At 70.8% G+C, this 53,999-nt stretch carries 59 protein-coding genes, 2 tRNA genes and 1 other RNA gene (1 of these 62 cut by a window edge); 29 read left to right on the top strand and 33 right to left on the bottom strand.

All coding sequences use genetic code 11. The features are described 5' to 3' along the window. Window positions 1-338 precede the first annotated feature (338 nt). Window positions 339-1,487, top strand: coding sequence for a DNA polymerase III subunit beta (gene dnaN, locus AB0L06_RS11280; protein ID WP_500230829.1), 1,149 nt, complete (start codon window positions 339-341; stop codon window positions 1,485-1,487). A gap of 60 nt (window positions 1,488-1,547) precedes the next feature. On the opposite strand, the gene AB0L06_RS11275 is transcribed toward dnaN, so the two are convergent. Next, on the bottom strand, window positions 1,548-2,612 hold the full coding sequence (locus AB0L06_RS11275) for a beta propeller repeat protein (protein WP_500230828.1): 1,065 nt from the start codon (window positions 2,610-2,612) through the stop codon (window positions 1,548-1,550). A gap of 135 nt (window positions 2,613-2,747) precedes the next feature. Beyond that, window positions 2,748-3,311: a helix-turn-helix domain-containing protein gene (locus AB0L06_RS11270; RefSeq protein WP_500230827.1), complete on the bottom strand. Its 564-nt coding sequence runs from the start codon at window positions 3,309-3,311 to the stop codon at window positions 2,748-2,750. A gap of 72 nt (window positions 3,312-3,383) precedes the next feature. Between AB0L06_RS11270 and AB0L06_RS11265 the strand changes: the two genes are divergently transcribed. The 5 genes from AB0L06_RS11265 to AB0L06_RS11245 all read left to right on the top strand — a co-directional run bounded on the left by AB0L06_RS11265 (window position 3,384) and on the right by AB0L06_RS11245 (window position 6,675). Then, entirely contained in the window at window positions 3,384-4,043 is a 660-nt protein-coding gene (locus AB0L06_RS11265; protein WP_500230826.1) for a B3/B4 domain-containing protein, read from the top strand. Beyond that, complete coding sequence (locus AB0L06_RS11260) at window positions 4,043-4,906, top strand: EamA family transporter (protein ID WP_500230825.1); 864 nt, start codon at window positions 4,043-4,045, stop codon at window positions 4,904-4,906. Before AB0L06_RS11265 ends, AB0L06_RS11260 begins: the two co-directional genes overlap by 1 nt. 51 nt (window positions 4,907-4,957) lie before the next feature. After that, the gene (locus tag AB0L06_RS11255) at window positions 4,958-5,596 is read left to right on the top strand and encodes a class I SAM-dependent methyltransferase (protein WP_500230824.1); all 639 of its coding nucleotides are present in this window, start codon (window positions 4,958-4,960) and stop codon (window positions 5,594-5,596) included. Window positions 5,597-5,796: 200 nt separating this feature from the next. Beyond that, a complete protein-coding gene (locus AB0L06_RS11250) occupies window positions 5,797-6,141 on the top strand; it encodes a hypothetical protein (protein ID WP_500230823.1) in 345 nt (114 codons plus the stop codon). A 240-nt stretch (window positions 6,142-6,381) separates the two neighbouring features. Continuing rightward, complete coding sequence (locus AB0L06_RS11245; protein WP_500230822.1) at window positions 6,382-6,675, top strand: hypothetical protein; 294 nt, start codon at window positions 6,382-6,384, stop codon at window positions 6,673-6,675. A gap of 142 nt (window positions 6,676-6,817) precedes the next feature. On the opposite strand, the gene AB0L06_RS11240 is transcribed toward AB0L06_RS11245, so the two are convergent. The 5 genes from AB0L06_RS11240 to AB0L06_RS11220 form a co-directional block, all read right to left on the bottom strand. After that, window positions 6,818-6,905, bottom strand: a tRNA-Ser gene (locus tag AB0L06_RS11240). Window positions 6,906-6,915: 10 nt separating this feature from the next. Continuing rightward, complete coding sequence (gene tadA, locus AB0L06_RS11235; RefSeq protein ID WP_500230866.1) at window positions 6,916-7,353, bottom strand: tRNA adenosine(34) deaminase TadA; 438 nt, start codon at window positions 7,351-7,353, stop codon at window positions 6,916-6,918. 130 nt (window positions 7,354-7,483) lie between these two features. Beyond that, on the bottom strand, window positions 7,484-7,921 hold the full coding sequence (locus AB0L06_RS11230; RefSeq protein WP_500230821.1) for a tRNA adenosine deaminase-associated protein: 438 nt from the start codon (window positions 7,919-7,921) through the stop codon (window positions 7,484-7,486). Window positions 7,922-8,070: 149 nt separating this feature from the next. After that, on the bottom strand, window positions 8,071-8,556 hold the full coding sequence (locus AB0L06_RS11225; RefSeq protein ID WP_500230820.1) for a tRNA adenosine deaminase-associated protein: 486 nt from the start codon (window positions 8,554-8,556) through the stop codon (window positions 8,071-8,073). A gap of 272 nt (window positions 8,557-8,828) precedes the next feature. Continuing rightward, window positions 8,829-9,224 carry a hypothetical protein gene (locus AB0L06_RS11220; protein ID WP_500230819.1) on the bottom strand — a complete coding sequence of 132 codons (396 nt, stop codon included), beginning with the start codon at window positions 9,222-9,224 and terminating at the stop codon, window positions 8,829-8,831. A gap of 656 nt (window positions 9,225-9,880) precedes the next feature. On the opposite strand from AB0L06_RS11220, the gene upp reads away from it, so the two are divergent. The 8 genes from upp (at window position 9,881) to AB0L06_RS11180 (ending at window position 18,865) form a co-directional block, all read left to right on the top strand. Continuing rightward, entirely contained in the window at window positions 9,881-10,519 is a 639-nt protein-coding gene (upp, locus tag AB0L06_RS11215) for a uracil phosphoribosyltransferase (RefSeq protein WP_500230818.1), read from the top strand. A 763-nt stretch (window positions 10,520-11,282) separates the two neighbouring features. Next, on the top strand, window positions 11,283-11,540 hold the full coding sequence (locus AB0L06_RS11210; protein WP_500230817.1) for a hypothetical protein: 258 nt from the start codon (window positions 11,283-11,285) through the stop codon (window positions 11,538-11,540). A 170-nt stretch (window positions 11,541-11,710) separates the two neighbouring features. Further along, on the top strand, window positions 11,711-11,869 hold the full coding sequence (locus tag AB0L06_RS11205; RefSeq protein ID WP_500230816.1) for a hypothetical protein: 159 nt from the start codon (window positions 11,711-11,713) through the stop codon (window positions 11,867-11,869). Window positions 11,870-11,877: 8 nt separating this feature from the next. Continuing rightward, window positions 11,878-12,405 carry a PH domain-containing protein gene (locus AB0L06_RS11200; protein ID WP_500230815.1) on the top strand — a complete coding sequence of 176 codons (528 nt, stop codon included), beginning with the start codon at window positions 11,878-11,880 and terminating at the stop codon, window positions 12,403-12,405. A 346-nt stretch (window positions 12,406-12,751) separates the two neighbouring features. Continuing rightward, window positions 12,752-14,188 carry a helix-turn-helix domain-containing protein gene (locus AB0L06_RS11195; RefSeq protein WP_500230814.1) on the top strand — a complete coding sequence of 479 codons (1,437 nt, stop codon included), beginning with the start codon at window positions 12,752-12,754 and terminating at the stop codon, window positions 14,186-14,188. 206 nt (window positions 14,189-14,394) lie between these two features. Continuing rightward, window positions 14,395-15,426, top strand: coding sequence for an ornithine cyclodeaminase family protein (locus AB0L06_RS11190; protein WP_500230813.1), 1,032 nt, complete (start codon window positions 14,395-14,397; stop codon window positions 15,424-15,426). A 110-nt stretch (window positions 15,427-15,536) separates the two neighbouring features. After that, window positions 15,537-16,253, top strand: a complete 717-nt coding sequence (locus AB0L06_RS11185; RefSeq protein WP_500230812.1) for a FadR/GntR family transcriptional regulator — start codon at window positions 15,537-15,539, stop codon at window positions 16,251-16,253. A 1,307-nt stretch (window positions 16,254-17,560) separates the two neighbouring features. Then, window positions 17,561-18,865 carry a CynX/NimT family MFS transporter gene (locus AB0L06_RS11180; RefSeq protein ID WP_500230811.1) on the top strand — a complete coding sequence of 435 codons (1,305 nt, stop codon included), beginning with the start codon at window positions 17,561-17,563 and terminating at the stop codon, window positions 18,863-18,865. A gap of 48 nt (window positions 18,866-18,913) precedes the next feature. Here the strand turns inward: AB0L06_RS11180 and AB0L06_RS11175 are convergent, their stop codons facing one another. From AB0L06_RS11175 to AB0L06_RS11140, 8 genes are all read right to left on the bottom strand, one after another. Next, window positions 18,914-19,120 (bottom strand): hypothetical protein, encoded by a 207-nt coding sequence (locus AB0L06_RS11175; RefSeq protein ID WP_500230810.1) that lies wholly within the window; start codon window positions 19,118-19,120, stop codon window positions 18,914-18,916. A 320-nt stretch (window positions 19,121-19,440) separates the two neighbouring features. After that, window positions 19,441-19,788 carry a type II toxin-antitoxin system VapB family antitoxin gene (locus AB0L06_RS11170; protein ID WP_500230809.1) on the bottom strand — a complete coding sequence of 116 codons (348 nt, stop codon included), beginning with the start codon at window positions 19,786-19,788 and terminating at the stop codon, window positions 19,441-19,443. A 207-nt stretch (window positions 19,789-19,995) separates the two neighbouring features. Continuing rightward, window positions 19,996-20,883, bottom strand: a complete 888-nt coding sequence (ypfJ, locus tag AB0L06_RS11165) for a KPN_02809 family neutral zinc metallopeptidase (protein WP_500230808.1) — start codon at window positions 20,881-20,883, stop codon at window positions 19,996-19,998. 141 nt (window positions 20,884-21,024) lie between these two features. After that, the gene (locus AB0L06_RS11160) at window positions 21,025-21,825 is read right to left on the bottom strand and encodes a GntR family transcriptional regulator (RefSeq protein ID WP_500230807.1); all 801 of its coding nucleotides are present in this window, start codon (window positions 21,823-21,825) and stop codon (window positions 21,025-21,027) included. Next, entirely contained in the window at window positions 21,822-23,093 is a 1,272-nt protein-coding gene (locus AB0L06_RS11155; protein WP_500230806.1) for an MFS transporter, read from the bottom strand. The genes AB0L06_RS11160 and AB0L06_RS11155 overlap by 4 nt, the downstream gene beginning before the upstream one ends. A 130-nt stretch (window positions 23,094-23,223) precedes the next feature. Next, window positions 23,224-23,568: a hypothetical protein gene (locus AB0L06_RS11150; RefSeq protein ID WP_500230805.1), complete on the bottom strand. Its 345-nt coding sequence runs from the start codon at window positions 23,566-23,568 to the stop codon at window positions 23,224-23,226. Between the two features lie 108 nt (window positions 23,569-23,676). Next, on the bottom strand, window positions 23,677-24,009 hold the full coding sequence (locus tag AB0L06_RS11145) for an EF-hand domain-containing protein (protein ID WP_500230804.1): 333 nt from the start codon (window positions 24,007-24,009) through the stop codon (window positions 23,677-23,679). A 246-nt stretch (window positions 24,010-24,255) separates the two neighbouring features. Further along, entirely contained in the window at window positions 24,256-25,311 is a 1,056-nt protein-coding gene (locus AB0L06_RS11140) for a M4 family metallopeptidase (RefSeq protein ID WP_500230803.1), read from the bottom strand. A gap of 232 nt (window positions 25,312-25,543) precedes the next feature. Between AB0L06_RS11140 and AB0L06_RS11135 the strand changes: the two genes are divergently transcribed. Then, window positions 25,544-26,755 carry an NBR1-Ig-like domain-containing protein gene (locus AB0L06_RS11135; RefSeq protein ID WP_500230802.1) on the top strand — a complete coding sequence of 404 codons (1,212 nt, stop codon included), beginning with the start codon at window positions 25,544-25,546 and terminating at the stop codon, window positions 26,753-26,755. 62 nt (window positions 26,756-26,817) lie between these two features. Here the strand turns inward: AB0L06_RS11135 and AB0L06_RS11130 are convergent, their stop codons facing one another. The 3 genes from AB0L06_RS11130 to AB0L06_RS11120 all read right to left on the bottom strand — a co-directional run bounded on the left by AB0L06_RS11130 (window position 26,818) and on the right by AB0L06_RS11120 (window position 29,603). Further along, on the bottom strand, window positions 26,818-27,762 hold the full coding sequence (locus AB0L06_RS11130; protein ID WP_500230801.1) for a peptidase inhibitor family I36 protein: 945 nt from the start codon (window positions 27,760-27,762) through the stop codon (window positions 26,818-26,820). Between the two features lie 39 nt (window positions 27,763-27,801). Then, window positions 27,802-28,701 carry a peptidase inhibitor family I36 protein gene (locus AB0L06_RS11125; RefSeq protein WP_500230800.1) on the bottom strand — a complete coding sequence of 300 codons (900 nt, stop codon included), beginning with the start codon at window positions 28,699-28,701 and terminating at the stop codon, window positions 27,802-27,804. Between the two features lie 62 nt (window positions 28,702-28,763). Further along, a complete protein-coding gene (locus AB0L06_RS11120; RefSeq protein WP_500230799.1) occupies window positions 28,764-29,603 on the bottom strand; it encodes a peptidoglycan-binding domain-containing protein in 840 nt (279 codons plus the stop codon). Window positions 29,604-29,941: 338 nt separating this feature from the next. Here AB0L06_RS11120 and AB0L06_RS11115 point away from each other — a divergent pair, with 338 nt between their 5' ends. After that, window positions 29,942-30,532, top strand: a complete 591-nt coding sequence (locus AB0L06_RS11115; RefSeq protein WP_500230798.1) for an alpha/beta hydrolase — start codon at window positions 29,942-29,944, stop codon at window positions 30,530-30,532. Between the two features lie 83 nt (window positions 30,533-30,615). On the opposite strand, the gene AB0L06_RS11110 is transcribed toward AB0L06_RS11115, so the two are convergent. Beyond that, window positions 30,616-30,927 (bottom strand): cupin domain-containing protein, encoded by a 312-nt coding sequence (locus AB0L06_RS11110; protein ID WP_500230797.1) that lies wholly within the window; start codon window positions 30,925-30,927, stop codon window positions 30,616-30,618. Between the two features lie 1,157 nt (window positions 30,928-32,084). Beyond that, entirely contained in the window at window positions 32,085-32,537 is a 453-nt protein-coding gene (locus AB0L06_RS11105; protein WP_500230796.1) for a hypothetical protein, read from the bottom strand. Window positions 32,538-32,959: 422 nt separating this feature from the next. Here AB0L06_RS11105 and AB0L06_RS11100 point away from each other — a divergent pair, with 422 nt between their 5' ends. Beyond that, entirely contained in the window at window positions 32,960-33,313 is a 354-nt protein-coding gene (locus AB0L06_RS11100; RefSeq protein ID WP_500230795.1) for a hypothetical protein, read from the top strand. Window positions 33,314-33,459: 146 nt separating this feature from the next. Here AB0L06_RS11100 and AB0L06_RS11095 read toward each other — a convergent pair. Both AB0L06_RS11095 and AB0L06_RS11090 read right to left on the bottom strand, forming a co-directional pair. Further along, window positions 33,460-33,547: transfer RNA gene (locus AB0L06_RS11095), tRNA-Ser, on the bottom strand. Between the two features lie 10 nt (window positions 33,548-33,557). Beyond that, entirely contained in the window at window positions 33,558-33,908 is a 351-nt protein-coding gene (locus AB0L06_RS11090; protein ID WP_500230794.1) for a DUF952 domain-containing protein, read from the bottom strand. 72 nt (window positions 33,909-33,980) lie between these two features. On the opposite strand from AB0L06_RS11090, the gene ffs reads away from it, so the two are divergent. The 5 genes from ffs (at window position 33,981) to AB0L06_RS11065 (ending at window position 38,594) form a co-directional block, all read left to right on the top strand. Then, window positions 33,981-34,076: signal recognition particle sRNA small type (ffs, locus tag AB0L06_RS11085), an RNA gene on the top strand. A 39-nt stretch (window positions 34,077-34,115) separates the two neighbouring features. Further along, window positions 34,116-36,596: a DNA polymerase III subunit gamma and tau gene (locus AB0L06_RS11080; protein WP_500230793.1), complete on the top strand. Its 2,481-nt coding sequence runs from the start codon at window positions 34,116-34,118 to the stop codon at window positions 36,594-36,596. Between the two features lie 303 nt (window positions 36,597-36,899). Continuing rightward, entirely contained in the window at window positions 36,900-37,322 is a 423-nt protein-coding gene (locus AB0L06_RS11075) for a YbaB/EbfC family nucleoid-associated protein (RefSeq protein WP_500230792.1), read from the top strand. 131 nt (window positions 37,323-37,453) lie between these two features. Beyond that, window positions 37,454-38,053 carry a recombination mediator RecR gene (gene recR, locus AB0L06_RS11070; protein ID WP_500230791.1) on the top strand — a complete coding sequence of 200 codons (600 nt, stop codon included), beginning with the start codon at window positions 37,454-37,456 and terminating at the stop codon, window positions 38,051-38,053. Further along, window positions 38,046-38,594 (top strand): DUF5063 domain-containing protein, encoded by a 549-nt coding sequence (locus AB0L06_RS11065; protein WP_500230790.1) that lies wholly within the window; start codon window positions 38,046-38,048, stop codon window positions 38,592-38,594. Before recR ends, AB0L06_RS11065 begins: the two co-directional genes overlap by 8 nt. 145 nt (window positions 38,595-38,739) lie before the next feature. Here AB0L06_RS11065 and AB0L06_RS11060 read toward each other — a convergent pair whose 3' ends face one another. After that, window positions 38,740-39,813, bottom strand: coding sequence for a hypothetical protein (locus AB0L06_RS11060; RefSeq protein WP_500230789.1), 1,074 nt, complete (start codon window positions 39,811-39,813; stop codon window positions 38,740-38,742). Then, complete coding sequence (locus tag AB0L06_RS11055) at window positions 39,800-40,342, bottom strand: SigE family RNA polymerase sigma factor (protein ID WP_500230788.1); 543 nt, start codon at window positions 40,340-40,342, stop codon at window positions 39,800-39,802. The genes AB0L06_RS11060 and AB0L06_RS11055 overlap by 14 nt, the downstream gene beginning before the upstream one ends. Before the next feature lie 262 nt (window positions 40,343-40,604). On the opposite strand from AB0L06_RS11055, the gene wrbA reads away from it, so the two are divergent. Then, complete coding sequence (wrbA, locus tag AB0L06_RS11050) at window positions 40,605-41,213, top strand: NAD(P)H:quinone oxidoreductase (protein WP_500230787.1); 609 nt, start codon at window positions 40,605-40,607, stop codon at window positions 41,211-41,213. 54 nt (window positions 41,214-41,267) lie between these two features. Here wrbA and AB0L06_RS11045 read toward each other — a convergent pair whose 3' ends face one another. Further along, window positions 41,268-41,612, bottom strand: a complete 345-nt coding sequence (locus AB0L06_RS11045; protein ID WP_500230786.1) for a DUF5713 family protein — start codon at window positions 41,610-41,612, stop codon at window positions 41,268-41,270. A gap of 159 nt (window positions 41,613-41,771) precedes the next feature. On the opposite strand from AB0L06_RS11045, the gene AB0L06_RS11040 reads away from it, so the two are divergent. From AB0L06_RS11040 to AB0L06_RS11025, 4 genes are all read left to right on the top strand, one after another. Continuing rightward, complete coding sequence (locus AB0L06_RS11040) at window positions 41,772-42,209, top strand: hypothetical protein (RefSeq protein WP_500230785.1); 438 nt, start codon at window positions 41,772-41,774, stop codon at window positions 42,207-42,209. A gap of 271 nt (window positions 42,210-42,480) precedes the next feature. Further along, a complete protein-coding gene (locus AB0L06_RS11035; RefSeq protein WP_500230784.1) occupies window positions 42,481-43,755 on the top strand; it encodes an aspartate kinase in 1,275 nt (424 codons plus the stop codon). A gap of 133 nt (window positions 43,756-43,888) precedes the next feature. After that, window positions 43,889-45,100, top strand: coding sequence for an FAD-dependent monooxygenase (locus tag AB0L06_RS11030; RefSeq protein WP_500230783.1), 1,212 nt, complete (start codon window positions 43,889-43,891; stop codon window positions 45,098-45,100). A gap of 118 nt (window positions 45,101-45,218) precedes the next feature. Continuing rightward, a complete protein-coding gene (locus AB0L06_RS11025; RefSeq protein ID WP_500230782.1) occupies window positions 45,219-45,890 on the top strand; it encodes a TetR/AcrR family transcriptional regulator in 672 nt (223 codons plus the stop codon). Window positions 45,891-45,956: 66 nt separating this feature from the next. Here AB0L06_RS11025 and AB0L06_RS11020 read toward each other — a convergent pair whose 3' ends face one another. From AB0L06_RS11020 to AB0L06_RS11000, 5 genes are all read right to left on the bottom strand, one after another. Continuing rightward, window positions 45,957-46,721 (bottom strand): hypothetical protein, encoded by a 765-nt coding sequence (locus tag AB0L06_RS11020; protein WP_500230781.1) that lies wholly within the window; start codon window positions 46,719-46,721, stop codon window positions 45,957-45,959. 244 nt (window positions 46,722-46,965) lie between these two features. After that, complete coding sequence (locus AB0L06_RS11015; RefSeq protein ID WP_500230780.1) at window positions 46,966-48,735, bottom strand: S9 family peptidase; 1,770 nt, start codon at window positions 48,733-48,735, stop codon at window positions 46,966-46,968. A 17-nt stretch (window positions 48,736-48,752) separates the two neighbouring features. Beyond that, entirely contained in the window at window positions 48,753-49,709 is a 957-nt protein-coding gene (locus AB0L06_RS11010) for a serine hydrolase (RefSeq protein ID WP_500230779.1), read from the bottom strand. An 84-nt stretch (window positions 49,710-49,793) separates the two neighbouring features. After that, a complete protein-coding gene (locus AB0L06_RS11005) occupies window positions 49,794-50,633 on the bottom strand; it encodes a MerR family transcriptional regulator (protein WP_500230778.1) in 840 nt (279 codons plus the stop codon). Between the two features lie 33 nt (window positions 50,634-50,666). Beyond that, a complete protein-coding gene (locus tag AB0L06_RS11000) occupies window positions 50,667-50,831 on the bottom strand; it encodes a hypothetical protein (protein WP_500230777.1) in 165 nt (54 codons plus the stop codon). 219 nt (window positions 50,832-51,050) lie between these two features. Here AB0L06_RS11000 and AB0L06_RS10995 point away from each other — a divergent pair, with 219 nt between their 5' ends. Continuing rightward, a complete protein-coding gene (locus AB0L06_RS10995; RefSeq protein ID WP_500230776.1) occupies window positions 51,051-52,142 on the top strand; it encodes a pyridoxal-phosphate dependent enzyme in 1,092 nt (363 codons plus the stop codon). A gap of 14 nt (window positions 52,143-52,156) precedes the next feature. Here the strand turns inward: AB0L06_RS10995 and AB0L06_RS10990 are convergent, their stop codons facing one another. Then, complete coding sequence (locus AB0L06_RS10990; RefSeq protein ID WP_500230775.1) at window positions 52,157-52,582, bottom strand: MarR family winged helix-turn-helix transcriptional regulator; 426 nt, start codon at window positions 52,580-52,582, stop codon at window positions 52,157-52,159. 105 nt (window positions 52,583-52,687) lie between these two features. On the opposite strand from AB0L06_RS10990, the gene rnhA reads away from it, so the two are divergent. Then, complete coding sequence (gene rnhA / locus AB0L06_RS10985; protein ID WP_500230774.1) at window positions 52,688-53,128, top strand: ribonuclease HI; 441 nt, start codon at window positions 52,688-52,690, stop codon at window positions 53,126-53,128. An 8-nt stretch (window positions 53,129-53,136) separates the two neighbouring features. Here rnhA and AB0L06_RS10980 read toward each other — a convergent pair whose 3' ends face one another. Then, window positions 53,137-53,766, bottom strand: coding sequence for a class I SAM-dependent methyltransferase (locus tag AB0L06_RS10980; RefSeq protein WP_500230773.1), 630 nt, complete (start codon window positions 53,764-53,766; stop codon window positions 53,137-53,139). A gap of 13 nt (window positions 53,767-53,779) precedes the next feature. Beyond that, window positions 53,780-53,999: the 3' end of an alpha/beta fold hydrolase gene (locus AB0L06_RS10975; protein ID WP_500230772.1), read on the bottom strand. 605 nt of this gene lie beyond the right edge of the window; the window shows 220 of its 825 coding nt (coding positions 606-825); its start codon lies off the right edge, out of view; it ends in the stop codon at window positions 53,780-53,782.

Raw genomic sequence — 53,999 nt, 5'->3', positions numbered from 1 at the left:
GCCCGAGCCGTCCGTCCGCCAGCCAGTACACGTGGACGGCGGAGAACAGCACACCCCAGAGCGCGGCCGCGTGGACGGCGACCCGTCCGATTCGCCACCTGATCGTCGCGCGCCCGCGGCCGTCAACGGATGTGCCGCGGTCGACCAGAGTGGCCTCGTGTGGCCGGGCGGCAGCGGGGCGGGCTGGGCTGATCTGCATGTTCCTGATCCTGCTGGGACGGCCCTGACCCGTGCTTCCCCCGCGTCGGCGATCTGGGTCCCCCGTGGGGGTGAGTTCTGTCAGTGGCGGCCGCTAGGGTTCGGGGCGCCGCCGGATTTCGACCAGCGAAGGGGAGAACATGGAGTTCCGGGTCGATCGTGGGGCTCTCGCCGATGCCGTGGCCTGGGCCGCCCGCACGCTTCCCGCGCGTCCGGCGCAGCCCGTCCTCGCGGGACTGCGCCTGGTCGCGGACGCCGACGGCGGCCTGGAGCTGGCCGGGTTCGACTACGAGGTGTCCGCGCAGGCCAAGGTCGACGCCGACGTCAGCACGCCCGGCCGCGCCCTGGTCCCCGGACGGCTGCTCGCCGAGATCGTCCGCAGTCTGCCCGCGCAGCCGGTCGAGTTCATGACCAAGGACGCCGAGCTGGTGCTGCGCTGCGGCACCGCCGAGTTCGGCCTGCAGACCATGCCCGTCGAGGACTACCCCACCCTCCCCGAGCCGCCCGAACGCGCCGGAACGGTCTCGGGCGAGGCGTTCGCCGCGGCCGTCGCCCAGGTCACCCCGGCCGCCGGACGCGACGACACGCTGCCCATGCTCACCGGCGTCCGGCTCGACCTCGACGGCGACACCATGTGGCTGGCCTGCACCGACCGGTACCGCATCGCCGCCCGCGAACTCACCTGGTCACCGGACACGGCCGATTTCCACGCGGGCGTCGTCGTGCCCGCCCGCACCCTCGCCGACACCGCCAAGGCCATCCGCCCCGGCGCGACGGTGTCGCTGGGCCTGACCGGCAAGGACGACACCCTGATCGGGGTGTCCGGCGGCGACCGCAGCATGACCACCCGCCTGCTCGACGACCAGTACATCGACTACCGCAAGCGGATCACCGGCGAGTGGACGTCGGTGGCCCGCGTCCGCACCGCGACGTTCACGGAGGCGATCAAGCGCGTCGCGCTGGTCACCGAACGCAACACGCCCGTCCGGCTGGCCTTCACCGGCGCCGAGGTCAGCATCCGCGCCGCCTCCGGCGATGCCGCCCGCGCGAACGAGTCGATGTCGGCCCAGCTCGACGGCGACGACATCGACATCGCCTTCAGCCCCCAGTACCTGCTGGACGGCCTCGCCGGCGTCCACACCGAGTACGCACGCCTCGAATGCGCCGGCCAGACCAAGGCCGCCCTGCTCACCGGCATCCCCGACCCGAAGAGCGAGGACGAGCGGCTCGACCTCGACGCCGACACCGGCTTCCGCTACCTGGCCATGCCGGTCCGCCTGACCTCCTGATCTGGCCTGCCCGGCCTCGGCTTGCCTGATCTCGGCCTTCCGACCTGGGTCCCCGGGCCGTCAGGCGTCGTTGGGCCGGGCGGTGACGCTCGTGGAGCCGGACGCGTCGGAGGCGCCCTCGGCGGCACGGGTGCCCGCCAACCAGAAGCCGTCGTCGGGCGCGAACGCCGAGGCCAGCCAGACCGTCGACTCCGGGCTGGGCGTGACGGTCCAGCGGCGGCCGTCGAAATGGGCCGGGCCGCCGTCGCCACCGGCGATCCAGACATCGTCGGAAGCGCGCGCGGAGACGGTGTTCGCCGAGTTCAGAGGGGTTTTGACGCGGGACCAGCGGCGGCCGTCCCAATGCAGGACGCCATGCTGTCCGACGGCCCAGACGTCGTCGGACGCCACGGCTGAGACCCCGGTCAGCGGCCCCTTGGCCGGGCTCGGCACGCGGGTCCAGCCACGGCCGTCGTAGTGGAGGACAAGGCCGTCACGGTCGGCCGACCCGACCGCCCAGACATCGTCCGGGGCGATGGCCGCGACGGCGACGAGCCGTCCGCGCGCGACATCGGGAATGTCGGACGGCTCCCAGGACGTGCCGTCCCAACGGAAGGCCCGCGGGCCGTGCGGAGTGGCGTGCCCCACCGCCCAGGCGCACCCTGACGGCCCGGCCGGGGCGACCGCGTTGAGGACGAGGCCGCGCAGCAGGTCGGGAGCCTCCCAGGACGTCCACGCCGAGCCCGTCCAGTGCCGGATGAGCGCCACGTCGACGCGTTCCAGCCGGTCGTAGGCGCCTCCGACGGCGATCACCGTCTCGCCGTCGTCCGGGCGGGCCGCGGGGGCGGGCACGCGCGTCACGGCTCGCAGGCGCGCACCCAGAAGGGCCGCGGATGCCAGGGACGATTCGGACGGATCCGGAATGACCGTCCAGGATGTGTCGTCCCAGCGCGCCGTGAACGGGTTCTGGCCGACCGATCCCACGACCCAGACCGCCGACGGGCCGGCGGCGATGCCGGAGAGCAGGCACCCGGCGCCGGGAATCGGCAGCGCCCCGACGGGGCCGGGGGAGGACGCGGTTCCGGGGGAGACCGTCATCACCGCGCCGGTCAGTCCGGCGCGGGCTCGGGTCGCGTTCCGGTTCACCGTGTGCAGCCCCTCATGAAGGTGAGAACGACATCCCCGTCGAAGGATCATCAACGGTCCGAGGGTGTCTTGACAAGCGTCCCCCACCTGGTCAACGTGCGAGCCGCTTTGGCCCGTTCCAGCGCATCCCGACGGTTACAAGTCCTGCACCGCGAGGATGAAGCGCACTGTCTCCGAGGTGTCGTTCCCGTAGCCGTGCGCGCGGTCGCCGGGGAAGAGCGCGGCGGATCCGGCGGGGACGGGCTCGGCGTGGCCGTCCACGTACAGCGTGAGCGTGCCGGCTTCGACGTGCACGATCTCCTTCGTGCCCGACTTGTGTGCCTCGCTCTCGCGCAGCTCGCCGGGCCGCAGCTCCCAGCGCCACAGCTCCATCGTCGGACGCGGGTCGGTGCCCGCGAGCAGCGTTCCGGTGCCGCCGGACTCGCCGTGCCACAGCACCGCCTGCCGCGCGGGCGGGAAGAGCCGGATCGGCGGCTCCTCGGCCACCTGCACCAGCCGGACGAGCGGGACCCCGAGCGCGTCCGAGACCCGGATGAGCGTGCTGAGGTTGGGGTTTCCGCGCGCCTGCTCCAGGTTGACCAGCACGCCCTTGCTGACGCCCGCGCGCTCGGCGAGCTCGTCCAGGCTCCAGCCGTGGCCCCCGCGCAGCGTCCGGACGGTCCGCGCGACGGCGCCTCCGACCGCCTCCTGTTCGCTCATCCGCGTCACCCTACCTTCGGTCGATAAAATGGTATACATGGTTCGCTGAAATGACCGGAAGGGGTGCCCGCCATGCTGGACCAGATCGTTGTCGACGCCACGGTACGCGAGCTGCGTCCCGACTTCGCGGTGCTTCTCATGTCCGCGGAAGGCCTGGTCAACGGCCCTTCGGACGCCACGTCCGAGGGTTGGCTGGAGGCCGCCGCGTCCGCCGCCGACCCGTCCGATCCGCATGTCGCGGCCTGGCACGAGGCGTACACGGCGTTCGGCGCCAAACCCAAGCGCACCCGTCCGTCCGTGGACGCCCTGCTCCGCCGCGCCGACGCCCTGCCCGCCATCAACCGCGTCGTGGATGCCTACAACGCCGTCAGCGTCGAATACGCCCTGCCCATCGGTGGCGAGGACATCGACACCTACGAAGGCCCTGCCCGCCTCGTGCGCGCACGCGGGGACGAGCCGTTCGATGTCATCGCCAACGGCGAACCGGCCGTCGAGCACCCGTCCGAGGGCGAAGTCATCTGGCGGGACGACAAGGGCGTGACGTGCCGCCGCTGGAACTGGCGGCAGTGCGTCCGCACGCGCATCACCGAGGACACCAAGAACGCCCTGTTCCTGTTCGAACGCCTCGAGCCGTACCCGCTCGACCGCCTCCGCGCCGCCGGCGACGCCCTCGCCGACCGCCTGCGTGTGATCTCCCCGGACGTCCGGATCGCGACCCGGCTGCTCGACTGATGGTCACACTCCTCGCACTCGGGGCCGCGCTGTCCTACGGCGTCGCCGACTTCCTCGGCGGCGTCGTCACCCGCTACTCCAGCACGTTCAAGGCGCTGTTCTGGTGCGTCCCTGCCGGGCTCGCCGTGCTGTTCGTCTCCGCGCTGCTCACCGGCCGCGTCCCCACGACCACCTCGCTGGCCTGGGGATTCGCGGCCGGGATCGCGGGCGGCGCGGGCCTGATGACCTTCTACAGGGCACTCGCCCGCGGCCCGATGTCGGTCGTCGCGCCCGTCTCAGCGCTCGCGTCCGCGCTCCTGCCGATCGGGGTCGGCGTCGCGCGCGGCGAGCGGCTGGACACGACCGTCCTCTCCGGCGTCCTGCTCTGCCTCGTCGCGATCGCCCTGGTCAGCATGGAGAAATCGGACGGCCCATCCGAAAGGTCCAGCAACCGGTTCGACAACGGACCGCTCATGGCGGTCGCCTCCGGCGTCGGCTTCGGCCTGTTCTTCATCATGGTCAAACAAGCCGGGACGGACGGCGGCCTCTGGCCCCTCGTCGCCGCCCGCGCCGGGAACCTCAGCATCGTCGCGATCGCCCTCGCCGTGGTCCTCGCGCGCGGCGGAGCCCCCGGGGCGCGCGTCTCCGGACGCCGCCTGATCGGCCTGGCGGTCCTCTCCGGGACCCTCGACGCGTCCGCGAACGTCCTGTACTACCTCGCGGCGAACAGCGGCCTGCTCAGCCTCGCGGCCGTCCTGACCTCGCTCTACCCGGCGATCACCGTCCTGCTCGCCCGCATCGCCTTCAGCGAGCGCCTCCGCACCGTCCAGCGCCTGGGCCTGGCCCTGGCCGTGACCGGCGTGACCCTGGTCACCGTCGGCTGATCTCCGCGACGGCCGTCCACCCATGATCGCCTGACCCTAGAGTGGACGGCCGTGCCCGATTCTTCCTCTTACGTCAGCGCCACCGCCGACGCCTACTCCGCGCTCGCCACCGTGTACACCGAGTTCGTCCAGGGCATCCTCGACGACCAGCCACTCGACCGGGCCGTGCTCGCGGCGTTCGCCGATCTCGTCCGTGCGTCCGGCAACACCGATGTCGTCGAGGTCGGCTGCGGCCCCGGCCACATGACCGCCCACCTGCGCGACCTCGGCCTGGCCCCCTTCGGCCTCGACATCGCCCCCGCGATGATCGACATCGCCTGCGCCGCCCACCCCGACCTGCGCTTCGACCTGGCCTCCATGGACGCCGTGGACGCCCCCGACGCCTCGCTCGGCGGCCTCATGTCCTGGTACTCGGCCATCCACACGCCCCCGGCCGAACTCCAGCCCTACCTGGACGAGTTCCACCGTGTCCTCGCCCCGGGCGGCCACCTCCTCCTCGCCTTCTACGAGGCCGAGGGCCCGGACGTCGTCCCCTTCGACCACAAGGTCGCCGCCGCCTACCGCTGGCCCATCGAGACCCTCGCCGCCCGAGCCGTCGCGACCGGCTTCACCGAGGTCGGCCGCGTCCTCCGCGAACCCGCCCCCAACGAGCGCCACCGCCAGGGCCGCGTCTTCCTCCAACGCACTTGATCGCCCTATCCCGGACGTGAAGGATGAGCCGCCGCGCCCGGTACGACCCGAAATCCACCGCGACGTCAACGGCGGACTCGGACGTGCCGGCCGTGGCCGCTCGCCCAGCGGGACCGATCAGAACAACCCAAAGCGGATGTACCGGATTTGGGCGGGGTTGGGTTGGCAGGCCTGTTTATCAACTCTGCTCCGAAACGGTGGTGTGCGCCAGGAAGATCCTGTACGGACGCAACCAGGTCAAGTATTCGAGCGGCGATCCAGAGGGCGTGCTCCGCAAATTGGAGGACGACTGCAAAGAGCTGCCGCTCCTCGTCGAGCAGATCAGGCTCCTGGGAACCAAGGACCTGCAGGTGGCGGCACGTCTGATGCTGCGGCACGCCTATGCCGTCAGGCTCGAGGCCCGGGGTGAGAAGGACCCGAGGGCCGACGAATACTCGAAGAACCCCTACGAACGACTCGTGGACGCGGTCCAGCGATTCCGCATCGAGGCGCGAAAGCAACTGCGCGTGGAATCCCCGGAGGAGATCGCCCCGGAAGAGCCCTAGCCGGAATTGCCGCGGACGACCGTCCAGGTCCGGATCTGGCAGGCGTTCACCGGACGAGGTACCTCAAACTGACGATCCCCCAAGTCCTGCCGGACTGAGCCGGTTTCAGGTCGGCGAGGTCGTGCGGAACAGATGCCCCTTCGGACATCCCGACCCCCGCATCCAATGCGGAAAGTAAGCGCGTGACTACTGTTTGTCGAGATGGGCGCTGGCCCGTCCACCGACATCTCAGGAGTCCCCATGCGACGCATCGCAACCGTGCTCAGCGCACTCGCCATGACCGGAGCGGCCGGCCTCGCCCTGCCGAGCCCCGCCTTCGCCGCCCACGGAACGCTCACCTTCGCCGGAGGGCCGAGGATCGAGAACCCGAGCGGCTGCTACCGGCCCAACATCTGGCCGCTCACCGTCCACAACGACACCGACGGATACGCCCGCGTGTACGTCAACGGCAACTGCTCAGGAAAGCCGATCAAGGTGGTTTCCCCGCACGGCAGCGCGACCGAGGAGTTCGGCGACAGCGTCTACATCCGCTGACCCGCCGCCCGGCTGGACGGGAGAGACCCGCCCTCCACCGCCCAGAAGGACGACTGAGACTGGAACTGAGACCAGAAACGTCTGAGGGCGGCACCCGTAGGTGCCGCCCTCAGACGTTTGGCCAGGTCATAGGCCATCTAGATGGCGGTGGCGGTGGGATTCGAACCCACGGAAGCTTGCACTTCACACGCTTTCGAGGCGTGCGCCCTCGTCCACTAGGCGACGCCACCGCGAAAGAGCCTACCGGACTCTGCGGGATGTGAAGAACTCGATTAGCGGGGCGGCGCACTCGTCGGCCAGGACACCGACGATCACCTCGGGACGGTGGTTCAGGCGGCGGTCGCGGACGACGTCCCAAAGCGAGCCCACCGCGCCCGCCTTCTCGTCGATGGCGCCGTAGACGACGCGGTCCAGACGGGACTGGACGGCCGCGCCGGCGCACATCGTGCACGGTTCCAAGGTCACCACCAGCGTGCAGCCGGACAGCCGCCACGTGCCGAGCGCGGACGCGGCCTCCCGCATCGCGACGATCTCGGCGTGCCCGGTCGGATCACAGGTCCGCTCACGGTCGTTGTGGCCCCGTCCCAGGACGTCCCCGTCCGGACCGAGGACCACGGCGCCCACCGGCACGTCTCCGGCCTGGGCGGCGAGACGTGCCTCGTCCAGCGCGAGGCGCATGCTCGGCTCGTACTCGCGGGCGGCCTCGTCCGTCGCCGGGATGCCGAACTCCACGTCCGCCTCAGCCCCCGTTCGCGCCGCGCGTCGCGGCAAGGCGTCGCCGGTCGGGCCGCGATCGTTCCCGGCGTCGTCAGTCACGGAGCCGGTCGAACTCCTCGCCGAATCCCACCCGCTCGGCGATCGTCAGCAGCGCGTCCCCCGGGAGGCCGCGTTCGCCCAGTTCGGCGAGCTGCCCGCCATCCACACCGAGATCGGTGAGCAGGGACGCGTCGCCGGACGGATCGCCGTCAGGCGCATCCCCGACGAGCGGCTGGAACAGGCCCGCGAGCCGGTCGTCGCGGACGGCCGACACGTACGCGCTCGGCTCGTCCTCGCCGTCCAGCCGGACGATCGCGAACCAGTCGTCCTCCCGCTCGACCAGTAGCACCACCGCGTCCCCATAGGACTCGACGGCGGCCTCGCGCATCTGGTCGGCGACGTCGTCGACGCTCTCGGCCTCGGCGAGAGCGGCCTCGGTTCCCATCCAGCCCTGGGGCGTCCGGGCGAACACGGCGGCGAAGTACGACACCCGTTCATTGTGGACCACGAGCTTCGGCCGGGCACACCCCCGGGCCGTCCAACGCGGGACGGGACCGGTGAGGCCCGGGCAGGACGAGACCGGCGAGGTCCGGGCAGGACGGAACCGGCGAGGGATCAGGCGAGAGACGCGGGGACGGGTCAGGCGACGGCGTCGAGCGCGCGTTCGAAGGCGGCGGCGAAGCCGAGGCGGCCGGCGATGCTGAGCAGCATCTCGTCCGGGTACAGCTCGAGGTCGCCGGAGATCGCGCCGAGCTCCATCTCGTCCAGGCCCAGGTCGGTGAAGATCGACATGTCGCCGACCGGAAGGACCTGGTCCAGCTCCTCGTCCTCGGGGACGGGGATGTCCAGGTACTCCAGGACCTGCTGGGCGAGCGGCCAGTCCACCGAGGCCGTGACGTCGGACAGGAAGACCATGTCCTCGTCGCCGAGGAGCCGGATCGCCACGAAGAAGTCGTCGCCCACCGAGACCAGGCCGATGGTGCCGCCGAGGCTCGGTTGCTGGCGGAGGGCGTGGATCAGCCCTTCCAGATCCTCGGTCAACGCGACCGGGAGGATCTCGGCCTCCCAGCGAGCGTCCTCGCGGTACACCACGACGGCGAAGTCCGCCGCGTCCACATCCGTCATGTCCACCCCACCGGCGCGCGTGTCCCGCGAGAGCTGGAGCACGGACGCGCCCCGGCCATCGCGAACCCCGCCGCCGTGCCGGGCGGGGTGCCACGGCGTCCGGCCGGACACCGCGCCGTCCGAATCTACTCGATCCGGCCCCGCCGGATGTCTCGGATGGCCACCAGGCCCCTACTCCGTGGAGGTTCGAGCGCCCGGCGGGGACGCCAGGACCCCGCCGGGCCTCGAAAATCGCCGGATTGATCAGGGATCGTGCCGCGGTGCGGCGAGGGTCAGCCGAAGAAGCGGAAGGTGCGGTGACGGAGCGCGGCGTGGATCTGCTTTCGCCGCGCCCGGTGCGGAGTGACCCGTTCGCGCAGCTCACGGGCCTCGGCGAGCTCTCGCAGGAACCGAGCGCGACGGCGCAGCCGCTCCCGCGACTCCTCGGGGGTGAGATTCAGCACCCCTGCCTCCTGGGTGCCTGTGGACGCCGGCTCCGACGCGCCGCCGGCCTCCCCGCCGGTCGGACGGGTGGACGAGGGCACGGCGTCGAGGTCGTCCTCGTCCGCGTACTCGTCGGCTGCCGAAGCCGAGCGTGCCCCGTTTCGCCAGAGGACGCGCTTGGTCTCCGAACGTCTCCTGCGCTCGGCGCCGAGTTCCAAATCCAGATGGGCGACTTTCCTGGCCATGACCCCAGGATCACCGATAGCGGACGGTGCACCTGTGTGCCGTGACTCACGACGGGGCGCCGAGGCGCCCCGATCAGGCCCGGCCCCGGCGGGGGAATCCGGCTCGCCTGCCGCTGCCGAAAGGTCCTCCGACCAGGGAATTCTCCCCGCATCGGGAGTCCTGGCGCGGTCTTCGAGGTCGCCGTCCGAACGGGCGCTCGCTTCGGCTCGTGGCCGGGGGGCCGTCTCGGCCTCGGGATGTGGGGGGTGCTGCGCCGGCGCGTTCGCCGCGCCCGCGCTCCGGGGGTTCCGGTCCGTCTCCGGGGGGCGTGTGCGCCCGGTCGCCCGCTTCGGGGGCCGGACACGCCCGGCCGCCTGTTCGCGTGCCGGACGGCCCGACTCGGCGCGCGCCGAGCCTCGATGCGCTCCGACAGGTGCTCCCGGACTCTCCGTGACGGCCGGGCCGTCCACGTTCCAGGTGGTCGCTCCGACACGCACCCGCGGGCTCTCCTCCCCGCCGGGCGGGTCTGGGGCGGGCTCCCGGACGGGCCGGGAGCCACCTCTCGGGCGGACTTCACGATCGCTGTCCATACCGCCATGGTGCCCAGCGGTTCGGCGTCCTATCCGCAGGCCGGGCGCGATCTGATCAGCCATCCGGGGTCGGCTACCGTGAACATATGCAGACCCTTGCCGTCGACCACCCGCTCGTCGCCCACAAGCTGACCACGCTGCGGGACGTGCGCACCGACTCGCCCACCTTCCGCCGTCTGGCGGACGAGCTGGTGACCCTTCTCGCCTACGAGGCGACCCGGGACGTACGGGTGACCGACGTCACCGTCCAGAGCCCGGTGGCCGAGGCCCACGGCGTCCAGCTCGCCAGCCCGAAGCCGCTGGTCGTGCCGATCCTGCGGGCCGGTCTCGGCATGCTGGACGGCATGACGCGCCTGCTGCCCACCGCCGAGGTCGGATTCCTCGGGATGATCCGGGACGAGGGCTCGCTCCAGGCGCAGACCTACGCCACCCGCCTCCCGGACGACCTGTCCGGCCGCCAGTGCTACGTCCTCGACCCGATGCTGGCCACCGGCGGCACCCTCGCCGCCGCCATCAGGCTCCTGCTCGACCGCGGCGCCCGCGACGTCACCGCCCTGTGCCTGCTCGCCGCCCCGGAGGGCCTGAAGCACCTCGAGGAGGCCGTCGGCGACATCGACGCCCCGATCCGCGTCGTGACCGCCGCGATCGACGACCACCTCAACGAGCACGGCTTCATCATCCCCGGCCTCGGCGACGCCGGCGACCGCCTCTACGGCGTCGTCTGACCCGCCCGACCACCCCAGGCCGCCCGCCCGCCGCAACCGGCAGCCACCACCCTCGCCACGACCGGCAGTCAGCGGCTCTCGCCACGCCCGGCCGCCTGACGGGCGTTTCGCGACGAGCGGCAGCCCTCGGCTCTTCGCGACGAGCGGCAGTCTGACCAGCTCTCGCGACGGTCGGGGCTGCTCGGGTCTTCGCGACGACGGGGCTTTGACCGGTTCCTGCCGCGACCGACGGGCTCTGACTCGCCCGCGACCGCCCGAGGCCCGCGCCGCCCCCGCTCCACCATCACCCATACCGGTGGTGCCAAGCGGGGGCGGCCGGCTCTCACCTGGAGACCAGCGCCACCCCAACGGGGCCAACGGCTGGATCGCTGGGCATGGGGCGTGCTGGGTTGGTTCCGTGCCCGCAGAATCCAAGCCTTTCTGCGGCTCCAGGGCATTCCGCGTCCCGCTGTGAGTCCCGCAGTGCGTTCGCTGGTCCGGATGCTCTGCCTCCTCGTGCGTTTGCGCTGCTCGGATGCCCTGTGGGCTTCAAGGGGGCGGTTCGTCGTCGGCGGCATGGAGCCTTGGCTCAGCTGTTCCGTGTGGCTCTTGGTGGTCGTTTCCTCGGGCCTCCCGTGGAGTTGGTGATCTTGGTGGTTCGCTGAATGGTCACCATGGGTAGTAATGGATTAACGGAACGTCGAGGGGCGTTCCTCTCCGCCGCTTCGGCACAACGGGGACGGTTCAGGATCGGGGCGTGGGGAGCGAGCTTGGGGGATGCGTCATGGCTCAGCGTCCGGATTCCGAACCGCCATTCGGTGAGATCGGCGAGCGGCTCGCCCGGGAGTTCTCAGGTGTGCACGACGGACGGATCGTGGAGCGGTGTGTCGCCGCGGCGCGGTTCGGGGCGCTCGAGGTGACCGGCGCGGCGTCGCCGGATTTGGTGGAGCGCGTCGCGCGCAAGCACCTTCAGGTGCTCGCCGTCGTTGCCGCCGAGAAGAAGCGCCGTTCACCGCGCACCTCACTGGGCAACACCCCCTGACCCTTCCGTCTCCGTCGTCCCTCACCCCACAGAACGAACGGGCGCCCTGGAACGTTGGGGTCATGTTCTGGTGACACGGTGGTGGAGGCGTCGCGGGAATGCTTTGCCGGGCCTGGACGCTGTGCGAAACTGACCAAGGGTCTGTGGGACGTCCGTTCAGGGAGGCATGAGTGCCCGCCAAGAAGTACGTCGCCTGGGCAGCCGCCGCGGTCGCGGTGGTCTACCTCGTGCAGCAGCCCGACGGTGCGGCGCGCGCGGTCGCCCGTATCGCGGACGGACTGACCTCCGCCGCGGGTTCCGTGGCCACCTTCCTCGACGCGCTCGGCTGAGGTCACCCATGCGCCTGGTCACTCCCGGGGACTCCGCTCCGGCTTCGGTCAACAAGTACCTGCTCCCGCACGAGTCGCAGGTCATCACGGTTCGGCGCCATCCGGCCGTGCTGATGCTGCCGGTCGGGCTCGTCCTCGGCGGCCTGATCCTCGCCGGGGTCCTCAGCAACACCCTGGCCAGCGACGCCGGCACGGTGATCAGCTGGATCTGGTGGGGCTGGCTGATCCTGCTCGCCTGGTTCGTCTGGCGGGTGGCCGAGTGGTCGGTGGACTACTTCGTGATCACCAACCAGCGGATGCTGCTCACCACCGGCCTGGTCACGCGCAAGGTCGCGATGATGCCGCTGGCGAAGGTCACGGACATGAGCTTCAAGCGCACCGTCGCGGGCCGCATGCTCGGGTACGGCGAGTTCGTCCTGGAGTCGGCCGGTCAGGACCAGGCCCTCTCGGCCGTCCCGTACCTGCCCTACCCGGAGCAGCTGTACCTCGAGGTCTGCGAGATGATCTTCCCCAACAAGAACGCCTCCGACGACTGATCACGCGAGTGTGATCTACGTCACGCGCCGACCCTGGCGGATGCGGCCGGGACCTCGGGCGGGCGGGCCGAAACGCGTTGTGGCGTGCGAATTCTCGCGCGCCGGGAACCGCGATCCCCGTGCTGGACGGTCCGTCGAGGCGGTCGCGGTGAGCTCTCACGGGCGTGGTACGCCTTCCGTGCGCGGCGTCCGTCCAGCATGATCTACTGAGTTGCACCGTTATCACCGCCAAAGCCGTATCTAGGGACGACTGGGACCGCTTCGTTACTCTCGACGTGCGATAACCGACGATGTGCAATTATGTCGGAACCCCAGCCGCCTGTTTACTTCCGCTAAGTGAGTTCTCATGCCGGGTCCAGGCAACGTCGGGGAGCGCGTCCGCAACCTGCGGCTGACCAGACGCTTGTCGCAGGCGCAGCTCGCCGGACACGACCTCTCCGACAGCTATATCTCGTTGATCGAGTCCGGTAAGCGGACTCCCACTCCCACTGTCCTGCGGATGCTGGCCGAGCGTCTCGGCTGCACGCCCGAGTACCTCGCCGAGGGCGTGGAGCCCGAGCAGCGCGCGCACCTGGAGGTCCGGGAGCGCCACGCGCACCTGGCCCTGCTCGCCGGTGATCCGCGCGGCGCCGCGTCCGTCTTCGAGGACGTCATCAAGCGCAGCGACGACCCGGATCTCACCGCGCGGGCGCGTGAGGGACAGGCCCACGCGCTTGAGCGCCTCGGCCGGGTCGATGACGCCATCGCCCTCTTCGAGGAGCTGCGCGAGCAGGCCGAACGCGACCCCGGGCGCACCAGTTGGCTTCCGCCGGTGATCGCGCTGGCCCGCTGCTACCACGCGGTCGGCGACCTCGGCCAGGCCATCGCGCTGGGGGAACGCACCCTCGCGCGCCTGGACGAGCTCGGCCTCACGCGCGGGCACGAGCGGATCGAGGTGGGCCGCATGCTGCTGCTCGCCTATGTGGACCGCTCTGAGTTCGAACGTGCGCACGCGCTCGGACGGACGCTGCTCGCCGCCGAGGAAGCCGGACGCACCGGCGACGGCGACACCCTGAGCGCCTGCTACCAGAAGGCCAGTGTCAGCGCCCTCGACCGGAGCGCGATCGGCGACTCGCTCTACTTCGCCGACCAGGCGCTCTCCGCGCGAGGGGAGGGCACTCGTCCTCGTGCGCTCGCGCGTCTGGACCTCGCCGCCGCGAAGGCCCTGCTCCGTGGCGTCCCGGCGTTCGCCGCCGAGACGCCGGTTCGGGAGGACATGCCGTTGGGCGCGTCCCCCGCCGCCGCGGAGGAGGCGTTGCGTCTGCTGCAGGGGGCCGAGGACCTGGAAGGCGCCGAGGCCACCGAACGCACCGTGGAAACGGCACGCGCGCTGGTGATTCTTGGGCAGCCCGAGCAGGCGATCTCCGGTCTGGAGGAATTCCTCGAGACCGGCATGGTCCTGGCCGCGCCCCACGAGGACGGCCTCAGCACGCTCGGCCCGCCCCCGGACACCGATTTCGTCGCACGCACGCACAAGGTCGCGCAGGCCCGTCTCGTCCTCGCGCGCGCACGAGTGGCGCAGCAGGACCCGAAGGCCGCGCTCGTGGTGCTCCGCGCCGCGTCCACGCAGCTGACCGAGCTCCCGGCAAGCCGCGCGTCCGCCCGTCTGCTCCACGAACTGGGTGATCTCTTCCAGTACGCGGGCGACACCTTCGCCGCCACCACCGCCTACCGCCGGGCGCTCGAGGCCGTGGGCCTTCGTTCCGCCCGTCCCCACACCGCTCCCTGCGACATCGGAGTCTGACCCACCACGACGTTCGCACCCACCCTCAGCCGCTGTTCTGGGGTGGGTGCGAACGTCTTGTGGTGTCCGGCCGCTGTGGCGCGCGAGTGTCCTGCTGAGCTGCTGAAATCCCCCAAGAGGCGGGTCCTGCGCGCCTGGCCCGTCTTCCTGGCCCCTGCTCGGCTGCCGCGCTCCTCGGGCATGCTCCTCGGGCATGCCCGAGGAGCATGAGCGTTCGTCGGCGGCGCGGGAATGTCGGAGGCGGGCGGTACGGTGCCGGCGTGATCGTGCTTTCGCGGGCGGACGTCGAGGAACTGCTGGACATCGGGGCGCTGGTGGACGCCTTGGCACCGGCGATGGCCGATCTATCGGCGGGGAGGGCGGAGGTCCCCGCCCGGACAGTGGCGCCGGTCCCGGAGGCGGACGCGCTGCTGCTCGACATGCCCGGGTACGCGCCGTCCGCGAACCTGCTGATCAGCAAGCTCGTGTCGGTGTTCCCGGGGAACGCGGGGAGCGGCCTGCCGGTACGCCAAGCCGTGGTCGTCGCGTTCGACCCGCGAACGGGCGAACCCGCGGCGTTCATGGACGGGACGTACCTCACGGCAGCCCGGACAGGGGCTTGCGCTGCGCTTTCGGCGCGCTTGCTGGCCCGTCCGGACGCCTCGGTCGCCGCTGTCCTGGGAACGGGGCCTCAGGCGCGAGCGCATGTTCGGGCATTGCCGTTCGCACGCCCACTGAAGGAAATCCGTGTGGCGGGCCGCGATTTCGACCGGTCGCAGGCGTTCGCGGAGGAGGTGTCGGGCGAGGTTCCTGTGCGCGCCGTGGAGTCCTATGAGGAGGCCTGCGACGGCGCGGACATCGTGTGCGGCGCGACCTATGCGGTCGAGCCCGTGATCCGGCGTGCGTGGATCGCTCCAGGCACGCACATCACGTCGGTCGGCTACAACCCGCGCGGGCGTGAGGTGGACGACGCGACCATCGCCGAATCCGCGCTGTTCGTGGAGTCGCGGCGGGCCGCGCTGGAGGCCGTCCCGCCCAACCTCGATCTCGCGGATCCGATCGAGAGGGGAGTGATCAAGGCGGACCATGTCCGGGCTGAACTGGGCGAAGTGATCGAAGGCACACGCCCGGGGCGGAAGGGGCCGGACGAGATCACGCTTTACAAGTCTGTCGGCGTGATTCCGCAGGACATCGCGGCGGTCTCCCTCGTCTTGGCCGCCGCGCGCGCACGAGGCCATGGGGTGGTCGTCCAGCCGTAGACGGCCGGGGCGGGAATGGCGGACCCGGCTCTGGACGTCCTAACATGGAGACATGGGATGATTGGTTCATTGGAGCCAAGCATCCGGTACTACGGCTCGGGAGGAGGAACGTGACACTGCGAACAGCTCGCCGCTCGTCCCTGGTCGAGCAGGTGATCGACCAGCTCAAGGGCGAGATCGTCGCGGGCACGTGGCCGGTCGGCGTCCGAATCCCACCCGAGCCGGTGCTCTCGGAGAGCCTCGGCGTCGGCCGGAACACCGTGCGCGAGGCCGTCCGGGCCCTGACGCACGCCGGGATCCTGGAGAGCCTCCAGGGAGACGGCACGTACGTGCGCGCGACCAGCGAGATGTCCGGCGCCATGCGGCGGCGGCTCGAGCGGGCCGAGCTCGTCGAGACCCTGGAGATCCGTCGCGGCCTGGAGGTGGAGGCGGCCCGGCTCGCCGCCGCCCGGCGCACCCCGGCCGACCTCGCGGCGATCGAACTGGCCCTCGCCCGGCGCGACGCGGCGTGGGCGAACGGCGACACCTCCGAGTTCGTCGAGGCCGACCTCGTCTTCCACACCGCCGTCGTGGAAGCCACCCACAACGGCATGCTGATCGAGCTGTACCGCGACTTCAGCGCCGCCCTGCGGGCGAGCATCGGCGCCGCCGGGGCCGTCGTCGAGCACGTCGACATCCCGCACAGCCCCATCGCCGCGGCCGTCGCCGCAGGCGACGGCGAAGCCGCGGCCTCCGCCGCCCGCCGATGCCTCGACCAGATCATGGACGAGGCGGACGACCACAACACCGACGACGAAGTCGAGCGTTCCGTCCCCGACGTCCCCTGACCTCTGCCCGGCCCCGCCTTCCGCGGCGACCATCACGTGCCGCCTAGACGGCCCGCGCGGGCGCCGACCTGCTCCTTCTCGGACGTGCGTCCCACGTGCGCGTTCACGCGAGACAACCAGTGACGACCTCACGGGTGCCTTGCCGAACGTCTCGTGGACGCGTCGGCCACCTGGCCTCATCAAGACCGGGACCAGGCCGTCCAGCGAGGGTTCAAGGCTCCTGAGCCCGTCCGGGCCACACCACTGGCACGTTCCAGCGCGCCATGCACTGCCCAGGTGCAGTGCACTGGCCCAGTACCAGGCACAACGGGTGGTGGCCGGGCGCCGTGTCATCCGGGCATCCAGCGCTCACACGGAGCGGCCACATGACCCGAGGGGCCGACGGTGGAGCCGCACCGGGCCGCGAAGCCCGGGCCTTGCACGCGCCAGTCCAGGCGACGTGTGAGGCGGACTCGTACTGGATGAGCTGCAAGGCGCGCGCATCGAATTCGGCCCGCGCACATGGGCCCACGCCGCACACCGACAGGGCGTGCTGCGCGGACCAAGGGCGTCGCGTGGGCCAAGGGCGTCGCATGGGCGGAGCGCGTTGCGTGGGCAGGGCGCGTCGTGCGGGCGGCGGTCGTTGCGCGGATGGCGGTCGCGTCGCAGGGTCGGCCACTGCGCGTTCGTGTGCCGGCTCGCGGCGGTCGTTGCGAACCGGGTGCACCCGCAGACGGTGGGGCCCGTTCATCCAGGCTCCAGGTTCGGACGCGCTGACCGAGTTCGCGGAACGTCCGGGCAGGGCAGCGCAGCACGGAGGAATCCGTGTGGTGGGGCACTGCTGAAAGCCCGGCTCCCCGCGACCTGGGCTCGCATCACGTGACTGGGCTCGCACGGCGTGGGGCTTGATGCGAGGGCTGGGCGTCCGCGTTCGGCTGACTCCCGACGGCGTGTGCCCAGCCGGGCTCGCCGAGCGTGCGGATCGCCGCGGAGGGGTTCGCAGCTCAAGCGGATCGGCCCAAGGGGAAACAGGTTTGCGCGGATCGATTCGCGTGGGCGGCTCGCGTGGGGCGGCTCGTGCGGCGTGGTCCGTGCGGATCGGTTCGCGCGGGCGGCTCGTGCGGTGCGGTCCGCGCAGGTCGGCTTGTGCGGCGTGGGTCGGTTCGCGTGGGACGGCTTGTGCGGGCGGGCGTGGGCTCGCGGTGTGGGGCTTGGACGGTGGGCTTCGAGTGAGGGAAGCGCGGCGTCTTGGCCATGGGTTACGGCTTGATCAGTAAGAACATTCACGACGATGGCGGCGCTGCGGCGGCGCCCGGAACCGAAGGATCATGAAGACCAAGGCATCGACCACTGTCCCGGCCGCTTCGCGGCTGACGGCGATCTGGACCCTTGTCGGGCTCATCCTGCTGACCGTGAACCTGCGGGCGGCGATCACCGGCGTCGCGCCGGTGCTCAGTGACCTGCAGGAGTCGCTGCGTCTGAGCGGCGTCGAGGTCAGCGTGCTGACCACGCTGCCCGTGTTGTGCCTCGGGGTGTTCGCCTCGTTGGCGCCGGTGCTCGCGCGGCGCGTCGGGCCCGAGGCGGCGATCACGGTCGCGCTGGTCCTGATCACGGGCGGGATCGTGCTGCGGGTCGTCCCGGCGCAGACGGCGCTGTTCGGGGGGACGGTGCTCGCGGGGGCGGGCATCGCGATGGGCAACGTGCTGATGCCCGCGATGATCAAGAGCGCGTTCCCTAGCCGGGTGGGCTCGCTGACCGGTCTCATGATGATGCTGATGGCGAGCAGCGGCGCGATCGCCGCCGGGCTGGCCGTCCCGCTGGACAACACGGGCGGCTGGCGGATGGCCTTGGCCGTGTGGGCGGTTCCGTCGCTGATCGGGGCCCTGGCCTGGGGGCCGCTGGCGATCCGTGTCCGCCGTGATCGGCGTTCCGCGACCGCCGAGGCCGCCGCGGAGCGCGGGGCCGCCGGTGCGGAGGGCTCGCTGTTGCGGTCGCCGCTGGCCTGGTCCGTCGCGGGCTTCATGGGGCTGGCGTCGCTGATGTTCTACGTCCTGATGTCGTGGCTGCCGCAGATCATGCGGGACCACGGGGTCGCGGCGGGTGAGGCCGGCGCGATGGTCTCGGTGATGATGCTGATCGGCATCCCGCTGGGCTTCGCCACGCCGGTCGCCGCGGCTCGGATGCGCCGCCAGGGCGCGTTGGTGATCGCGGTCGCCGCGACGATGGTCCTGGGCGTCGGCGGCCTGCTCGTCGCGCCGTCCGCGGCATGGGTGTGGGTCGCCTTCCTCGGCCTCGGCACGGGCAGCGCGTTCCCGCTGGCGATCACCCTGCTCAACCTGCGCTCGTCGAGCCCGATGGTCGCCGCGCGCCTGTCGGGGATGGCGCAGACCGCGGGCTATCTGCTCGCCGGCGTGGGGCCGCTGGCCGTCGGCCTGCTGCACGACCTGACCGGCGGCTGGACGATCTCCCTCGGCCTGCTGTTCGTGCTGATCGTGCCCGAGCTGGTCCTCGGCCTTCTGGCGTCCCGGCCGGGGTTCGTTCGGCCCAGCGGGACCGCCGTCGAATCGGAGTTCGAGCGCCTGATCGAGTCTGAGGCCACGGGACCTGTTCGCGAGCACGCTGAGGCCCGCTGACGCGGTCGTTGACGCTGACGGGGTGCGGCGGGGTTCGAGCGGGCGGGGTCAGGCGTTCCGTTTGGTGCGGCGCCAGACCTCGCAGAGGCGCTCGACCTCGTCGTAGAACCAGGACGGGAGCTCTCCGGTGGCGCGGAGGAGGTCGACTTCGGGCTTGTTCAGGCGTTCGGTCGCCTCGTCCACCGCTACCGCGTAATCGGTCAGGCGGTCGTTGCTGATCTCCTGGGTGTAGGAGTGGGCGGTGGGTGCGGCCATGGCGCCGCGATTCGGCATGCGCGGCCCCGCTGCGAGGATGCGTAGAGGGATTGACCACCAGGACCAGGCACGGCGGGCCAGGACAGGGCGGGCTGCCTGCCAGGCGAGTATCTCTATCGAGAGGTTCCGGCCCGGTACCCAGTCCTTCCGGCTCATGCTGACCCCGTCATCGCCTCGCCCTTCCTTCGGTTTCAGCCAACGCCGGGTTCGGGGCGCGTTCAAGAGGCAGATCCGGACATGCGGGTATGTGGACGCATCGCCTGCGGCCGACCTGATGTCGGCTTGGCGTTTCGTGGTGGGGATGGCTGGCTGGTCGGCGCCTACGGGTGCTGGGGAGGCGCCCGGTGTGGGTCAGCTGGAGTGCCCATGTCCACGGCGTCCAGGTCCAGGATGCGGGCGTGCAGGACGAGGCGCTGCTGCAGGGCGGCGCGGAGGGCTCGGTGCAGGCCGTCCTCGAGGTAGAACTCGCCCCTCCAGTGGACGACATGGGGGAACAGGTCGCCGTAGAAGGTGGAGTCCTTGGCCAGGAGGGACTGCAGGTCGAGTTCGCGTTTGGTGCTGATCAGCTGGTCGAGCCGGACCTGGCGCGGCGGGAGCTTGGCCCAGTCGCGGGAGGACAGGCCGTGTTCCGGATAGGGCTTTCCGTCACCGACCGCCTTGAAGATCACGGTTTCGAGTCTACGGTCTCGGGGGCCATGGACGACGTGGTCGCCGCCGGGGCCCGGCCGGTGCCGGATCGACGCGAGGACGTCCGGGGAGCGGATGCGGGGAATCCGGCTGCGGCCACGGCTGTGGCGGAGGTCTCGGATGCCGGGAGCGGGCGGTCGGTCCTGTGAGGCGTGGTCATGGGCGTCCTCGGGTGTCGGCGGGACGGCTCAGATGGAGCCGGAGAAGGTGTCGCATCGGCTGGGATCTCCTGCCTGGTAGCCGGTCGAGAACCACTTCTGGCGCTGGGCGGCGGTGCCGTGGGTGAAGCCCTCCGGGTCGACGCGGCCCTGCGCGCGCTTCTGGATGCGGTCGTCGCCGACGGCTCCGGCGGCGTCCAGGGCCTCGCTGATGTCACTCTGGGTGAGGCGGGTCAGGAAGCCGGTGGAGACGGCGTTCTTGGCCCAGGCGCCGGCGTAGCAGTCGGCTTGGAGCTCGAGGCGGACGGAGCCGCCCGTGGCGCCCTTGGCGTTCGCCTTCACCTTTCCCATCGTGCCGAGCAGGTTCTGGATGTGGTGACCGTACTCGTGGCCGACCACGTACGCCTGCGCGAACGGGCCGCCCTTCGCGCCGAAGTCGCGCTGGAGGTCGTTGAAGAACGACAGATCGAGGTAGACGCGGTGGTCGGCGGGGCAGTAGAACGGGCCGACCTGCGAGGTGGCGTGACCGCACCCGGTCTGGGTGGCACCGCTGAACAGCCGCGTCTTGGCTGGTGAGTAGCGGCGGCCTTGGTCCGTGAACTCCCGCGACCAGTACTTCTGGACGCTGTTGACGGTGCCGACGATGCGGCAGTCCGCGGACTGGTCGGCGTCCGCGCCCGTGCGGCACTTGGCGGCGAGGTTCGAGCCGGAGCCGACCGCGCCCTGCCCGCCGCCCGGAGGGGAGCCGGACCCCGAGCCGCCGGTCAGGTCGAGGCCGAACACCAGCGCGACGATCGTCACGACGACGCCGACGGCCCCACCGCCGATGATCATGCCGCCGGGCATGCCACCGCCGCCTCCGCCGCGCGCGTCCTCGACCTGGGAGGCGTCGAGTTCGGCGTCGTCTCTGAAGTCCATCCCGACCCATCTCTCCGGTGCCCTCGCGGTCGAGGGCGTCCTCATCAGGGTGGCACGGGCGCCGAGGACCCGCGTCTTCCGCTCCGAGCTGTGGATAACTTCCCGGTCGGGATGACTGAGCAGGAGTGATGCGAGTGCCGGTCAGTTCGCGGCGGGAGGGAGGCGGATGTCCTGCCCGCCGAGACCCAGCCGTCTGAGGATGCCTCCCGCGTGCTCCTGGAGCAGCCTTCGTGCCAGGGGAGCGTCCGCGTCGCGGAGCGCGGCCGCGATCCGGCCGTGCTCCTCGACGTCCTCGGCCGCGTTGTCCGGGTCGGCGACGGAGCCCGCCGTGAGCCGGAGCTGCTTGTTCCACAGGCGCGCGTACATGTCCTGGACGACGGAGTTCCCGGCCGCGGCGAGGAGCCGGTTGTGGAAGGACGCGCCCATGTCGACGAAGTCGTCGTCCCGGACGGGACGGCTGGGGTCGGCGTCCGGGGCGAGCGCCTGCCCGAGTTCCCGGAGCGCGTCCGGGCCCATGGAGGCCACGCGGTCGAGCGCGTAGAGCTCCAGGAGCAGGCGTGCCTCCATCGTCTCCCGGCCTTCGGCCAAGGTCACGGGGACGACCAGCCAGCCGCGCTTCGGGTAGAGCCGGAGGAATCCCTCGGCTTCCAGTCGGTGGAGCGCCTCGCGTACCGGCGTCCTGGAGATGTCCAGCTGGTCGGCCAGCGCGCCCTCGGACAGCAGCGTGCCGCCAGGATGCGTGCCGTCCAGGAGCCGCCGCCTCACGTGCGAGTAAGCGCGTTCGGCGGCGGGGGTGCGCATGGTCATGCCGTCATCGTCCCGCAGATCGCGCGCTGCTTTCAGCGTCTGGGGCGCACTGGGGACGCGGGTGCGCGCGCCCATCCGGCCCTCAGCCATGCGGACCTGGCTCACCTTGCCTGCGCTCATCTGGCTCTGGCTCATGCCTGCGCGTCTGCTCGGTCCAGGTGCAGTGTGCTCTGCGGTGTGCCTGCGAACTTGCTCATGGGGAGGTGGCGGCGCGAGTTGGTCGCCACGACGCCCAGGCAAGTGAGCACGACGGCCGTCACCATAAGCAGAAGGAAGGTGTAGGAGAGAGTGGAAGAAAGAAGCGCCAGCGTGGCGGGGAGCAGGAAGCCCGTGTAGGCGAGGGCGTAGAACACGCCTGTGAGCCCGGCCAGGTCTCGTCCTGTGGCGATGCGCTGGATTTCCAGGAGCCCGTTGACGAGCCCGATGCTGTAGCCCGCGCCCAGGACGACCGCCACGGCCAACCCCGCCCAGGGCGAACGAGGTCCTGCGTTAAGCGCGGCCATGAGCGCACCCAGGCCGACCAGGCCCAGCGAGACCATCGCGCCTCGCGCGGTGGAAAGCGAGTCGAGCCGCTTGGCGATGGGCTGCACGGCCACCCCCGTCCCCAGCGTGAGGACGGTCAGCGCCGTTGCGTAGACGAGCTGCCAGGTACCCATCCGGTCGGCCTCCAACTGAGGGGTGATGGCGTAGGCGATGCCGGCGGCGCCGAAAACCCAGGGGGCGGTGGGGAGCACGACCTTGACGAACCGCCGGTGCCCCGCCGCAGGGACGCGCAGATCCCGCCAAAGCGGTCCTTCGATTCGTCCTGGGGAGAGTTGCGGGACCTTCGGCAACAGCATCAGCACCGCGAGGGAGAGGGCGATCGGGGGCAGGTAGGGGAGCACCATGGGCCACGGAGCCCACTGAGCCAGGACGCCCGCGACGCCCGCCCCCATCCCGAACCCGGCCGTGAGCGCCAGAGAAGCACGTCGCGCGCCCGCGCCGGGCGACGCGTCCGGATCGAAGGGAGCACCGGAGAGTTCCTTGACCCAGCTCGTCCCGACCGCCATGGCGACACCGACCGCCACACCGGTCAGCATCCTGCCGAGGAAGATCGGGCCGACGCCCAGGGGACCGGCGGCGAGCACCGCGCACGCGATCACCGACAGGGCCGTCCCGATGAGCATCAGCGGCCTGCGGCCGTAGCGGTCCGAGGCCGGGCCGCCGACCAGCAGCCCGGGCACCAGCCCGAGGACGTAGGCGCCGAGCATCGCGTCCACGGTGAGGGGCGAGTAGCCGCCCAGCTTCCGGTACATCACCAGCAGTGGCGTGAACTGGTTGCCCGCCCAGCCGCAGCAGAACATCGCGGCGGCGACGGGCCGCCAGGCGGACGTGGCGGGACGCGGTTCGTCGGTTCCGTGCATCGCGGCGGGGATCTCTCGTTCCGGGGAGGAGGTTTGTATCCCAAGAGTATGCGACTTGTATACAAGATGGATATCAGGGGGTGGAGGAACTGGGAAACGGCCTATGACCTTGCTCTTTGAGCGTGTTCGGCTAGCGCCAGAGGTAGTCGTAGCGGGACGGCGCCTGATCGATGAACACCTGGCCGTCCCTGACCTGCCATTCGACCTGGCCGGTTCCGTCGCGCTCGTCGAAGACGAGGAAGAGCCCGCCCACCCGATCGCCGTCCTCGTCCGTGGCCGGGAGCGCCGCGACCTTCCGGACCAGCGCGAGCACCTCGTCGGACGAGCGGACGGCTCGGGCGAAGCACGCGGCGTCCAGCCAGCCGCCCTCGGGGAAGCTCCACCCCTCGGCGCCCTCGGCCTGGATGATCCGTTCAGCCTCGGCCTTCTGGCCCGTGAACTCCAGCCAGCCACGGACGTACACCCACGTACCCATGCGTCCCATGATGGCGGCCCTGAGGTGGCTGGACCATGCCGCGAGGGCGGTGCCCAGGAAGGGCGCCGTCCTCGTGACGATCCGGCGGGACGCTGAGCTCGTGGAGCGTCAGTCGAGCGCGGAAGGCTCCGGGGCGGGGGCGGGCTCGGGCTGGGCCTGGTCGACGGACCGCAGCCACTCCTCGAGGTCGATCCTGCCGTCGCCGTTGGTGTCGGCGCTCATCAGCTGGTCGATGGCCGCTTCGGGGAGGTCCAGGCCGAGGCTCTTGTAGGACGTGCGCAGCTCGTCCCGGGTGACGAAGCCGTCCTCGTCGCTGTCAAGGGCCTTGAACGTCGCCTCGGCCTGCTGCCGCAGAGGCGTGAGGCCGCCCGCGGGCTTCGGGGATTCCGCGTCGCCGTCATGCGATGCCTCGGTGCCGGTGAGGGTCTCTTCGTCCGCCATGTCTTCCTCTTGTCGGGAACGCCGAACAGCATTCTGTCGCATGGCTCCGACGGCTACAGCTGAAGAAAGAGGACGGACGACCCGCACGTGTCCGGACTGCCTGCACGCGTCCGGATGGCCTGCACGTGTCCGTTCGGACGCCATCCTGCGGGTGATGTCCGCGCTCGCATACATCCGCACACGCATACAAAGGCGGCACCGGGGCGCCGGATGCCGGGCCACGGCGGCCCGGCATCCGGCGATGCGTCACAGTCCGGGGATCTGGCGTGCGGCGAAGGCTCGACGCACCGTCTCGGCGGCCTTGTCGCCGTACATGGTGCGGGCCGTGGCCACCGTGGTCTTCGCGGCGGCGCTGAAGCCGGTGTCCGGCGCGAAGGAGAACTGGGCGTTGACGATGATGCGGTCGGCGACGCGCGCGCCCAGCGCCTGCCGGATGTCCCACAGGGCGTTGGACCAGATCTCGCCGTCGGCGTGCACCTCGCCGACCTTGTCGCCGTACACCTTGCCCGTGTCCAGGCGGCGCAGGCAGTGCGGCGTGGTCGTGGTGTACTCGGTGGAGTCCCAGTCGCCGACGCAGGCCTCGGGGGTCAGGCGCGGCCAGCCGTACCGGGCGTCCGCGGCCAGGCCCACCTCGACGCCCAGGTAGTCGCCGAAGGACTCGCCGATCGCGCCGGCCTCCTCCGAGGACCCGAAGCCCGGAACCTGGGCCTCGTGCACGGCGTGCCCGTACTCGTGGACGATCACCTCGCCGTCCTCGGCGTCGTCCACGCCGCCCTTGCCGAAGCGGATCTCGTTCTTCTTGTCGGTGAAGAACGAGTTGTCGGCCCCGTACTGGTTGATCCGGACGTTCTGCGGCTTGTCGTTGGCGCCGGGGAACTCGGAGCCGAAGCCGAGGCCCTGCAGGTACTCCTGCGCCTCGTTGACCCAGAAGTACGCCATGACCTGCTCGAACTGGTCGGCGTCACGGGTGAACCTGAAGGAGCCGGTGGACGAGAACGCGGGCGCGCCGGTGGACGAGCGGACGACGGCCCAGCGGCCGGCGAGGTTGCCGCTGCCGTCCAGGTTCCGCAGGGCGACCGTGGCGTACGCGGAGGTGGGGACGGCCGAGGCGGAGTCCTTGTCGTCCTTCAGGTTCTCGTTCCCCGACGACTGGACGGGGTTGACCATGAAGACCTGCCCGGTGCCGGTCGTGGGCCCGGTGGCGGGTGCGGCGTCGGCGGGGGTGACGGCGAGTCCGGAAGCGGTGGCGATCGCGGCGGCGGTGGCCAGCGCGAGGCGCGGCGCACTGATGGGACGGGACAAGGCTCCTCCAGGGGCGGGCCGATGGACCGGCCGGGGGTCGGGCCGATCCGTCGGGGGATCATGCCCTACGCCGGAGCCCTTGGGTAGAGGCGCGTTGGAGCGAGGCTGTGACCTGGGAGTCTCTAGTTATTGCACCGAATTGCGCTGACCGGTCGGCCGAGGGTCGCCTCCTGGTGCATGTTCAAACTTGAGTAAAGCGTGTGGCCGCTGTTAGCTTCACTCGGTGGACCGCATGCGTGCGCGAGCGGAGGCGATCGAGCACTTCGCGGCAGTTCTGCGGGAACTGCGTAACTCCGTGGGCAATCCGTCATTCCGGGAGATGTCCGGCCGGTCGAGAGCGATCTCGCACGCGACACTGCACGAGGCCACGAGAGGGAACCGGCTCCCGAGCTGGGGCACCACCGTCGAGTTCGTGAAGGTGTGCGGCGGTGATCCGGCGGAGTTCCGCGAACGCTGGGAGAAGGCGAACCTCGCGGTCAGGTCGGTGACCACCGGAGGCCACCCCATCGTGGACGGCCCAGCGGACGCGTCAACGGACGAACCCGCGGACGTCTCCGGGGCTGCTCCCGTCGGCGGCGACGATCCGTCCGGCGACGGCCGATCTGGCGACGACGTGTCCGGCGAAGTCCCGAAGGACACCCGGCTCGCCGAGGGGCTCACGGACAAGGGCCAGCCGGAGTCGGTCGACCGGCTCGCGGGTGAGGTTCGGGAGCCCGACCGGTTCACAGGTGAAGTCCATGAGCCTGATCGAGGCACAGACGGAGACCGGGAACCCGACTGGCTCGCGGGCGAGGTGTTGCGCGCCGACGAGTCCGCGGACCGGAACCGGCCGGTCGTCCCGGTCGCCGGTGACGTCCTGCTCGCCGTCCCGGCGTCGGGGCGGCGGAGGCGGTTCCGTCCGAGTCGTCCGGTCACGGCCGTGTCCGCGGCGGTCGTCATGGGGACGGTGGTCATCTCCGTGGTCGCCCTCAACCGCGGCTCCTTCGGGTCCGCCGGACACGCCCTGAACCCGTCCGGCCCGACGGCGGAGGCCGTGCCGTCCTGTCCGGTCCACCTGCCGCAACCGCCGGCGGCGCCGCCCGCGCACCAGGGCGACGCGTCCATCTTCGTCAGCGACGTCACGCTGACCGACTGCACGCATGTCGAGCCCGGCAAGACCGTCACCAAGGTCTGGCGGATCAAGAACATCGGGACCGTGCCGTGGCAGGGGTACTCCCTGGTCCGGCTCGACCTGCCGCAACGCCCGGGCCAGTGCCGGACCGCCACCAACATCCCGATCGGCGACACACTCCCCGGCGAGATGGCGGACATCTCCACCGAGGTCGTCATGCCGGGCAAGTCCGGCCTGTGCTTCGTGCGCTTCAAGATGCTGGACGCGTCGGGCACGGTCGCGTTCCCCGGGAAGCGTTCGGTCAACCTTCAGGTCATCGTCGACGAACCCTAGTTCTCCGCCGCGGCGTGGGCCGCGACGGAGAACCGGGAACGTCGACCTGTGTCCTCAGGGGATCAGGAGAGCGCGATTCCGTTGTAGTAGTGGTGGAGGATGCCGGCGTAGCCCCAGCCGCTCTTGGCCAAGTCACGCGAGCCGTTCTGCGACATCCATTGCCCCGTGCGGTAGTCCCTGCACGCGGCCGGGTAGGAGCAGTACTGAGCCTGGAAGATCGAGCCACTCCGGGTCATCCGGGTGCTCCATGTCGCGTCCACGGCGGCGTTGGTGGACGACGTCGCGGAGCCCGGGTGGTACACCTGGCTCGAATCGGTGTCGTAGACGTCGAAGCACTGCTTCCATGGCGTCTTGCGCGACGAGTGCATCGCCCAGTACCAGCCGTAGCTCTTGACGGCCATCGCCCCGGCCTTGAGGGACTCCCTCGGCCAGCCTGCCATCCACTCATTGGGCAGGACGTTCTTGACGTACGTCTTGAAGTCCACCCGCTCCACGCGCCTCTGGGACACCCGGTACACAAGGATCGAGGACGGGGTCCTGGTGTTCGTGCCGTCGGTCTCGCAAGGGCCACGCGGAGGCGGCACGGAGATGCCGAACTGGTGCGAGGCGTTCTCGTTCTTCAGCGTGGAGTCCAGGTTGGCCCTGACGCCCGAGCCGAAGCTCTGGGAGTGGCCGCCGTAGCGGCTGTTGTAGTAGACGGTGACGGTCCCGCCGGTGCGGTTCCACACGGAGGCGGCGTTGTTCTTGACGCAGATTCCCCTGCCGGCGCCTGCGCCCTTGAAGTCGTAGCAGGAGGGCTGCTTGGCGCCGTAGTCGGAAACCGAGCCGGTGAAGTCGGAGACCGAACCGCCCTGGTTGCTGTTGTAGTAGAGGCAGAATTCGCCGTCGTCACAGACTCCGTTGCGTCCCGCCGCCATGGCGGGCGAAGCGGTGGCGAGCACCGCCCCGCCGAGCGTCATCGCGACCGCCGCCGCGGTGAGTCCCGGGATCAGCCGTGCAGTTCGCATCGACACACTCATCCTTCGCTTGAGGAGGACAGGGGCGCGTTATCGGACGTTGTAGCCCTGGGAGACCCAGAACGAGTTCGGGTTCGGGTTCTCGAGGTTCCAGTCGTCGACGCTCTTGGCCGCGAGCGTCTTGTAGCCCAGCCGCATCTCGACATGGGTGTGAGCGCCGCCGGCATACGACACCCCGTGGTAGGCCTCGGTGGCGATGACCTGCCCGCGGCTGATCATCTGCCCTTCGTGGATCGAGCCCGGGTTGGTGTGCAGGTAGATGATCGTCTTGTTCAGCGAGGAGTTGTAGACGGCGATGGTGGAGAGGCCCTTCGCGCCGTTGTAGCCCCGGCGGACCGTGATGACCTTGCCACCGACCAGGGCGTGGACCTCCGAGCCGATGCGGCGGGTGATGTCGATGCCCTCGTGGCGTCCCCTCGTGCTGCCGTAACCGTCGAAGTAGCAGGAGATGTGGCCGCCGCTGGTCTGGTACAGCGCCCACGACATGTTTGTCTTCGAGGAAGGCGGCGGGGTGGAGCCGCCGAACTGGTGCGAGGCGTTCTCGTTCTTCAGCGTGGAGTCCAGGTTGGCCCTGACGCCCGAGCCGAAGCTCTGGGAGTGGCCGCCGTAGCGGCTGTTGTAGTAGACGGTGACGGTCCCGCCGGTGCGGTTCCACACGGAGGCGGCGTTGTTCTTGACGCAGAGGCCCTTGCCGTTGCCCGCGCCCTTGAAGTCGTAGCAGGAGGGCTGCTTGGCGCCGTAGTCGGAAACCGAGCCGGTGAAGTCGGAGACCGAACCGCTCTGGTTGCTGTTGAAGTAGAGGCAGAATTCGCCGTCGTCACAGACTCCGTTGCGTCCCGCCGCCATGGCGGGCGAAGCGGCGGCGACTACGGTCCCGGTGAGCGCCGCCACGGCGGCCGACGCGGCGAGGATCTTGTTGAAGGCACGCATGACTGATCTCCTTCTCTCTGGGATGCGGGGGTTCGGGTTTCGTGCTTCGGGATTCCGGACGGTCAGCGAAGGCGCAGGTACTCCTCCCAGGTGCGGATGGGCACCTTCGGCCCGTCGTCCGGACCGTGGCCGGCGAGGCCGTTCTCGCCGAGGTAGTAGTCGCCGATCTGGTGCTGGGCCTGGCTGGACAGGTCGGTGTCGCTGATCGCGGCGGCGTGGATGTGCCACGGCCAGTCGCCCTGCGAGGGGTTGCGGACCCAGGCCGCGAAGCCGACCTGCCGCAGCGCCTTGGCCACCTTGGTGCGCGTGGCGGGGCTCATCCCCTTGACGTTGACGTCGACGACGCCGCCGCCGTCGTGGGTGCCCGCGGACGTGGGGTCGCCGCCGGGGTTGTAGGACCCCTGGTCCAGGACGAGGTTCCGGTGCAGCAGCCGCTTGGCCGCGGTGAGCATGGCCTGCGTGCGGGCGTCGACGACGAACTTCCCGACGCGCACCCGCGGTCCCGGCGTGAGGACGTGGGTGACCTTGAAACGTCCTTCGCCGAGCTTGGCGAGCGACGTCTTCCCCGGGAGCCCGTTGGCGCCGAGTCCGCTGTAGCCCAGCGACTGCTGGTACCTGGCGTAGGCGGCGATCGTCGTGGTGCCGAAGTAGCCGTCCACCCACTTCTTGTCGAGCAGGTGCCGGTCGGACAGCGCCCGCTCCACGAGCAGGACGCTGGCCTTCGCCCCCGGCGTCAGGGTGTTGTCGGGCCGCCGCGGATCGATCTGGGCCGCCTTGACGACGGCCTCCATGTTCACGCTCGGAAGCGCCTTGGACGGAGGCGCCGGCGCCGCCGACGCCTCCGTCGCGGAGGCGAGCAGCACGGCCGTCGCGAGCACGGCGACGCTTGAGGACAGCTTCATCGGGTCTCCCGTTGCGGACGTAGGCGATGTCCCGGACCGAGCCGCCGGCACCGGTGGCTCACAAGGTCGAAAGCGTCATGGATCTCGCGGATGTCAACAACGGATTGATGTCGTCAAAGTGTCAAATGTGCCGCTGACCAGGGCATATGTGAAACGTCTGATCGGACGCTTGACGTTGCCTGGACAAAGGCCGTCCGTCCGCGGATACATCTCGGGCCGGCCGACGACCCCAGAACCGGACCGCGACACCCGCTTCCCCGCCTCCGACGCCGCGCCCGCCGACCGACTCCAGCCCGCGGCTGCGCCGGACGGCCGGACGGCCGGACGGCGAGCAGCCGGTGAAAAATCCGTCGGGACGGCACGCGGGCACGTGGTTCAACCGGGCGGCGTTCCGGCAGCCGTATCCGGAGCTGGTCGACGCGCTGTTCGCGAGCGGTGAGGCGCTGCCCGCGATCGTGGTCTTCGCCGACGGCTGGACGTCGTTCGGCGGCAGCCAGTTCCTCGACTCGCCCGCCACCGGCCGCTACCGCTCCTACCTCTGCGACGAGATCGTGCCGTTCGTCGACGCCCGCTACCGCACCGTGGCCGACCGCGACCACCGGGCACTGGCAGGAAAGAGCACCGGCGGCTACTGCGCGATGGTCACCCCGATGCTGCGGCCGGACCTGTTCGGCGCGCTCGCCACCCACGCGGGAGGCGCGCTGTTCGACGTCGGCTACCGAAACGAGCTGCCCCGCCGTTCCCGCCTGCTGCGCGACCTGTATGGCGGGTACCTGGACTACGGCGCCACCGCGTTCCGGCGAGCCCTCAAGGCCGTCGGCGTCCCGGACGACCGGATCTACTTCGAGCTCTTCGATGCCGGCCACGGCGGCATCGAATACCGCTACCCACTGGCCCTGGCCTGGCCCAGCGAACGCATGTCCGCCTGAACGCCGAAGGGCCTGTCCCCCGATGGGTGACAGGCCCTCTCGCTGAGCTCACCGACACGCTCAGCCCTGGCAAATGCTCGGGACTAGATGCTGCCCTTGCGTTCGATCACGAGGATGCGCGCCTCCGGCGCGGGATGGGCGACATGCTCGTCGCCCACGTCGGCGTAGCAGATGCGGCCGGGAGTGAGGTGCTCGACCAGCTCCTGGCCGTCCTGGCGGTAGTGCATGTCAACAGCGCCATCAAGAACCACGAAGACCTCGGGGCCATCGTTGAGATGCCAGATGTAGGGCTGGTCGGTCCAGTGCAACCGGACCGTGGCGCCGTCGACCTCGGCGATGTCGAGCGCACCCCATGCGCGATCGGCGGTAAAGGTGTCAGAGTCCACGAAACGCATGCCGTGATCATGTCATCGGGCCGTGCGAGCCTGTTGAGCGGGGGCTGACACGGCCAAACGGGGACATCCGAGGCGCACCCCGGCCCGGCCCACGGCCGCTCACGTGTTCCGAACACACCCGGCGGCACCAATTCCCCTCCGCTGAAGACTGCTGTCCGCGCCCCGGACTGCCCGGACTTCAACGGCTCGCCCCGCCTCCTCCCATGGGCTCGTCGTCCGGTCCGGACGACGAGGCCCGGACCGGACGACAGGGCGACGAAGGGAGCGCAGTTCCCCCCGGACGTCCATGCCGGCGTGCCCGTAACAGGACTGGCGTCAACGTCCGGTCCGTGTGACGGCGGTGCCGTCGGCCCGCTTCGTTGGGGTCCTTCTGTCCGGTGAAGCCGGGACAGGGGCGCAGGGTCAGTAGTTGAGGAAGTGGTAGCTCATGACGAGTTGGGTTGTTTTGCTCCCGTCGCCGATGAGGTTGTCGACGTGGGTGCTGCTGCCAGCGCAGTGGGGGGCGAGTCTGTAGCGCGGATCGAAGGGGCCGCGACTTCCAGCGAACTTCAGGACGATCGAGCCTTCGTTGTCTCGGGACCAGGTGTACTTGTACAACTTGCCCGATGAGCTGGCCCGGCTGCTGCCCTTGGAGTTGAAGGACCGCGACGGCACCCGCCGCGCGAGGTAGACGGCGCCGGAGGTTCGTGCGGGTGATGTTCATGCGCGCGGGCTCCTTCCGCTCACCCGGGTCGGGAGGAGACACCCGACCGATCATCACAGCATGTAACAGATTCTTAACTCTTTGTGCTGGTCGGCGAGGGAGTGTTGTCCACTGGACAGGAGGCACCGCCCTGACCTCGGCCGATGTTCCTGGAATCCTGGTCGAGGCGCCCGCGATCGGCGTCCGAGGCGGGTGTTCCTGGTCGGTTCCGGGGGCGGCGTGGGCAATGGAGACCCAAAGCAGTGAGGGCGGCACCCGTGGGTGCCGCCCTCATCGCGTTCACCCTGGCGGGGGATGCGAGATCTGAACTCGTGAGGGGTTGCCCCCAACAGGCTTTCCAGGTCTGTGGCTGCGTGTCCGGAGTGGGTCTGGTACCTCCTGTGACCTGCGCAGGAGTGAAGCGGCGACCTCTGCCGAACAGCGGCGAACGTCGGCGAACCGACGCGTGGACGGGTCAGTCGACGAGTACCTTCTCCAGACGCTCCAGGAACGCCTGCTCCTTGTCGCTGACTTTTTCGCCTGTCCCGAAGAGCTTTTCGCCCGACGCTTCCGTTATGCGCTTCGCGGCGTGCCGGGTGAAATCGATGTAGTTCTGTGCCTCCTGCTCCCCGCTCTTCGCACGTACCACCGGAATGGCCTTGGCCAGCTCGCCGAGGAAGAATTCCTCCGACAGTGTCCCATTGGCCTTCTCGTGCACCTCAGTGTCTTTGTCGGCGAGGTAAGAGCAGATCTCCTTGATCAGTACGCTCTGCGGAAAGTCACTAGCGCCCGAAATTAGCACCTTCCCCGTTTCCACAAACTCGCGCGCCATTGATATGGGCGTCGGGTCGGCCTTGATCGCACCCAGCATCGCCAGTGCGGGACCGGAGGCCACCAGCTCCCATTCTTCCGGCGTGTAACCTTCCATGGAATCACTCCCTACGTGAGGCTTCCTGCTGGTTCGAGTCAGGGACGATAGCAGGCTAATAGCTGAGATAAATGCACGTCACGAGGGTGATTGATATCACAACAGATGCCCACGATCAGTGTTGACGTGGGAGGTATTCCACCAAGGGTGAAGCATTGTCCGAATTGCAACCCGCGTCGACCGCTCCAAAGACTCGTGGTGGACCCGCCAGTCGCGTCACAGGAGCCGCGTCGGCGGCATGACGACAAGAATAACCCGTGGTCTTTGAATTATCCTTTCGCCCTCTGCGCCTTGGATGGCGCCCAAAGCGTCACCGACGCCATGGCGGTATCCATCGAGCACGGCGCTCGCCGGCCGCACCTGGCTGGCGTAGCCGCGAACCCAGCCGGGATGTGTCGGAATGTCGCGGCTCCTGGCGGGCGGTGTACTCGGTGCTCTGCCACTGGCAGCGGGTCAGGGTTCGGCTGTGGATCACCACCGCGCTGCAGGCCCGGGTGGATGTGGTGGTTCTGATCACCTTGGAGGTCGGCGTGGATTCCACGATCGCGCGGACACATCAGCATGCGGCCGGGAGGCGTGCCCGCACGGATGGGCAGAAAGAACCTCCCGGCGAGACCGGCGACGAACCCGCCGGTCAGGGCTGGGGGCGCTCGCGCGGCGGACCGACCGCTCGCGGGCCGCGCTCCTCGACGTGCCAACGCGTTTTTGCGGCAAGCGTCACGGTGATCTTCGGCATCCTGGGCGGGCTCGGAGCCTTCGAAGCCAGAGGGAGGTAGCTGGTCCGGCTCGGCCTCCAGGGGTGGGGGCCGAGTCCGGCCTTGGCTGAGCTTCCGCGAGGGCAACTGAGACTGAAACTGAGACTAGAACGCAGTGAGGGCGGCACCCGTGGGTGCCGCCCTCATCGCGTTTAGCCTGTTCAGGCTGGCGGAGGATACGAGATTTGAACTCGTGAGGGGTTGCCCCCAACACGCTTTCCAAGCGTGCGCCCTAGGCCACTAGGCGAATCCTCCGCAGACGAGCTTACCGGGTTTCGGGGACTGCTCGGACCTCAATTACCGCCGAAGGCGGGATCGGGCCGTAGACATGGGGGAAGAGGTTGCCGTCGGCGGGCTCCAGGCGGACGTCCAGGCCGGTCGTGTCGATCTTCAGGAGGGCCAGGTCGGACGGGGGAACGTCGCTGTAGAAGGCCCTCAGGACGGTTCGAACCTGGTCCAGGTCGGAGGAGCAGTGGATGAAGCCCTCGTCGTCCAGCGTCCGGCCCCGGGTGGACATCGCGTACGGCGCGCCGGAGGAACGGGCGGATTCCCAGTGGTGGCGCTCGGCGATGTGCAGGACGGTTTCGGGTGGTGGGGAGGGGGTGTTGTCCGTCATGAGGGCGGAGCTTACGTCCGGGCGGTGTCCGGGAGGAGGCGCGAGCGGGACCGGGGATGCCATAGACTCTGGGCAGACCCCTCGCACGGCGTCACCCTGTGAACCTCCCCAGGGCCGGAAGGCAGCAAGGATAAGCAGGCTCTGGCGGGTGTGCGGGGGGTCCTTTTCGCTTCTGACGCTCTGCTGCTTTTGGGAGGGCGGCCCCCGATGAGCCTGGCTCTGTACCGCAAGTACCGTCCAGCGACGTTCGCCGAACTCAAGGGGCAGGAACACGTCGCCGAGCCGTTGCAGCAGGCGTTGCGCAACGGGCGGATCAATCACGCCTACCTCTTCAGCGGGCCGCGCGGATGCGGCAAGACCTCGTCCGCGCGCATCCTGGCGCGATCGCTGAACTGCGAGCAGGGGCCGACGCCCGACCCGTGCGGGGTCTGCGACTCGTGTGTCGCGCTCGGGCCCACCGGAACGGGCCACATCGACGTCATCGAGATCGACGCCGCGTCCCACGGTGGTGTCGACGATGCCCGTGACCTGCGGGAACGCGCCTTCTTCGCGCCGGTGGCCGCGCGCTTCAAGGTGTACATCATCGACGAGGCGCACATGGTCACCCGGGAGGGCTTCAACGCGCTGCTGAAGCTCGTCGAGGAGCCCCCGCCGCACCTGAAGTTCGTCTTCGCGACCACCGAGCCCGAGAAGGTCATCGGGACGATCCGGTCGCGCACGCATCACTACCCGTTCCGGCTCATCCCGCCGGGGACCCTGCAGGAGCTCGTCGAGGAGATCCTGCAGAGCGAGGACGTTCCCTACGAGACCGCCGCGCTGCCGCTCGCGGTGCGCGCCGGCGCAGGGTCCGCGCGGGACACGCTGTCGATCCTGGACCAGCTGCTCGCCGGGTCGGACGAGAAGGGCATCACGTACACGCGCGCGGTGTCGCTGCTCGGATACACCGACTCGGCGCTGCTGGACGAGGTGATCGGGGCGTTCGCGGCGCGGGACGGCGGAGCCGTCTTCGCGGCGATCGACCGGGTGGTCGAGAGCGGGCAGGACCCGCGGCGGTTCGCGGCCGACCTGCTGGAACGCGTCCGGGACCTGGTCATCCTGTCGAACGTGCCGGAGGCCGGGGGATCGGGGCTGCTGAACGTCCCGTCGGACGAGCTGGAGCAGATGCGGCGGCAGGCGTCGTCGCTCGGGCCGGCGGAGCTCACGCGGGCCGCGGACCTGCTGCACACCGGGCTGACGGAGATGCGGGGGGCGACCTCGCCCCGGCTGCTGCTCGAACTGATGGCGGCGCGGATTCTGCTGCCCGGGGCGTACGGGGACGAGGCGTCCCTGATGGCCCGGCTCGATCGGCTTGAGCGGGCCGCGGCTTCCGGAGGCTTGGCGCAGGGCGGCGGCGGCGGCGGTGCCGGTGTCGGCATGGGGATGGCCTCGGGTGGGGTGGCGCAACCTCTCGCGGCGCAGCAACCTCGCGTGTCCCAGCAACCCCCGCCCGCCCAGGGGGGCGACCCCACTTCCAGTGTCCAACGCCCCACAGGAGCAGTGGAAGGCGAGCGCGGTTCTGTGGATAACCGCGCGCCCGGTGCTCCTGGCACTGGTGCTTCCGGCACAGGAGTTCCCGGTGCTTCCGGCGCAGGGGGTTCCGGTGCCTCAGGCGCTGGGGTGCCCAGTGCCGCTGGTCACGGTGTCGGGGACTCGGGGGCTGGAGGCTCAGGCGTTGGGGCTGCCGGTGCTGCGGCCTCTGGCGCTGCGGGTTCCGGTGGTTCGGGCGCAGGCGGTTCCGGGATCGGTGGTTCCGCGGGGCAGGTGACCGGGGCTGCGGGCTCCGGATCCAGGGGTGCCGGGGTCTCGGCCTCCGGGGCTGCGGCGAGCGGCTCCGCTTCCGGGTGGCCTGCTTCGGGTGCAGGCGGCGGCGCTTCTGCCGCCCCGGCCGCGCAGGACGGTGGCGGGGACGTGTCGGCGGTCCAGCAGCGCTGGCCCGAGATCATCGAGGCGGTGAAGTTCAAGAGCCGCGTCGCCTGGGTTTCGATCATGAACGGGGTCCGGCCGGTCGGGTTGGTCGGGAACCAGCTCACCCTCTCCTTCGAGGCCGAGGGAGCGCTCAAGAACTTCACCGCGGGCAACCGTGACACCGTCCTGCGCGAGGTGCTCCGGGAGCGGCTGGGCGTCGACTGGCGCATCGAGGCCGTCCTCGGCGGCGCGGCTCCGGCCGGCCCCGGCGGCGGACGGTCCGGACCCGCCGGAGGCTTCGGCGGAGGCAACGGGGGAGGCGGCGGCGTTCCGGCCGCCGGATTCGCCGGCGCGTCCACCCCGGCGCCGCCGCCCGCTCAGGGGCCGCGTCCGTCCGGGCCGCCGCAGAGTCCGTCCGTCCCGGCGCCCGCTCAGCCCTCGCCGCCCGCGCAGGCGGCCCCCGGATCGTCCGGCTCCGGCCAGGCGCGGGCGGGACAGGGTGTGCCGGCGAGCAGGCCGGGCGGCTCGAACGGCGGCTCCAGCGCCTCATCGGATCCCGGGCCGCTCCCGCCGCCGCCGGACGAGCCTCCGCCTCCGTCCGAGCCCGGCCCGCCGGACGACATCGACGTGGTCGACCCGGAAGGCGACGCCGACTACGACGGCACGGAGGCCGAGGCCGGCGGCATGGCGCTGATCCAGCGCGAGCTCGGCGGCACGATCATCCGCGAGATCGACAACACCTGATCGGCGACGTCCGCGCGCCTGTCCGCCCCTTCCCGGTGTGCGCTCCCAGCCATGCCTGACGCGTGCCTTGGACGTGTTCCTCGGCGACGTGCAGGGGTGGGGAGGAAGGGCGTCCCGGCGGACGATCGGGACGGTGCGCCCCGTGGAACGATCGGACGGGTCGTCCGATCCGAGGCGCCGGGGCGGTGAATACCGCATCCGGTTTCAAACCCGTAGTCTCAGGTAGACAAACGTCCGGTGCCGGGCGGACGGGCCGCACACGGTCCGCGTCAGGTTGAGGGATGCGACGGAACGGAGCTCACCGTGGAACCCGGTGGATTCAACATCCAGGACCTGTTGCAGCAGGCGCAGCGCATGCAGCAGCAGCTCATGGACGCCCAGCAGGAACTCGCCGAGGCCGAGGTCACCGGCACGGCGGGCGGTGGGCTGGTCACGGCCACGGTGAACGGCCAGGGTGAGGTCACCGGCCTCACCATCGACCCGAAGGTGATCGACGCCGACGACCCGGCCGACACCGCCGAGACGGTCGCCGACCTGGTCCTCGCCGCGATCCGGGACGCCGGACGCGCCGCACAGGAACTCCAGCAGGAGACGATGAGCCCCCTCACCGAGGGACTGCCAGGCGGCATCCCCGGCATGGGCGGCGAAGGCGGCATCCCCGGCCTTCCGGGCTTCCCCGGCGGCGGCGGGCTCGGCGGACCCCAGATGCCCGGAACGTCCGACTAGGACACTCGCCCCCTCCCTGCCTCGAGCACACCGAGCCCCGAGCCCCAGACCGAGAACGCCACCACCCCCGTGTGGGCGGACAGAGCCCGCCCACCACCCCCCACCACCTCTGACCAGGAAGGATGCGACCGTTGTACGAAGGGGTCGTTCAGAACCTCATCGACGAACTGGGCCGTCTGCCCGGCGTCGGCCCCAAGAGCGCGCAGCGGATCGCCTTCCACCTCCTGGCCGCGGACCCCGCCGACGTCGAGCGCCTCGGTCGCGCGCTCAAGGAGGTCAAGGACAAGGTCCGCTTCTGCAAGACGTGCGGCAACGTCGCCGAGGAGGAGGAGTGCCGCATCTGCCGTGACCCGCGTCGCGACCCGCAGGTGATCTGCGTGGTCGAGGAGTCCAAGGACGTGGTCGCGATCGAGAAGACCCGCGAGTTCCGCGGCCGGTACCACGTGCTCGGCGGGGCGATCAGCCCCATCGAGGGCGTCGGCCCCGAGGACCTGCGGATCCGCGAACTGATGCAGCGGCTCGCGGACGGGACGGTGACGGAGCTGATCCTGGCGACCGACCCCAACCTGGAGGGGGAGGCCACCGCAACCTACCTCGCGCGGCTCGTGAAGCCCATGGGCCTCACCGTCACCCGCCTGGCCAGCGGCCTTCCGGTGGGCGGCGACCTGGAGTACGCGGACGAGGTCACGTTGGGCCGCGCATTCGAAGGACGGAGGCTGCTCGATGTCTGACGCAAACAGCCCGCAGGACTGGAACACCCTGGCCGAGCGCGTGGCCTGCCACGTGGAGAACTACCTGGGCGGGCTGGAGGCCGTCGCGCGCGGCGAGGCCGGGTCGCACACCGTGCCGATGCTGCTGCTGGAGGTGTCCCAGGTCATCCTGGCGGGCGCCCAGCTCGGCGCGAGCGCGGACGTGATCCTGCCGGACAACTGGGAGCCCGAGGTCGGCGACGACCCGGACCTCGACCAGGTCCGCCAGGGCCTCGGCGAACGGCTCCACGACCTCGACGAGTACGTCGAGGTCTTCGATCCGTACAAGGACACCGAACCCACCGCCTACCGCCTGTCGGACGACCTGGTCGACGTCGCCAGCGACCTCGTCCACGGCCTGCGGCACTACCAGCAGGGACGTCCGTTGGAGGCGCTCTGGTGGTGGCAGTACTCCTACTTCAACCACTGGGGCAACCACGCCGGGGCCGCGCTCCGCGCTCTGCACGCGGTCGTCGCCAACGCCCGTCTGGACGTCTCCGAAGAGGCCCCGGCAGCCGTCTGACAGGGCGTGCAGCCCGTCTGGCAGGGCGTGCGGCACCAGTCTGTCTGACCCGGGCGTCGCGTTCGCTCTGACCGGGCACGACCGGCGGACGCCGATCCGTGCCGGTTCGGCGGGTCGGCCGAGACCCGCCGAACCGGTGTGCGGGCTACCAGGCGGCGTCGGTGTAGTCGGTCGCCGGGGACACCCAGGAGAACCCGCCGTCGTCGACGCGTCCGAGACGCCCGTCGATGATCTGCAGGAAGTGCCGCCCGGTCGCGTCCCGCTTCACGAAGAACGAGTCGCTGGGCAGCCGGGCCGTCCAGCCGGTCGGCTCCCCGGTCGCCGCCGAGAGCCGGACGAGCCGGTAGTCGGCGTCGTCCCGGGGCCCGTGCTTGGCGCCTTGCACCTGGGCGGTCAGCGTGCGGCCGTCCGGGTCGACGACGAAGACGTTGATCAGCGCGTCCTGCGGCATCGCGGCGCTCCGGACGGCGCGCGGGGTGAGCCGGTCCCTGCTCGTGTCGAGCAGGAACAGCGTGGGTCGGCCGTCCCTGCCTGCGGCGATGTAGCCGAGGGTCCGGTTGTCCGGCGCCCAGGTCGCGCTGGAGGCCGGAAGGCTGTCACCGACCTGTTCCATGCTGTGCTGGGCGCCGGTGCGAACGTCGATGACGAGGATCTCGGACCTTCCGCCGTTCGCGCCGACGACGGCGAGTCTGGAGCCGTCCGGGCTGGCCGCGAACCGCTCCGGCTTCCCGAGTCCGGAGTCCATCTGGACGGGGTCGTCCGTCCTCACCTTCTCGGGACGCGATGGAGTGCCGCTCGCTCCGAGCGTGACGCGGTAGAAGGAGTAGGTGTCCTTCCCCGACTCCGCCGCGAGGAAGAACACGCGCCCGTCACCCGTCCCGGCGACGGCCTCGTAGTGGTCCCCGCCGATCCGCGCGACCATGTGCCCGGCGCCGTCCTCGATGAGGGCGCGGCCCTGACGGATCGCGAGAACGTGCTCGGGCGCGCCCGCGAGGATCCGCGAGCCGACGGCCGGACGGGACGACTTCCCCATCCCCCCGGCCAGCAGCGAAGTGCCGACCAGAATGAGCCCGAGCAGCCCGGCCACGACGACCGGCACGCCCCAGCTCCGACGCGCCTTGGCCCGGGACGGGACGGTGAGCGGTGTGAGGGATCCGGGCCGGATGGTCTCGGCGGCGTCCTGGAAGGCGTCGCGGAGCCGTTCTTCAGTCCTGGTCATGATTCTCCCCGAGACGCGTGGCGAGCGCGGCGAGCGCCCGCGCGGTGGTGGACCTGACGGTGCTGCCGCGAATCCCCATGACCTCGGCGATCTCGGACTCGCTCAGATCCAGGTAGTAACGCAGCACCAGCGCTTCGCGCTGGCGGCGCGGGAGACCCTGTAAGGCGAGGAACACCTCCCGGCGCTCCTCGCCGAGGATCGTGGCCGACTCGGCCGACCACACGGGAGGCTCGTGCACGCGCGCGACGGAGAACGCGAGTCTCCGTCTCCGCAGGACGGTCCGGCACCGGTTCACCACCGAGGCCCGGATGTAGGGCAGCATCCGATCGGGGTCCCTGAGCCGGTCGATCCGGCGGTGCGCCTCGACGAAGGCGTCCTGCACCACGTCCTCGGCCGTCGCCCGGTCCCCGACGATCATCAGGGCCGTCCGCGCCAGCCCGAGCTGATGCTCGCGGAACAGCCTCACCAGCTCTGCCGACGCGTCGTCCACGCGTTCGCGCTCGTGCGTGCTTGATCGGGGAGGGCGCATCGCTCCCACCATGTCGCTTTCCACACCACTTACACGCCCGGCCCCCCGGATCCGCTGCTTCCCCAGCCGAGGAAAGTCGCCACTCCGCTTAGGCGGCGATTCCCGGGGGCGCGGGCATCGCCGTCGGGACGTCGGCCACTTCCATCGTTCGTCCCCGACGAGCTCGTGAGTTGTGTGCCTCACGGGGCGGCCTCCGCCTCACAAAACGCGGGGCCGCGTCGTCGTCACGGGAGGAAACGCGGAACGAGGGAAGGAACCGATCGTGGAAGCCGTGAACGTCGCGATCATCTACTACAGCGCCACGGGCAACCTGCACACGCTGGCCGGGGCCGCCGCCGAGGGCGCGGAGAAGGCGGGCGCGACCGTCCGGCTGCGCAAGATCGCCGAGACGGCACCGCCGGAGGTCGTCGGCACCCGTCCGGAATGGGCCCAGCACGTCCGGAACACCGCGGACGTCCCGGAGGCCGCCCTCGACGATCTGGCCTGGGCGGACGCCGTGCTGTTCGGCACCCCGACCCGCTTCGGCAACCCGCACAGCGCGCTGCGGGCGTTCATGGAGGACGCCGGGCCCCTGTGGTTCCAGGGCGGGCTCGCGGACAAGGTGTACTCGGCGTTCACCGCGTCCAACACGGCGCACGGCGGGCAGGAGTCCACGCTCCTGGCGCTGGCGAACACCTTCTACCACTGGGGCGGCATCATCGTCCCGCCTGGCTACACCGACCCGATCCAGTTCAAGACGGGCAACCCGTACGGGACGTCCCACGTGGCGGGCACCGGCGCGCCCAGCGAGGACACCCTTCAGGCGGCCCGCCACCAGGCCGGACGCGTCGTCCAGACCGCGGCCGCGTTCAAGGCGGGCCGATCCGCCTGACCCGTTCGCCTTCCGCGGGCCGCGTGCCGTCGCGTGGCCCGCGTGCGGTGCGGGCTACCAGTCGCGTTCGGCGACGAGTTCCTCGGGGTCGGCGTCCTTGAAGCCGTAGGACTCGGCCACGAAGAAGAAGTCCTCCGCGATGACCTCGCGGGCGATCGTCTCGAACTCGCTGTCGGCCTCGAAGAACTCCTCCTGGAGGTCATTGAACTGCTCGGTCGCGGCGTTCGTCATGACGTAGAGGGCGTCCAGGTCGGCCGGAGGGGCGGCCTCGATCCGGGCGCACAGCAGCCGCAGGATCGCCTGGCCCTTCGCGACCAGGTGATCCGGGTAGAAGCAGCCGTCGCCGAGCATTCCGTCCAGGAAGGTGTGCCCGATCACCTGGGCATTGGTGATTCTCACGCCCGCGATCCTGCCGGACGCCACCGACAGAACGGCGCTGTCGGACGGCTGTGACATTTGTACTGCCGAGGACCGGAGGGATGGTTCTGCCGCCGGAAGGGCCCTCCGCGACAGGATTCAGGGGTCGGCAGGACGCGGACACGGACCCTGGAGCAGGACATGAGCGAGACCCTCGAGCAGAGCGACATCAAGCCCCTCCCGATCTGGTTCTTCGTGTTCGAGGGGACGATGGGGGCGGCGTACGACCTGCTCAAGGCCTGGGACGGCGCCTGGATGGTGCTCGCGGCGCTCGGCGCGGTCAACATGGTGGTCGGGCTGACCGTCCTGCGGCGGCGGAGGCGGCTCATCAAGGCGATGTTCAAGAACGCCCGGACGCGGAAGATCTTCTTCGCGCTGATCGGGCTCCGGCTCGGGGCGCACCTCGTGCTCGGCGCGGCCGGGGCGCAGGTCACCAGCGCTCCGATGCACCTGGCGCTCGGCCTGACGATGGCGGCGATCACCGTGGGGCTGCTCTGGTTCGACCAGCGCGTCACCTTCCGGGCCCTCGGCCTCACCGGGACGGGCCCGAGGATCGCGCCCGCCGTCCCCGCGGCCTGACGCTCCGGGCGGCCCGGCGGGCGGACTCCCTGACGCGTCCTCGGCGCCTTCGGCGCCGCCCGAAGATCGTTTCTGGCAGCCTCGGGATGGACCCGGATGCGGGAGCCGGTCCGTCCGGGAGGGGTGCCGGCGGCGGCCTTCCGAGCGACCCGTGTCTCGTATTCTGGACATCACGTCTCAGGCTGACGGTTACCTGGTCGTAATGACTTTGCCCCGCCTCGGTAGACTCTCTCCGGAAAGCCCCTGATCCCGAACCCGAGGAGCGCTGCCCGTGGCCCTTGTCGTGCAGAAGTACGGTGGCTCCTCCGTCGCCGATGCCGAGCGCATCAAGGCGGTGGCCCAGCGGATCGTGGCGACCCGGAAGGCGGGCAACGACGTCGTCGTCGTGGTGTCCGCGATGGGTGACACGACCGACGACCTGATCGACAAGGCGAAGCAGGTGTCCCCGCTGCCCCCCGGGCGCGAGCTGGACATGCTGCTCACCGCCGGCGAGCGCATCTCGATGGCGCTGCTCGCCATGGCGATCTCCAACCTGGGCCACGAGGCCCGCTCGTTCACCGGCTCGCAGGCCGGCGTGATCACCGATGGCTCGCACGGCAAGGCGAAGATCATCGACGTCACGCCGGGCCGGATCCAGACCGCCCTGACCGAGGGCTCGATCTGCATCGTCGCCGGATTCCAGGGCGTGTCCCAGGGCACCAAGGACATCACCACGCTCGGCCGCGGCGGCTCGGACACCACGGCCGTCGCGCTCGCCGCGGCGCTCGACGCCGACGTCTGCGAGATCTACACCGACGTGGACGGCGTGTTCACCGCCGACCCGCGGATCGTCCCCGCCGCTCAGCGCATCCCGCGCATCTCCTACGAGGAGATGCTGGAGATGGCCGCGTCCGGGGCCAAGATCCTGCACCTGCGCTGCGTGGAGTACGCGCGCCGTTACAACATGCCGATCCACGTCCGGTCCTCCTTCTCCACGAAGGAGGGCACCTGGGTCGTCGACAGCAGCGAGATCGAAGGGCACGAGATGGAGCAGGCGATCATCTCCGGCGTCGCGCACGACCGGAGCGAGGCCAAGATCACCGTGGTGGGGGTGCCGGACAAGGTCGGCGAGGCCGCCTCGATCTTCTCGGCGCTGTCCGAGGCCGAGATCAACATCGACATGATCGTGCAGAACGTGTCCGCGGCGTCCACCGGGCGCACCGACATCTCCTTCACGCTGCCGGTGACCGACGGGCAGGCCGCGCTGACCTCGCTGAACAAGCTGAAGGACCGGATCGGCTTCGAGTCGCTGCGGTTCGACGACCGGATCGGCAAGGTCTCGCTGATCGGCGCGGGCATGCGCTCGCACCCGGGCGTCACCGCCAAGTTCTTCGGCGCGATCGCCGACGCGGGCGTCAACATCGAGATGATCTCCACCTCGGAGATCCGGATCTCGGTCGTGGTCGCGCAGGACGACGTGGACACCGCCGTCGCCGAGGCGCACCGCGCGTTCGACCTGGACACCGAGCAGGTCGAGGCCGTCGTCTACGGCGGTACCGGCCGCTGACCAGCGGTTTCCGCGAAGGGCCGTCCGGCTGACCGGGCGGCCCTTCGCGCTGTCAGCGGGTGGTGCGCGGACGGTCAGCGCGTCCGGCGAGTCTCTGGTCATCGCAAGGAGCGAACGACACAGGGAGCGCGTCATGAAGGTTCTGATCTCGGGTGCGAGCATCGCCGGTCCGTCCCTCGCCTTCTGGCTGACCCGGTACGGGCACGAGGTGACCGTGGTGGAGCGGGCGTCCGGCATCCGGCCCGGCGGGCAGGCGGTCGACTTCCGCGGGCACGTCCACATGGACGTCCTGGCGAGGATGGGCGTCCTGGACGAGATCCGCGCGCACCAGACCGCGAACGGGCCGATGCACCTGATCGACGAGCAGGGCGACGACCTGATCACGCTGCCCGCGTCGTTCACCGGCGGGCAGGTCGAGATCCAGCGCGGCGACCTCGCCCGGATCCTGTACGACCGGACGAAGGACGCCGCCCGGTACGTCTTCGACGACTCGATCACCTCCCTCCAGGAGACCGCGGACGGCGTGTACGCGACCTTCGAGCGGAGCGCGCCCGAGTGGTTCGACCTGGTCGTCGGCGCGGACGGGCTGCACTCGAACGTCCGGCGCCTGACCTTCGGCGACGAGTCCCGGTTCGTCCAGGACTCGGGGTACAACGTGGCGATCTTCAACGCGCCGAACCGGCTGCGGCTCGAGCGCGACTCCTTCCTCTACAGCGAGCCCGGACGCGGCCTGTCGGTCATCCCCCTGGACGGCGGGACGTCCACGAACGTGATGTGCGTGTACGCGGCCGGGGAGGGCGCGGACGTCGACCGGCGTGATTACGAGGGGCAGAAGCGGCTGGTCGCCCAGCGGTTCGCCGGGATGGGCTGGCACTCGCGGGCCGTCCTCGAGGACCTGCGGGACGCGCCGTTCTTCTACCACGACTCGATCAGCATCGTCCGGATGAAGTCCTGGACGAAGGGCCGGATCGCGCTGCTCGGCGACGCCGGATATGGCGCGACCTGCGGCGGCATGGGCACCGGGCTCGCGGTCGTCTGCGCCTACGTCCTGGCGGGCGAGCTGGCGGCGGCGGGCGGCGACCACCGGGTCGCGTTCCCCGCCTACGAGGAGGCGATCCGCAAGTTCACCAAGGCGTGCCAGCAGGTCGCCGGGGGCGTCGGGGGGTTCTTCGCGCCGAAGACCGCGCGTGGCCTGCGCCGCCGGACCCGGATCTACAAGGTGCTGACCGCCGGTCCGATGCTGCGATTCCTGGACAAGCTGACCACGAAGGCCGCGACGTCCATCGAGCTCAGGGAGTACCCGGCCCCGGCTCCGGCCCCCGTCCGCTTTCCCAGCCACGTGTGAGTCGCAATTGTCGGTGATGGGGCGAGAGTCCGGCGGGGCCGGGGTGGGCACGGGCCCGCCCGGCCCCGAAATTCGTCCTTCGGGCAACGGTCAGGTTCCTTCGACGACCTTTAGGGTGATGAGCGTGACCGAGACCAAAGCCGTCAGGTCCGAGACGCGGACACAGATCGTCCAGACCGCGCTCCGCCTCTTCCGGGAGCACGGCTACGAGGCGACGACCATGCGCGCCATCGCCAAGGAGGCGGGGGTCGCGGTCGGGAACGCCTACTACTACTTCGGCTCCAAGGAAGAGCTGCTCCAGGCGTACTACGACCAGCTCCAGGAGGAGCACGAGGAGGCCTGCCGGGCCGTCCTCGCCCGCGAACGGGACTTCGACGCCCGGCTGCGCGGCGTCCTGCGCGCCCGCGTGGACACGATGGTCCCGTACCACGAGTTCGCCGGGAAGTTCTTCAAGTTCGCCGCCGAGCCCGACAGCCCGCTCAACCCGTTCAGCTCCGAGTCCGGGTCCGCCCGGCACGCCGCCGTCGCGCTGTACCGCGAGGTGGTGGACGGCTCCAACCTGAAGATCGACGCCGACTTCCGCGCCGAGCTGCCCGAACTGCTCTGGCTGTACTCGATGGGCATCGTCCTGTACTGGGTGCACGACTCGTCCGAGGGCTGCCGCAAGACCTACCTGCTCGTGGACCGGACGGTCCCGCTGGTGAACAAGATGGTCTCCATGTCCCGGCTGCCCGGGTTCAAGTCCGCGACCCGCGATCTGGTCAAGATCATCCGCGACGTCCGCGCCTGAGACCGGCCCTGCTTGGGGCCGGTCGCGCCCGGCCGTGCGTGCCCCGGTCCTGCGTGCCTGGTCGTCTCACGGCATGAGGATGTCCCAGTGGCTCGGCTCGCGGGCGAAGACGACGCCGGTGTGGGAGCGGTAGAGCTCCGCGTTGTCCCCGCGCAGTCCGATGTGCCGGAAACGGCGCGGGATGAAGCGGTCCAGGCACGCCGTCGGCATCACGTCGATCTTGTGGCCGGTGCCGTGGCTGAGCCGGCCCCGCGCGTGCCCGTGCTCGGTGCCGCCGGAGACGGTGAGCGGGCAGCCGCTCAGCCGCCCGAAGGCGAACAGGTCGTCCAGGGAGCCGTGCAGCAGCCCCTCGAAGGACGTGCAGGACGGGTTCGCGCGATCGTGGCAGTGCCCGTTGGACCGCCAGCGGACATGGTGCGCGAACAGCATCCGCTCGGCCGTCGACTGCGTGAGCCGGACACCGCGCACGGCGCGCGCCATGCGGGACGTCAGCTCCGACAGGCGGTCGGGCAGGTCACCCAGGACGAACGGGGCGATCGTCTGCCGCCCCTCCGGCTTCCTCGCCGAATCGCGCATGAGGTCGCGCACCCAGGTGCGCGCCGAGTCGGAGTCCCGTCCTGAGGAGCCCGCACGGACGCGCGGCGAGGCCTGTGCCCGGGTGCGCGCCGAATCACGGGCCGCGGCGAGCGACCTCCGTGAGTGGGTTCGGCCGTCCGACGCCATCGCGCGGGACGCGAAGGGCGGCAGGTGCGGCCATGACGAAACGGGCGCGGTCAGCGCCGCGATCGGCAGGGCGGCCGTGGCCAGCCCGCGGATGATCCGCTTTCTCACCAGGTCCTCCCGGCTTGCAGCTGCCCGCCGGGGGGACGGCGCATTCGGGCGCCGTGCGGCATTCGGCCGGAACGATTCCCGTGCCGGCCGTCCGCCAAACAAGATCGTTGCACGTGCACGCCCCGACCCGCCCGGGACGGACACCGGAGCAGGGTGTCCGAAATGCCGAGAAAGCCGGTTCTTGAGGGGCTTCGGGCGGCGGCCGGGCGGGGCGGGGTGACGTGGTGGAGATTCTTTCGACGTGTTAGAGATTCTTCAGGGCGAAGCCGATCTCGGCTTCCATCTGCTTGATCCGCTCCTCGACGACCAGCGAGCCGTGACCGGCGTCGTACCGGTACACCTCGTGCGGACGGCCCAGCTCGGCGAGCCTTCCGAGGTAGTTGTCGATCTGCCGGATCGGGCAGCGCGGGTCGTTCTCCCCGGCCAGGACGAGCACCGGCGCGCGCACCTGCTCGACATAGGTGATGGGGGATGATTCGCGGTACTTGTCCGGAACCTCGTCCGGCGAGCCGCCGAACAGGGACCGGTCGAAGGACTGGAGCGCCTCCATCTCGTCCTCGAACGCGGCGACGTAGTCGGCGACCGGGACGGCCGCGACCGCTACCGACCAGTCGTCCGGCTGGGTGCCGATGCCGAGCAGGGTGAGGAAGCCGCCCCACGACCCTCCGGTCAGCACGAGCCGCTCGGGGTCGGCGAGCCCGGACGCGACCGCCCAGTCGCGGACGGCCTTGACGTCCTCCAGCTCGGTGAGGCCGACGCGGCCCTCGATGGCGTCCCGCCAGGTCGAGCCGTAGCCGGTGGAGCCCCGGTAGTTGACCCGGACGACCGCGAACCCGTGGTCGACCCACGCGGCGACGGTCGGGACGAACGAGTCGTCGTCCTGCGCGGTCGGCCCGCCGTGGACGTCGAACACGGTCGGGAACGGGCCCTCGCCCTCCGCCGGACGGCTGATCAGCGCGTGGATCGGGCCGCCGCGGCCGTCCACCCACACGTCCTCGACCGGGACCGAGGACGGCGCGGCCGGGCCCTCCGGCGTCAGCACGACCCCGCCCGAGGTCGACCGGATGACCTGCGGCTCGGCCGCGGACGACCAGGCGAACTCGACCGTGCCGTCCGGACGGGCCGCGGCGGCGCCGATCGACCCGCGCGGTGTGTCGATCCGGGCCAGCTCACGGGACGACAGGTCGTAGCGGTACAGCTCGTCGCGGGCCTCGTGCGAGTGCGTGACCAGCAGCGCCTTCCCGTCCGGGAACCAGGCGGCGTCGATCTCGCCGGGCAGGTCGAAGGTGATCTCGCGCTGCTCGCCGGCGACCGGGTCCCAGACGAGGATCTCCTCGCGGCCGCGGCGCTCGTGGTTGACCAGCAGCCGCGTGTCGCCCGCGACCGGCGCGAACCCGGCCGCGTACACGCCCTTGCCGGCGCCGTCCCACAGCTCTCCGACCGTGGAGCCGTCGTCGGTCCGGACGACGCGGATCGCCATGTGGCGGCTGTCGCCGTGCTCGCTGTGCCCGATCGCGGTGAGCGACTCGTCCCGGGACAGGGCTCCGACGTGCGCGTCCTCGGCGTGCTCGTACAGCGCGGTGAGCTCGCCGTCGCGGTACCGGTGGACGGTGCTGCCCTGCTCTCCGGACCGTCCGACCAGCACCGTGCCGCGGCTGCCGAGCGCCAGCCCGGACGGGTACGACGCGTCCAGCCCGGGGACGGCGATCTCGGCGTCCGTGCCGCCGTCGGCGCCCTCGAAGGGGGTGCGCTTCCAGACGCCGAACTCGTCGCCGTCGGTGTCGTCGAACCACCAGACCCACTGGCCGGACGGGTCGACGTCGCCCATCCACGTGCCGTTGGCCCGGTCGGTGACCTGCCGCCGCGCGCCGGTCTCCCGGTCCCAGACGTAGATCTCCCACGTACCGGTCGCGTTCGACCGGTACGTGCTCCGATGCGGCGCGTCCCGCGCCCACCTGGGAAGACTCACTCGCGCGGCACGGAACCGCGCCTTCCAGCGCTCCTCGTCGACCATGCCCCCAGTATCGGTGATCAGACGTTCGGCGGAACCGATCCGTCCGACCGCTCCCACGGGATGTTCGGCACGGACTCGGTGGACATGCTCTTCATGCCCGGGTTCAGCCCGTGGTGGACGGCCCGCGCGACGCGTTCGATGGTCGAGACGCCGTACGCCATGGACGGGGTGTCGCGGGTCAGCACGACGATCGTGTACGACTGCCCGCTGCCGGTGAACGCGCCGAGGCTGTGCACGCGCCAGTACTTGCCCTGCCGGGGCAGCCAGCCGTTCTTGACGTGCCAGGTGATCCCGGACGGCGTGCCCGCGGGCGTGCCCCAGCGCTGCGACGGGATGACCTGGTGCATCAGCCCGAGCGCGTAGTTCCGCGCGTGGTCGGTGAGCAGCTTGTTCGGCTCGGTGAACTTGCGCAGCAGGACGATCTCGTCGCGGGCGGTGATCTGGGTGAGGCCCCAGTAGCCGCCGGACCCGAGCTTGGTGTGCGTCATGCCCACCTGCCCCAGGAAGCGCTGCATGCGGGTGCGGCCGACGTGGTTCCAGAGCTTCGTCGTGGCCGCGTTGTCCGACTTGGTGATCATGCTCTTGGCGAGGGACAGCTCGGACGACGTCATGGAGCGCCGCTCGTCCAGGACCTTGCGCAGCAGCGCGCCGAGGATGGTGGCCTTGACGGTGCTCGCGGAGTCGTAGTGGGTGCCGGACCCGACCCCGCACCAGAGCTTCCGCTTGAGGTCGTAGACGGCGACGGACTCGGTTCCGGACCGTCCGCGCAGGGCGGCGGCGATCGCGGTGCCGACCCGCTTGGCGGTCGTCGGCGAGGCCGAGGAGGTGCAGATCGCGGCGGACGCCGAGACGTCGGTCGCGAGGGTCGAAGGGACGCCCCGTGCGGGAGCCGCATTGGCGGCTCCGGCGGTGGACGTGATCGCGGCGGCGGTGAGGAGTGCGGCGGTGAGCGCACGCGGGACGCGTCGTGTCACACCTGTCACGCTAAAGATGATCTGTGACTGCTTGCGTCGATCAGGCGGTAACGCTTTGGTATCAGTGGAAAAGGCGGTTCGGTCCTAATCCGCCGCGGGCGGGTCCGAATTCGCGGCGAGGCCGCCCAGGACGCGGTCGATCTCCGCGCGCACCTGGCGGTCCATCGCGGCGGCGAACGCGGCCTCGACGGTGACCTGCGCGCCCGGACGCAGCCGGGCGAGGGTCTCGGCGAGCCCCTCCGGGTCCTTCCCGGCGGGACCGGCGACGACGTACCGCGAGGTCAGCCCGACGAACAGGGCGGCCAGCCCGTCCAGCCTGCGGCGCAGTTCCACCCCGGCGGCGAGCACCTCCTCCAGCGGCACGCCCGCCTGGACGAACGCCAGCGACGCCTCGAAGTGGCGGCGGCTCCGGTGCGTGACGCGGTCGCCGTCCACCTCGAGCAGCCCCGCCTCGGCGACCGCGGCCAGCCGCTCGCGGGTGACCTGGCCGGGGAGCAGTGCGGCGAGCTCGTCGTAGCTCATGGTCACCGGCTCCTCCCGCGACCACGGGTCGGTGACGGCCCGCTCGACGCCGAGGACGCTGTGGATGCCGCGGCCCTGCTCCCACGCCGACAGCAGTTCCCGGATGCCCTCCAGGGTGTGGCCGCGCTCCAGCAGGCCGCCGATCATGCGGAGCCGGGCGAGGTGGTCCTCGGAGTAGAGGCCGATCCGTCCGGTGCGGCGCGGCGGCGGCAGCAGCTTGCGCTCTTGGTAGTAGCGGAGCGTCCGGGCCGGCAGACCGGCGGCCTCGGCGAGCTCCGCGAGGCGGTACTCCCGGCCGGGGGCGTCCTCACCGGCGGTCTCCCGGCCGAGGGGGGTCTCCCGGCCACCGGCGTCCTCCCGGTCGACGACGCCATCGGCCTTCAGATCCCGTTCAGCGCGCACCGGCTCAGCATAGTTCGCCGGGCCGATCCGCGATCACGTGGTGTGGCGAAGAGTGCGCGCAGCGCGCGGTCGGCGACGCGTCCGCCGCTTGGCGGCGGGGGTCCGCTCGTCCGCGGGGGCGTCGGTGGCCAGCAGGTCGGAGAGGGTGCGGGGCGCGACCCGGCGCTCCGGACGGTCGGCGAAGCGTGAGCGGCGCATCCCGGCTCCTCTCGGTCTGCAGCAGGACGGTGCAGGTTCCTTGATATCGACTGTGACGGCCGTGTGGGCTCACCGCATCGGTGAAAACTCGCATTCGCCAGTGGTCCCGTCCCTTATGTCCGGATGGTGAGTCGACCGTGACCGCCGTCCACCGGACGCGCGGCGCGCGGGTGGGCGTGTGCTGGACCCGGGAAACGCGAGTGCGGGATCGTCGTCCTCATGCAGTCGCCCACACCCCACGCCATGACCCCGACCGACTGGTTCGCCGACCCCGCGGCGCGTTCCTGGACGTGTGCGCCGCCCGCGCGCGAGGTCGCCGCCTTCCACGCCGCGTTGCCCGGATACGCGCCGACACCGCTGGTCGAGCTCCCCGGACTGGCCGGCGAACTCGGCGTCGGGCGGCTGCTGGTGAAGGACGAGTCGTCCCGGCTCGGGCTGCCCGCGTTCAAGATCCTCGGCGCGTCGTGGGGCGTCCACCGCGCGCTGGCCGACCACTACGGGCTGGGCGCCGGCGCGACGCCGGACGACGTGCGGGCGGCGATCGCCGAGCGCGGCCCGGTCCGGGTCGTCACGGCGACGGACGGCAACCACGGCCGCGCGGTCGCGCGCATGGCACGGATGTACGGGGTGCCCGCGCACGTCCTGGTCGCCGGGGGCGTCCACCCGTCGGCGTGCGCGGCGATCGAGGGCGAGGGCGCGGAGGTGACGGCGCTGGACCTCCCGTACGACGAGGCCGTGCGGCGCGCCGCCGCGTCCGGCGGGCTGCTCGTCCAGGACATGGGCCTGCCCGGCTACACCGACGTGCCGCGCTGGATCGTCGAGGGCTACACGACGCTGTTCACCGAGATCGACGAGCGGCTCGGAGGGCCGCCCGGGCTCGTCGCGGTGCCGGTCGGCGTCGGGTCGCTCGCGCAGGCGGCGGTGACGCACTACCGGAGTGGTCCGCCGACGGCGCGTCCGACTCTGCTGTCCGTCGAGCCGGACGCGGCGGCGAGCCTGCTCGCCTCGCTTCGCGAGGGCCGCCGCACCAGCACCCCGCCCGGACGGACGGTCATGGCGGGCCTCAACTGCACCACGCCGTCCGAGACCGCTTGGCCGCTCCTGCGCTCCGGTGTGGACGCGGCCGTGGCGGTCTCCGACGCCGAGGCCGCGCGGGCCGTCCGCGACTTGGCGGACCTCGGCGTCGACGCGGGGCCCTGCGGTGCGGCGTCGCTCGCCGGACTGCGCGCCGCGCTCCCGCGCCTGCCCGACCAGGGCACGGTCGTCCTGCTCAGCACCGAAGGGCGGGCGGCCAACCCGTCCCTGGACTGAGCGGACGGTCGGTCTCAGCCGCGGCGGTCGGCCAGGGGACGGAGGGTGGTGAGCAGGGCGTCCTTGTCGGGGGCGGCCGAGAAGAACGCCTGGTCGGCGGCCTCGACGGCGGTGATCGCGCCCTCGGCCAGGGTGCGGCCGTGGTCGGTGATGCGCAAGCGCTTGGCACGCGTGTCGGCGGCGTCGGTCTCGCGGATGAGCAGCCCCTTGTCCTCCAGCCGCCGGACGACCTGGGAGGTCATCTTCACGTCGGTGTCGGCGTGCTGCGCGAGGGCGAGCTGGTTCGGCCGGACGCCCTCCCGGTCCAGCCACCACAGGCTCGCGAGCAGCACGAACTGGACGTGGGTGAGGGAGAACGGGGCCAGCGTCGCCGTGATCTGGCGCTGCCAGCGCAGCGTCGCGCGCCACAGCAGGTAGCCGGGGCTGTCGTCGGGATCCATACCGCCTCCGCGTAGATGGTCTCCGCAGATCCTAATCGTGGGAGGGGGCTCGCCGGACGGACGGTAGGGTGGCCACGCGCCGATCGACCGTCCGCTGGAGCCGTGTTGTCCGAACCCGTGATCATCCACACCGACGGCGGTTGCAGCCCGAATCCGGGCGCGGGCGGCTGGGGCGTGGTGCTCCGCTACGGCCCGCACGTGAAGGAACTTCACGGCGGCGAGGCCGACACCACCAACAACCGGATGGAACTGACCGCGGCGATCGAGGCCCTCGAACATCTGCGGCGTCCGTCCCTCGTGCACCTGCACACCGACAGCCAGTACGTCCGGCAGGGCATCACGCAGTGGATGCACTCCTGGAAGCGCAACGGCTGGCAGACCAGCGGACGCAAGCCCGTGAAGAACGCCGACCTTTGGCGGCGGCTCGACGAGGCCGTGCGGCGGCACGAGGTCGAGTGGTTCTGGGTGAAGGGCCACGCGGGCGACCCGGGCAACGAACGCGCCGACGAACTCGCGACCCTGGGACGCACCCGGATCGGCGTCTAGCGAAGTGGTCAGGCGTCCGGCTGGAGGCGGAAGACGGCGGCGCGGGTCGTGTCGCGTTCTTCGAGGTTGCCGGTGTTCGGGACGTCGTATTCGGCTTCGGCCTTGAGACCGCGCGGCAGGTAGGCGCGGCGCGGATCGCCGACCAGCACTGTCGCGCCGCGTGCGGCGCACGTCCGGAGGACGGCGAGCATCGGCGGGGCCATGTCGGGGTCGTAGCAGACGTCTCCGGCGAGGACGATGTCCGCCTCGTCCGGCGGGTCGATCGTCACGTCGCGCCGGACGGCCTCGAGCGCGACGTCGTTCAGGGCGGCGTTCTCGCCGATCGCGGTCAGGGACAGCGGGTCCACGTCGTAGGCGGTGACGCGGGTCGCGCCCGCGAGGGACGCCGCGATCGCGACCAGGCCGGAGCCGCTGGCGATGTCGGCGACGCGGCGTCCGGCCACGACGTCCGGGTGATCGAGGACGAACCGGGCGAGCGCCTGCCCGCCCGCCCAGGCGAAGGCCCAGAACGGCGGGTCCTCGGCGCGGGTGGCGGCCCAGGTCGTGAACGGCTCCTCGGCGAGCCGCAGCCGCACCTCCGGCACCAGCGGGGGTGACGCCGTCCGGGTGAGTTCTCGCACCACAGCTCGCTGATCCACTTGACCACCGTAGTCAGTGGGCGTCCGCGTCGTCCCAGAATGCGGCGAGGATGGTGTTCAGGGCGTCCGGGGCGTCCACGTGCGGATAGTGTGCGGCGCCCGGAATCGACACGTGCCGCGCACCGATGCGTTCGGCCGTGACGCGCGCGCACGCGAGGAGCGGGCCGCTGCCGCGCTCGCGGTACAGATCGGGTGCGATCTCCCATGTTCCGGAGACGATGAGCTTGGGAAAC

The sequence above is a fragment of the Spirillospora sp. NPDC052269 genome (assembly GCF_040679435.1).
In the GTDB taxonomy this organism is placed as follows: Bacteria; Actinomycetota; Actinomycetes; order Streptosporangiales; family Streptosporangiaceae; genus Spirillospora.
This window is presented reverse-complemented; position numbering and strand designations above follow the sequence as displayed.

Bases quoted from the DNA above. Each gene is read 5' to 3' on its own strand.
- AB0L06_RS11030 (WP_500230783.1), top strand. From the start codon at position 43,889: ATGAAGGTTCTGATCTCGGGTGCGAGCATCGCCGGTCCGTCCCTCGCC.
- AB0L06_RS11195 (WP_500230814.1), top strand. From the start codon at position 12,752: ATGCCGGGTCCAGGCAACGTCGGGGAGCGCGTCCGCAACCTGCGGCTG.
- AB0L06_RS11210 (WP_500230817.1), top strand. From the start codon at position 11,283: ATGGCTCAGCGTCCGGATTCCGAACCGCCATTCGGTGAGATCGGCGAG.
- AB0L06_RS11025 (WP_500230782.1), top strand. From the start codon at position 45,219: ATGAGCGTGACCGAGACCAAAGCCGTCAGGTCCGAGACGCGGACACAG.
- AB0L06_RS11090 (WP_500230794.1), bottom strand. From the start codon at position 33,908: ATGACGGACAACACCCCCTCCCCACCACCCGAAACCGTCCTGCACATC.
- AB0L06_RS11105 (WP_500230796.1), bottom strand. From the start codon at position 32,537: ATGGAAGGTTACACGCCGGAAGAATGGGAGCTGGTGGCCTCCGGTCCC.
- upp (WP_500230818.1), top strand. From the start codon at position 9,881: ATGCAGACCCTTGCCGTCGACCACCCGCTCGTCGCCCACAAGCTGACC.
- AB0L06_RS11000 (WP_500230777.1), bottom strand. From the start codon at position 50,831: ATGCGCCGCTCACGCTTCGCCGACCGTCCGGAGCGCCGGGTCGCGCCC.
- AB0L06_RS11220 (WP_500230819.1), bottom strand. From the start codon at position 9,224: ATGGCCAGGAAAGTCGCCCATCTGGATTTGGAACTCGGCGCCGAGCGC.
- AB0L06_RS11150 (WP_500230805.1), bottom strand. From the start codon at position 23,568: ATGGGTACGTGGGTGTACGTCCGTGGCTGGCTGGAGTTCACGGGCCAG.
- AB0L06_RS11015 (WP_500230780.1), bottom strand. From the start codon at position 48,735: ATGGTCGACGAGGAGCGCTGGAAGGCGCGGTTCCGTGCCGCGCGAGTG.
- AB0L06_RS10995 (WP_500230776.1), top strand. From the start codon at position 51,051: ATGCAGTCGCCCACACCCCACGCCATGACCCCGACCGACTGGTTCGCC.
- AB0L06_RS10990 (WP_500230775.1), bottom strand. From the start codon at position 52,582: ATGGATCCCGACGACAGCCCCGGCTACCTGCTGTGGCGCGCGACGCTG.
- AB0L06_RS11200 (WP_500230815.1), top strand. From the start codon at position 11,878: ATGCGCCTGGTCACTCCCGGGGACTCCGCTCCGGCTTCGGTCAACAAG.
- AB0L06_RS11175 (WP_500230810.1), bottom strand. From the start codon at position 19,120: ATGGCCGCACCCACCGCCCACTCCTACACCCAGGAGATCAGCAACGAC.
- AB0L06_RS11190 (WP_500230813.1), top strand. From the start codon at position 14,395: ATGAGCGTTCGTCGGCGGCGCGGGAATGTCGGAGGCGGGCGGTACGGT.
- AB0L06_RS11260 (WP_500230825.1), top strand. From the start codon at position 4,043: ATGGTCACACTCCTCGCACTCGGGGCCGCGCTGTCCTACGGCGTCGCC.
- AB0L06_RS11055 (WP_500230788.1), bottom strand. From the start codon at position 40,342: ATGCGCCCTCCCCGATCAAGCACGCACGAGCGCGAACGCGTGGACGAC.
- tadA (WP_500230866.1), bottom strand. From the start codon at position 7,353: ATGCGCCTCGCGCTGGACGAGGCACGTCTCGCCGCCCAGGCCGGAGAC.
- AB0L06_RS11065 (WP_500230790.1), top strand. From the start codon at position 38,046: ATGTCTGACGCAAACAGCCCGCAGGACTGGAACACCCTGGCCGAGCGC.
- AB0L06_RS11110 (WP_500230797.1), bottom strand. From the start codon at position 30,927: ATGCGTTTCGTGGACTCTGACACCTTTACCGCCGATCGCGCATGGGGT.
- AB0L06_RS11060 (WP_500230789.1), bottom strand. From the start codon at position 39,813: ATGACCAGGACTGAAGAACGGCTCCGCGACGCCTTCCAGGACGCCGCC.
- AB0L06_RS11120 (WP_500230799.1), bottom strand. From the start codon at position 29,603: ATGAAGCTGTCCTCAAGCGTCGCCGTGCTCGCGACGGCCGTGCTGCTC.
- AB0L06_RS11080 (WP_500230793.1), top strand. From the start codon at position 34,116: ATGAGCCTGGCTCTGTACCGCAAGTACCGTCCAGCGACGTTCGCCGAA.
- dnaN (WP_500230829.1), top strand. From the start codon at position 339: ATGGAGTTCCGGGTCGATCGTGGGGCTCTCGCCGATGCCGTGGCCTGG.
- ypfJ (WP_500230808.1), bottom strand. From the start codon at position 20,883: ATGGACTTCAGAGACGACGCCGAACTCGACGCCTCCCAGGTCGAGGAC.
- AB0L06_RS11040 (WP_500230785.1), top strand. From the start codon at position 41,772: ATGAGCGAGACCCTCGAGCAGAGCGACATCAAGCCCCTCCCGATCTGG.
- AB0L06_RS11245 (WP_500230822.1), top strand. From the start codon at position 6,382: ATGCGACGCATCGCAACCGTGCTCAGCGCACTCGCCATGACCGGAGCG.
- AB0L06_RS11180 (WP_500230811.1), top strand. From the start codon at position 17,561: ATGAAGACCAAGGCATCGACCACTGTCCCGGCCGCTTCGCGGCTGACG.
- AB0L06_RS11135 (WP_500230802.1), top strand. From the start codon at position 25,544: ATGCGTGCGCGAGCGGAGGCGATCGAGCACTTCGCGGCAGTTCTGCGG.
- AB0L06_RS11145 (WP_500230804.1), bottom strand. From the start codon at position 24,009: ATGGCGGACGAAGAGACCCTCACCGGCACCGAGGCATCGCATGACGGC.
- AB0L06_RS11265 (WP_500230826.1), top strand. From the start codon at position 3,384: ATGCTGGACCAGATCGTTGTCGACGCCACGGTACGCGAGCTGCGTCCC.
- AB0L06_RS11125 (WP_500230800.1), bottom strand. From the start codon at position 28,701: ATGCGTGCCTTCAACAAGATCCTCGCCGCGTCGGCCGCCGTGGCGGCG.
- AB0L06_RS11225 (WP_500230820.1), bottom strand. From the start codon at position 8,556: ATGACGGATGTGGACGCGGCGGACTTCGCCGTCGTGGTGTACCGCGAG.
- AB0L06_RS11270 (WP_500230827.1), bottom strand. From the start codon at position 3,311: ATGAGCGAACAGGAGGCGGTCGGAGGCGCCGTCGCGCGGACCGTCCGG.
- AB0L06_RS11130 (WP_500230801.1), bottom strand. From the start codon at position 27,762: ATGCGAACTGCACGGCTGATCCCGGGACTCACCGCGGCGGCGGTCGCG.
- AB0L06_RS11160 (WP_500230807.1), bottom strand. From the start codon at position 21,825: ATGAGCCAGAGCCAGATGAGCGCAGGCAAGGTGAGCCAGGTCCGCATG.
- AB0L06_RS11155 (WP_500230806.1), bottom strand. From the start codon at position 23,093: ATGCACGGAACCGACGAACCGCGTCCCGCCACGTCCGCCTGGCGGCCC.